Here is a 57671-nt window from a genome sequence, read left to right as displayed (position 1 = left end):
TGTTTATTTTTTGTTTTTTCCTACTTTTTTAATGATTTATTCAGAATATGCTCTTTTATATGTGAAAAAAATACGATTAAATTAATATATGTAGCTTTTTTGTGTAGATTTAGTTGTTCTTAAAAAAAGAAGAGATCTAAATTTATTATTAAAAAAAGGGGCTTTTCTATACAAATCTTTCAAGTGAAAAAAATGTGTAGAATTTGTTTAATTGGCGCCCTCGCTGGTGCGGGTACAATGTCATTAAGTTAAGACGAAAGGCTCAATGTGACAATTTAGAATAAACACGCTTAACTTAATGATATGGGTGCGAGTATCTTGACTGATGGTAGCATAAGTTTTGTAAATATTCTACTTGTACCAGCGGAGGAGAAGTTTATCTTAAGTTTAGCCGAAAGAAACTCCGTATCCATCATAGGAATGTGGTTTTTATGTTCTACAGTTTCTTTTGGTTGCGTGAGGAATTACTCTGAGGTTAATATTTTAAATTAACGAAATCGTGAATGTTTGCATTTGATGTGGAAAGCCCGCAGCAAGGTATGAGCGAGGACTTGCAACAGATAGCCCGACCCAATGGGTACGACCCAATGATGCTATTTTAAATGATTCAGTTGGGTTTCTGGTTCAACTTCGTAAGGTGTTTTGTTATATTCAAATATACGAGCGGTTAATGTGCCTTTTAAAACTATAGAGGTGCCATTTACATTCAACCAACTGCCTTCGCGCAAGCCTATTACAGGAGGTGTATTAAAGTTATGAAACTCCTTTATTCTGGTTTCTCTGGTTTCACCCATGTGGGTACTGTCGGTATCAGGGTCTAAATAATGCGGGTTGATATTGAAAGGTACAAACGCTAGGGCATTGAAACTTGGTGGGTATACAATAGGCATATCGTTAGTGGTTTTTATGGTGAGACCGCAAATATTACTGCCCGCGCTGGTTCCTAAATAGGGCGTGCCATTTTTTATAGTAGTTTGAAGTGCTTCAATTAAATTATTTTTATATAATTGACTGGTCAAAACAAAGGTATTGCCACCACCAACAAATATAGCTTCGGCAGTTTTAATGGCTTCAATAGGGTTTTCAAATTCATGGATACCTTTTACGGCTTTATTAATTTTTACGAAGGCTTCTGCTACTTTTTTTGTATAGTCATCGTGAGAAATACCGCTTGGTCTTGCATAGGGAATAAACAAAATAGTTCTGGCGTTTTTTAAAAACAGGGTTAATTCGGGTAAAATATATTCTAAATAACCACTTCCATGAACGGTTGATGTGCTAGCTATAATTATGTTTTTCATTAAGTTGTTAAATTTGTTTTGTAAAGTTAGACCTTTGAAGGTTTTTACAAAATATTATTAGGATCTAGTTACAGAATTAGTTATTAAGAACTATTTTTAAAGAAAAAAACATGAAAAAAATTATATTTTTATTTACGTTGTTGGTTGGTTTTCAAGTAATATCGCAGGATATAAAGCGGGTTAAGGTTAATGGAAAGCTAATTGTTGAAAGTAACGATATTTCTGGAATAACTATTTTTAACAAATCGTCAAATACTGCCGCTATAACAGATGAAAATGGTGAGTTTGTTATAACAGTTGGTTTAAATGATTTTATAGAAGTTAGCGCATTGCAATTCCAAAACATCAATTTTTATGTTAGCGAGGCTATTCTCAAGTCAAAATCCATGAAAATTTTTTTAATTGAAGAAATTAACAGACTAGATGAAGTTGTTGTAAAGACAAAGGGTTTGTCAGGAGATTTAGTAACAGATATAAAATCAACCAAAACATTTAGTCCAAAATTGGATGCCTTGTATTTTGGTATTAAGCATAGTGACGCATATGATTTTAAAACCGATTATAAGTCGGCAGTAAGTAATACAGCTATGAACTCTCAGAGGCAAACAATGATTAATGGACTTAATATTGTTAATGTTGTCGATCAATTGTTGATTCCTTTATTTAGATCGGAAGTTAAAAATAAAAAGGATTTAGGAGTTCCAGAAGTTCCTGTGGAAGCAATAAAATACTATTTTGCTTCAGAGTTCTTGGTTGATAATTTTGGTATTCCAGAGCATAGGGTTGAAGAGTTTATTAGGTATGTTGAAAACGAAAATTTCGATTATTCATTACTTAATTACGGAAAGGAAATGGAGTTCTTACAATTACTTTATGATAAAAGTTTACAATTTTTGGATATTATAGAAGGCAATTAATTGTTAATGTTTAGATTAAACATTAACACTTTAACAAAAGTTTAAAATGGTTTTTCATTTTATTTAAGAGTTTGTGTACGTTATTTATCGGACCAAACTATAAATATGCCAACTATCAGATTTAGTATTCTTGTTTTTCTTTTTTTGTACCAAGTTACTTTTTCACAATCCGTAGAAATTTCAGGAAAAGTAGATAGTAAAATTGAGGTAGAAAATATACATGTCATAAATAAAACAGCACAAGTTTTTACCATAACAAATAACAAAGGCGAATTTAAAATCTCAGCCAGTTTGAATGATACCATAATATTTTCATCTATACAGCACCAACCAAAAACGGTGGTTGTAGATAAAAACATGGTGTTGTTTAAAGCCATTAAGATTGCTTTAGATGAGCAAGTTAACGAGTTGGATGAGGTTATTGTTGGCAGAGTGCTTACAGGGAATTTGCTTTCAGATATTAAAAATGTAAAAGGCGATGCCCCTATTAACTTTTATGATGTTGGCATTCCAGGATATACAGGGAAACCCGCAACACAAAGCGAACGACGGCTGAATGAAGCAACCACGGGAGCAGGCTTTATACCATTAAATCCCATTTTAAATGCCATTTCAGGAAGAACAAAAATGTTGAAAAACAGAGTTAAACTTGAAGAGAGAGAAGCATTGATGCAAAGTATAAAAGGAAGATTATCAAAAGATTTTTTTATGTCAAACCCTTTAGATGAAGCATTAAAAATGGATTTCTTCTATTTCTGTGCTGACGACGAAAACTTTATTAAATACTGTAAAAACGAAACCGATTTTAAAATATTAATATTCTTAAAGCATAAGTATAAGCAGTATATGGAGAATTTGAAACTAAATGGACAATGATTTTTTGGAATACTTTTTGAAACACCCATTGTAAAATAATTACTTTAGCAAAAAACAAACACTTCACTTAAAAGACTTATATGAAACGCCTGTTAATACTAGTAATAGTTCCTCTTTTATCCTTTGTTGCCATTCATAAGTATTATATAAGTGTTACTCAAATAGACTATTTGCAAAACAAACAATCGGTTCAAATTACAACAAGAATTTTTATTGACGATTTAGAAAAGCTATTGAGGGAACGTTATGACGAGACTATAACTTTAGCAAGTGTAAACGAGTCAAACACTACAGATTTATATATTGAACGCTACTTAAATGAAAAAATAAAAATAAAAATTAATAATAAAGAAGCAAATCTGTCTTTTATAGGAAAAGAATATGATGTAGATATTGTTAAATGTTATTTGGAAATTGAGGGTGTTAAAAAAATAGAATCTTTCGAAATTAGTAACGAAGTGCTATTCGATTTGTTTAGCGACCAACAAAACATCATTAAAACAAAAATTAATTCACAGCAAAAAAGCGTTATTCTTTTTCGTCAAAACCCTAGTGCCTTGTTAAAATTCAACTAAAAAAAAGTTAATTATTTTATTATTCTTTGTGTTTTTTTGTTTTTTGTAGTAATAAAATAATTATAATTGCAAAAAGCTGTTATTTTTTTAATGCATAAAAATTTATAATGATAAAATTCAAGTATTATTTTTTGTCAATATTTTTTATATCGACATCGTTGTTTTCCCAAAATCAAGAAAAGCAAGAGCGCAAACCAGGGCATACCAATATAAATAAATTTAGGCAGTTGTATGACGAGTTTTCAACACCAAACATGTATCGATCGGCTTCAGGTGCACCAGGTGCAGCATACTACCAACAACAAGCCGATTACAAAATGGATATTGTTTTAGATGATAAAAATACGAAACTATCTGGTTTTGAAACCATTACCTATTTTAATAATTCCCCGGACGATTTAAAGTATTTATGGGTTCAGCTAGATCAAAATAAGCGTGCTAAAGATTCTAAAAGCCCTTTAATAGAAGAGAGTAGTGTGACTCAAGTTAAAAGACCAGAAGATTTTGTTAAAGATTACTTGACAGATCCGTTCGATGGCGGTTTTAATATCGAAGAAGTAAAAGATGCTAGTGGTAATCCGCTTCAATATACTGTTAATAGTACCATGATGCGTGTCGAATTACCTAAAGTATTAAAGGCTGGAGGAAAAACGTCATTCTCTATTAAATGGTGGTATAATATAAATAACCACGTAACCGACAGAGCGCGTTCTGGTTACGAATATTTTGAAAAAGATGGTAATAGAGCGTATGTTATTGCTCAGTTTTTCCCAAGGATGGCAGTATATAATGATGTAGAGGGATGGCAAAATTCGCAGTTCTGGGGACGCGACGAGTTTGCGCTTCCATTTGGTAATTACGAAGTAAATATTACAGTACCTGCAGATCATATTTTAGATGGAACTGGGGAATTGATGAACAGAAAAGAGGTGTTTACCAAAACCATGATGGATCGCTACGAACTGGCAAAAAAGACATACGATAAGCCTGTTTTAATTGTAACACAAGCCGAAGTTGAAGCTGCTGAAAAAGGCTTTTCAGAGAAAACAAAAACGTGGAAACTAAAAGCAGAAAACGTACGCGATTTTGCTTTTGCAACATCAAGAAAGTTTATTTGGGACATGATGGCTGTTAAAATTGGCAATAAAGATGTTATGGCAGTGTCCATGTATCCTAAAGAAGGAAATCCACTTTGGGAAGACTGGTCAACTAGAGTTGTGGCAAGTACTTTAGAATCATATTCTAAGATGACATTCGATTACCCATACCATAAAGCTATTTCGGTGCATGCAAAAAACCAAGGGATGGAATACCCTATGATTTGCTGGAATTATGGTCGTCCAGATGAAGATGGCAAATACAGTGACCGTGTTAAGTATGGCATGATGGGAGTCATAGTCCATGAAATAGGGCATAACTTTTTCCCAATGATAGTAAATAGCGACGAACGTCAATGGACTTGGATGGACGAAGGTTTAAACACTTTTCTTCAATATGTAGCTGAACAGGAATTTGGAGAAAAATATCCTTCGGCATTATCGCCAGAAGACAAAACATTCCCTTCCGATCGCGGCCCTGCTCGTATGATAGTGCCTTATATGGGTGGTGACCAAGATTTTATTGCCCCAATTATGAGTAAAGGTCTTAATGTATATCAATTCGGAAATAATGCGTATGGTAAACCAGCCACCGCATTAAATATTTTAAGAGAAACCGTAATGGGGCGTGAGTTGTTTGATTATGCATTTAAAGAATATTCACATCGTTGGATGTTTAAGCACCCAACACCAGAAGACTTTTTTAGAACTATGGAAGATGCCTCTGCAATGGATTTAGATTGGTTTTGGAGAGGTTGGTTTTACTCCACCGATTGGGTGGACATCGGGGTTAAAGAAGTAAAAAAATATTATGTATCGTCAGAGCCTAATCAATATATCAAGGAGTATTTAGAAAAAAATGGTCGGACAGTAAAAGATCTTATTCCTTTGGTTTATATGGTTGAAGAGGGAAGCGATGATTATAAAGAAGAACTAAAAAATGGAACACTATTAGATAATTCGAAGCCTCTTAAAGAATATTTAATGGATAATTTTACAGAAGCTGAACGTAAAAATATCAAGACACCAAAATATTTTTACAATATCACATTTAATAAACCGGGAGGTCTTGTCATGCCAATCATTGTTAAGTTTACCTATGCAGATGGTACTTCGAAAATGGAAACATATCCTGCTGAAATATGGCGTTTAAACGATAAAGAAGTGAGTAAAGCGATTGCTTCAGAAAAAGAAATTACGGCTATTGAAATTGATCCTGATTTAGAAACTGCCGATATAGATATTTCCAATAACTCTTGGCCAAAAATAGATGTTCCAACTGAGTTTGATACCTTTAAAGAAAAAGCTAAAGAATAATATTTAAATAAAAGGCCAACTTATTAGTTGGCTTTTTTATTTTATTTAACGTCGTAATTTTTAAAAGTATTCAAACAACTTACTATATTTGCATCGTGATACTACAAGCTACATTTTTATTTATCAGTGGTGCAGAAATAGCTTTTATACTATTTATTGTTATCATGGTTTTTGGTGCTGATAAATTGCCTGAAATTGCTCGTAATTTGGGTAAAGGCATGCGTACACTTAAAGATGCCACTAACGATATTAAGCACGAGATAACCAAAAGCGCCGAAAAAAATGGCATCGATACCAGTATTGTTTCCGATGTTAAAAAGGAATTGGATAGTGTCAAAGACGATTTAGGAGATTTTACAGGTTCTGTAAAAAGAAAATTGTAAATTTCATTCTAATTTATTGGTGCGTTACCATAGCCTTCATCCCTAACGCATTATAAAGACTATTAAAGTTTTCTACTAATAGTCAACCCATCTCTTATAGGCAATAAAACCGTTTCAATTCTTGGGTCTTCTTTTAAAAGCGTATTATAATCTAAAACGGCTTTTGTAGAAGCATCTTTAGGATCTAGAGGTTCTACTACTTTTCCGTGCCACAATACATTATCCGATAAAATAATACCACCAGGGTTTAGTTTGTCTATAATTAAATGAAAGTAATTAACATAGTTAGGCTTATCGGCATCAATAAAAATCAAATCAAACGTTTTTTCAAGTTTCGGAATAACATCTAATGCATTGCCCAAATGCTGGAATATTTGGTGCCCATATTCAGACTTATCAAAATATTTCCTTTGAAAATCCACCAATTCCTCATTAATATCAATGGTATGGATTTCGCCATCTTTTTGTAAACCCTCAGCTAAACACAAGGTTGCATAACCCGTAAACGTACCTAATTCTAGTATAGCGTTTGGGTTTGTTAATTTTGAAATCATACTCAATACACGCCCTTGGTACGGACCACTAAGCATGATGGGTTGTAATATTTTTTGATAGGTTTCGCGTGTTAATTGTTGTAATAATTCTGGTTCAGCTTCAGAATGTGCTACTATATAATTGTCTAATTCTTCAGGTAAAAAGTGCATAAAAGTTGTAAAAAATAGTTTGATGGTTTGTCAGGTCGAGCGCAGTCGGGGTTTGTCAGGTCGAGCGCAGTCGAGACCTATTCGGTATTTGGATTATATTTTGAATGAGTTGCATTTCTACACTCAGCTAGAATTTGTAACATACTATATTCTTCATAAGCTAATGCCATTTTCTTTTTTGAGCTCCAATTTTTTATCTTCTTTTCAAAATATATAGCTTGATTTACATCATTGAATTCTTGATAAAACACTAACTCTAAAGGTCTTCGTTTATAAGTAAAACAAGTTTTATTCAATCCTTTTTGGTGTTCTTCAAATCGTCTTGAAATATTATTGGTCATCCCAGTATAAGTTAGACCATCAGAACATTTTAATATATAAACAAAATACGATTTCATAATAAACCTCTCGACTGCGCTCGAGGGGACATTTAACTAATAATCCTATTAATTAATTTTTGTTTAGCTGTTTCATCATCGCCACACAGCCATTGTATCACATTGTCTTGCCAAATGGTGTCGCGTTCTGCTTCTGTTATGATGTTTTGTTCTATGGCCAAATCTAATATTTTTCCTGGATATGACGATTGTTTGGCGCTTTCCATTTCCCCTAAAGGATACGGGTCGTCTAAACCCATTAAAACTTGTTTAGATCCTTGGTTTTTAATTAGTAATTGTAAGCCACCAGTATCATGCACCAAGGTGTCAAAGAAAATATTTTTATGCCCAACGGCTTTTCTTGGGTGGTGTTTGCCTTCAAATAAATCGGGTCTGCCATCAAACCCTTGAATGCGTCTCCCCAAATTTATTTGAGCCAATTGACCGCCATGCGCAAAACAAGTCCGCATGTTAGGGTATTTTTCTTGATAACCATTCAAAGTTAAAAAATGGTACGCATCAGCACATTGTGCCAACATCCAAATAAGGTGAAAACGCCACGACGTATTTTCTAACTTAATGAATTTTTCACCATCATACGGATGAATTTCAACTGCTAAATTGTATTTGTTGGCCAATTCAAAAATAGGCTCGTTTTCTTCGTCAAAAATACAACGCCAGGTTCCAATGGTATCCATATAATGCGTTGGCAGGCAAAGTAGTTGCATGCCATGGGTTTCAACACAGCGTTCAATCTCCCAACAGGCACTGCGCACAAAACCAGGATGCACAACAAATCCACAAGTAAATTTACTAGGGTTTTCATGTTGGATACGTGCATTAAAATCGTTTTGAAAGCGTAATGCTTGTTTCATTTCCTCTACACGCAATCCATTACCATAAAGCTGAGATAGGTTTAAAACCACAGCATGGTCTATATTGTAGCGCGCCATCCATTCTAATTTTTCATTTAAAAAAAAACTAGAATCCGTTACAGGTCGGCTCCAATCTTTTTGAAGCATAAATTTTCTGTCTTTGTCAACCCAAAAAATGCCTTTTTCACGCATGAAATCTGGAATTTCCTCTGGATATGGCAGTAGGTGCGAATGACCGTTAATTCTTAATTTGCGTTTTTCCATTTTATTGTCATTGAGCGACTTTTACGTTGCGGCAATCTTTTACTGTTTTTTTAAGATTACTTCGTCATACTTCCTAGTAACGACGAATATATTTAATATTTTCACTAATCACTAATCACTAATCACTAATCACTAATCACTAATCACTAATCACTAATCACTAATCACTAATCACTAATCACTAATCACTAATCACTAATCACTAATCACTAATCACTAATCACTAATCACTAATCACTTTTTTAGGTGGCTCCATGACGTAAGTACATTTGGTACAGGTACGTTTTTCTTCATCGCTATAAAACTTATCAAAAATTTTAGGCATATCGGTTTCAATATTATCCAATTTGAATTTCTTTCTATACAGTAAATTGTTGCACTTTTCGCAGTACCATTCTAAGGCGTCTTTCATTTTTTTAGAACGTGGATACTCAATTACCAAACCAACCGTATTGGCAGCACGTTGTGGCGAATGTGGCACTTTTGCAGGTAACAAGTAAATGTCGCCTTCGTTTATATGGATGTCTTTTGGTTTATTTCCATCCATAATTTTTAATACCATATTACCTTCAACTTGATAGAAAAATTCAGGGGTTTTGTTGTAATGGTAATCCTTTCGGTTATTGGGACCACCAACTACCATGACAATAAATTCACCATTTTCCCAAACCACTTTATTGCCAACAGGTGGTTTTAATAAATGGCGGTTTTCTTCAATCCAAGCTTTAAAATTTAAAGGAGAAACTAGTTTGCTCATATTTATATATTTTGGGCGTGTCTATCCCGATAACTATCGGGAGGGTCGGACTTTATGTGCTACACGATGGCTTGCTTCAAATGTGAAGCATTCGCGATTTCATTAATTTAGAAAAAATAAACCAATGAGTCATCCTTCCACGCAGAATTATTAGTTATAAAGTTACAAACTTTTTGTTCTTCCACCATCAACAGGTATGTTAATTCCGTTAATATAACTAGCTGCTTCACTTGCTAAAAATGTAATAACGTTGGCGGTTTCTTCGGGTTGGGCAAACCGTTTTGCAGGGCTGTAGCTTTTCATTATTTCGGTCATGTCTTCAACCGTAGCGCCTTCATGATTTGCTTTGATTTTAATGATTTCGGCTAAGCGTTCCGTATCGGTAAAACCAGGTAGCACATTATTTACGGTAATGCCAAAAGCACCTACTTCTATCGATAAGGTTTTGCTCCAATTTCCAACAGCACCTCTAATGGTATTGCTTACTCCAAGTCCTGGAATAGGCTCTTTAACAGATGTGGAAATAACGTTAATAATTCTACCAAAGCCTTCTTCTTTCATAAACGGAATGGTGGCCTGCGCCAAAACGTGGTTACATTTTAAATGCATAATAAATGCATTGTCAAATTCATCTAAACTAGCGTTTAAAATATCGCCACTTCTTGGACCACCAGTGTTGTTTATAAGAATATGGAACCCGTGGTTTTCATCGATAAACTTTATTGTTTTCTCTTGAACATCTCGTGGGTTGGTAAAATCGGCTACAATAAAACTGTGGTTTTCGCTATTTGGTAATTCGGCTAAAGTTTGTTTTAGTTTATCTCTATTTCTAGCAACTAAAGTAACGTTTACACCTTCGTTAGCCAATGCTATGGCGGTTGCTTTTCCAATGCCTTGTGTGCTTCCACAAACTAAGGCGTTTTTGTTTTTTAGGTTTAGGTTCATAGTTTTATATTTTATTCCTGTTGAAGCGGGAATTTCATATTTAAATTTTGATTGTCAATATTTTATGCAAATGTTCTTAGCTTCAGTAAAAAAGCGTAATGCTTCAAAACCGCCTTCGCGACCCACTCCAGATGCTTTCATACCGCCAAAAGGCGTGCGTAAATCGCGAAGCATCCAAGTATTTACCCAAATAATACCAGTTTGCAGTTGGCTCGTTAATCTCATGGTGCGTTTTAAATTAGTGGTCCAAATGGTTGCCGACAGACCGTATTTTACCGCGTTTGCCATTTGTAAAACTTCGGTTTCTGTATTAAAAGGCATAATGGTTACCACAGGTCCAAAGACTTCTTCTTGGTTTATTTTGCAATCGTTAGTATTTATTTCTATAACGGTTGGTGCTAAATAATAACCATTTTCATAATCTTTAATGACTATTTTGTTGCCGCCACATAAAACAATGCCGTTTTCTTTTTTAGCTATTTCAATATAGTTTAAAACTTTTTCTAAATGTTGTTTTGAAACCAAAGCGCCAACATCCGTAGTTTCGTTTGATGGATGCCCAACTTTAAGTTGCTTTACTTTTTCTATAAAATCTATTTTAAATTTTTTATAAATGGAAGCTTCTACAAAAATGCGGCTTCCACACAAACAAATTTGTCCTTGATTTGAAAACGATGCGAGTACTGTTGTTTTTAACATCTCATCATAGTCGCAATCTGCAAAAATAATGTTTGGGTTTTTCCCACCGAGTTCCAATGATAATTTTTTGAATAAGGGTGCCGCTATTTTGGCTATATGAGCACCTGTTTTTGTGCCACCGGTAAAAGAAATGGCTTTAATATTAGGCTGCTCCACAATGGCTTGCCCAGTAGTAGAACCTAAACCGTGTACAATGTTTAAAACACCTTTGGGTAAACCAGCTTCGTTGCAAATACTTCCTAAAAGAAAGGCTGTCATAGGAGTGATTTCACTGGGTTTGGCAACGACACAATTTCCAGCAGCAATAGCTGGAGCAATTTTCCAGGTAAATAAGTAGAGAGGAAGGTTCCAAGGTGAAATACACCCTACAACCCCCATAGGTTGACGTAAGGTATAATTAATGGCATCGTGTCCAATACTTTCGTGACTTTCACTTGCAAATTGTGTAATGGCGTTTCCGAAAAAGCGAAAATTATTAGCTGCTCTTGGAATGTCAACTGATTTTGCTAAACTAATGGGTTTGCCATTGTCCTTACTTTCAGCTTCTGCAAAGCGTTGTAAATTGGATTCTAGTAATTCTGAAATTTTAATTAAGATTCTGCTACGCTCATCTAAAGTGGTTTGTGACCAACTTGGAAAAGCAGATTTTGCTGCGATATAAGCATTTTCTACATCAACGCTTGATGAATTAGGTATCTGTCCATAGACTTGTCCATTAGAAGGATTGTAATTGTCTAGCCAATTATTGTCAATTGGATCGTGAAATTTGCCGTTTATGTAGTTTTGGATTTTCATTTTTCCTTTTTTGAGCGTCTTTTCTTGTGATTCTTTAATACTATTTTTAATGAATGATTCTAAGAATTAAAAGGATTATCATCAAGTTTATGAAACTCTTTCATTTATTACAATTTTTTATAAGCTGTTACCTTAATCTCAACAACCAAATCGGGATGCGGTAATTGGTGTACTGCTACTGTTGTCCTGGTCGGTCCTGTTTCTTTGCTAAAAAAATCGGCATAGACTTTATTATACCCAGCAAAATCATTCATGTTTACTAAAAAAGTGGTCACGTCTACTATATCGTTTAAAGTCGCACCTTCGTTAGCTAGAATTCTTTGGATGTTTAGCAGTACTTCGCGGGTTTGGGTTTCTATGTTTAGGTGTTTTGTTCCCATGTTGTCTATAACATCAACACCTGCAATAGAATTGTCTGGTTGGCGAGAACTGGTGCCAGAAACAAAAATAAAATCTCCTGCTCGTTTTGTGTGTGGGTACGCCCCCCGTGGTGTTACATTTTTACTCATGTTTTTTTTTTACGTTAAGGGTTACTCATTCTAAAAAAAATGACTGATTTTCGCTTCAATTAAAAAAGTTTAAACGAGTTCTATATTAATCCCGTAATTCTATCATCTTCAAGAATGGCTTCGGTTGCTTTTTTTACTTTTTCCAAAATAATTTTTAAGTCGCCATTTACATCTAATTCATTATCGGTTAGCATATTTAAAATGGCTTTGTCTTGTGCACGACCACGCAACATGGCTTCTTTGTAACCTATGTGTTCATTAAAAGTTACCAGAGAATATTTTGAAGCGTATTCATTCGGAAAATGCTTCTCCAAAGCCATTTCCAAGTTACGTTTTTTTCTAAAAATAGCATGGTTTACATGTGTTTTCATTTCGTGAAAATTATCGATGGCTAAATCTGCAATGGCATCGGTATCTTTTTTTCGAGAGGCTTCGTAGGTTTTAAAAACGGTTTCCCAATTGCCTTTATGGGTATCTAAAACTTTGTCGAATTCAACGACATCTTCAAAAGAGGCGTTCATACCTTGTCCATAAAACGGTACAATGGCATGGGCAGCATCACCCATTAGAAGGGTGTTGCCTTTGTAATGCCAAGGGGAACATTTTACTGTGCCGAGGGGTGAGGTAGGGTTTTTTAAAAAGTCTTCGACCAAGTTTGGCATCAATTCCAAAGCATCCTTAAAGTATTTGCTAAAGAATTCTAAAATACGTTTCTTGGTGGTAAGATTGTTAAAGTTGTATGCGCCTTCATCGTAGCTCAAAAAAAGTGTTACTGTAAAGCTGCCATCTAAATTAGGGAGTGCAATAAGCATAAAAGCGTCTCTTCCCCAAATGTGCAATGCATTTTTGTGGGTTTTGTAACGGCCGTTTTCGGCAGGTAAAATGCTTAATTCTTTGTAGCCGTGCGTTAAATAATCTTGCGAAAAACTGAAAAGGAATTTTTTTCCTAAATAGTAACTTTGCCGCATTATGGAACCGGCACCATCTGTGGCTATAATAATATCGGCATCTTCTATAAATTCATTTTTGGTTTCGTAGTCATGAAATAATGCCGTGGTTTTTTCGAAGTCTACCGACTTGCATTTTTTGTTGAAGTAGATGCTGACGTTTTCGTGCTTTTCGGCTTCGTCTAATAACAAGGCGTTAAGTTGGCCTCGTGAAATGGAGTTGATGTATTCGTGTTCGCGACCACTATAAGGTGCAAAAACGGTATTGCCTTCTATGTCGTGAAGCATTCTACCATTCATAGGAATGCAAAGCGCTTTTACTTTATCTTCGATACCAACCAATTTCATGGCTTTATTACCTCTGTTTGAAAATGCCAGATTTATAGAGCGCCCAGAATCCACATTTACTTTGCGTAAATCGGGACGTTTTTCATAAACCGACACATTATATCCACGTTGTCCTAAGCGTAAGGCTAAAAGTGAACCACAAAGTCCTGCGCCAATTATGAGTACGTTTTGTTGAACTTCCCCTAAACCTTTTCTAAAGGAGGGAACTTTTTTGTTCTGTTTATTCATAGAGTTTTGTTTGGTTGAGTGTAGGATTTTATTGGTTATTTAATATTATCTTTAAACGTTCCACTAAATGATACACGTCTTGAAACGAATTGTACAATGGAACAGGTGCACAACGAATCACATTGGGTTCGCGCCAATCGGAAATAGCGCCTACTTCGGTTAATTTGTTATGCAATGATTTATTGGCATTTTTTACGGCTATTGAAAGTTGACAACCACGTTCTTCAGGGTTGTTTGGTGTAATAATTCGAATGGTATCCTCTCCCAACTGCTTTAACAAAAACTCAAAATAGCCCGTAAGTTTTTTAGATTTTTGAGTCAGTTTTTCAATACCAACTTGATTAAAAATTTCTAAAGACGCTTTTATAGCTGCCATTGATAAAATTGGTGGGTTACTGAGTTGCCATCCTTCGGCACCGGGTAATTGGTCGAACGCATCGCGCATTTTAAAACGGGTTTCTTTATTGTGGCTCCACCAACCTGTAAACCGGTTGAGGTTTTTGTTATGTGCATGCCGTTCGTGCACAAAACAACCTGCAATGCTTCCTGGGCCAGCGTTTAAATATTTATAGGTACACCAAGCTGCAAAATCGGCACCCGATTCGTGTAAATTGAGTGCTACATTGCCCGCGCCATGGGCACAATCAAACCCAACCATGCATCCGTGTTTGTGACCAAGTTGTGTTATGTATTTCAAATCAAAATACTGCCCTGTATAATAATTTACAGCGCCAATTAAAATGAGTGCAATCTCGTTGCCTTGAGTTTCTAAAATCGCTTCTAAATCGTCATAATTGGCTAATTCGCTATCTTGGCACGCTTTCCAAAGAACCAATCCTTCTTTGTCATTAAAACCATGATGCCGCAATTGCGATTCTACCGCATATTTATCTGAAGGGAAAGCATCGGCTTCAATTAAAATTTTATAACGTGTTTTAGTGGGTTGGTAAAAAGACACCATCATAAAATGAAGGTTTGCCGTTAAAGTATTCATAACTACCACTTCAATGGGTTTTGCGCCAACTATTTTTGCCATGTGTTCACCTAAAGATTCGTGATAGTGTAACCATGGGTTTTTAGCTTTAAAATGGCCTTCCACTCCCAAATTTGCCCAATCTTCAAGTTCTCGGTTTATATAAGCTTTCGTTTGTTTGGGTTGTAGTCCAAGCGAATTTCCGGTCATGTAAATACAATCACTTCCATCTTTGTCTTTTGGTATGTGAAATTGATTTCTATACGAAGATAACACGTCTTTTTGATCTTGTTCTAAAGCAAAATCGAGTCCTAATTTATAGTTTGACAAGGTGTGTTGGTTTTTGGTTTCTAACAAAAATAAGAATTCTAAAGTTAGGAATGAAGTTAAGAATATGACTTAATTTACCGAAGCATTTTTTGTATATTTAATAAAAATATTTAGATATGAGCAAGATAAAAGAATATACAAACGGCGAAGTAACCATCGTTTGGGATGCTGAAAAATGCATCCATTCGGCTATTTGTGCCAAAGGATTGCCGGAGGTCTTTCAACCCAGAGAGCGTCCTTGGATAAAAATTGATGCAGCTAAAACAGAGGCTTTAATAAAACAAGTAAAAGCATGTCCTTCAGGAGCTTTGGGTTTTTATATGAACAATGAAACAGATAAAAGTGCTGAGGTTTTGGAAACTAAGGTTGAAGTGTTGGAAAATGGTCCACTTTTAGTTTACGGAACGCTTCATGTAACCCATAAAGATGGTAGAAAAGAAATTAAAAATAAAACAACGGCATTTTGCAGATGTGGTGCTTCAAATAATAAACCTTTTTGTGATGGAGCACATACCACAGGAAATTTTATTGGATAAAAAAAAGAGTTTCAAGTTAGTAACTGAAACTCTTTGAATATATAGAGACGCATAACGCGGAATATTCTTATTATATATACGCCTCAAAAATTAATTTGGATTTTTTTAAGCATTAAAAATTAATTCATTTTAACTTCAACAGCCGTAAAGTACAGTTTCCAGTTTTCTTCTGGTTTTTTATGTTCTAAAGCTATTTTTACACCATTAAAATCTTGATAATTTTCCCAAGAAGTCATCATGGTTGGTTCTTTAGCATTGCCTCTTCTAAAAATCCATTCTTTAACTATAAAATCATCACCAAAATAAAAATCATAAGCATCCCCAGGGGTGTAGCCACCTTCGTTAGGATATGTTAATGTTATTTTATTCAGTTGGGTTTTACTTATTGGAGCTTCTTCAGTAATAGGTTCAGAAATGGTAGCGCCAGAATCCCAAACTAATTGAAAAGGAGCTAATAGCCAGAATTTATCATTGATGAAGCTTTTATCTGCTTTTAAAGATATACTGTCAACAGATTTTCTGTTATAAGAAATCGTGTCTTTCCCGGAAATTAAGGTCACATCACCAGTTTTGGGCTTCCAAGACCATGAGCGTTCAAAATGGGTGGTGTCTTTATCAACATTAAATGTAAAGTTTATTTGGGCTACGTTCTTCCAGTTTTCAAACCCATTGGCTTTGGCAATTTTTTCAGATATTGAAACTTCTTTTTCAGCGACTTTAGTTTCTTGCTTATGTTTGCAAGAAACACTTGTAATCAAAATAATAAGTAAGATTATTGATTTCTTCATGACTAAGATTTTTAGTAAAGATAAAAAACAAGTAAGTTAACAGGAATAACTTAATGTGTATCTTTTATTAGTTGAGGAAATTTAGCTTTGAATTTGTTTAATCGTGGAACAGAAACATTTTGAATATAGCTATTATTTGGATGAAGACGCTCGTAGTTTTGATGGTACGCTTCGGCTACCCAAAATTTTTGAAACGGATATACTTCGGCAGCAATGGTGGTATCTAATTTTTTAGCAAGTGCGTCTTTCTTTTTAAGAATGATTTGTTTTTGCTCCTCATTTTGATAAAAAATGATAGAACGGTATTGTGAACCACGGTCGTTACCTTGTCCGTTTACTTGTGTTGGGTCTTGTGAGCCAAAATAAATATCAACTAAGGTTTCAAAACTTACAATTTTTGGGTCATAGATAACTTCAACGGCTTCAGCATGTCCTGTTTTACCCGTATTGCTAGTCTCATAAGTCGGGTTTTTAGTGTGGCCACCAGAATAACCACTGATTACTTCGTTTACACCTTTTACGCTTTCATAAATCGCTTCAACACACCAAAAACAACCACTAGCAAAATAAGCTTTGGCTTTTTCGTTCTTTATAGGTACTTCTATTGGGGTTGCATTAACAATAGCTTTTTGGTTTTTGTTTGCTTGTGCGTTGTTTTGGCAGCTAAACAATATTACAGTACATACCGCTAGAATTATATTTTTCATCTATTTATTGTTTTAATTTGATCAGATAGAACACCCTGAATAATCACCTTCGTGTGTGTGAATGCCATTTTTATGGGTGTTTCATATATATGGTATCGCCTTTATTTGTTGGTGTTTGCAACAAACAACTCGTTAATGGCGATTTCATATTTTATCCTGTTAGACGAATAAATTTCCAAGACCTTAAAAAAAATACCCAAAAACCATAAAATAAAAAAGCCTCCACGTTTGGTGAAGGCTTTAAACTATATTGTTGCAATTACTTAGCTTAATTTAGCAAATAATTTTTCCATTTTTTCTTTTTGTTCCTCAGCTAATTGCGCATCTACTAAAATACGACCACTATGCTCATCGGTAATAACTTTTTTACGAGCTGCAATTTCAACTTGGATTTGCGGTGGAATAGTAAAGAAAGATCCTCCAGAAGCACCTCTTTCAATAGGTACAACTGCTAAGCCATTTTTTACATTTTTACGAATTCTGTTGTAAGCAGCAACCAAACGCTCTTCAATTTGCTCTTGGTATTCTTTAGATTTTCCAATTAAAGCCTGTTCTTCTTTTTCAGTTTCTGCTAAAATAGCGTCTAATTCACCTTTTTTGTGCTTTAAGTGATTTTCACGCTCTTTTAAACGATCTTTAGTTTCAGAAATAACAACTTTTTTCTGCTCTATTTGGGCTTTAAATTCTTTAATGTGTTTTTCGGCTAATTCAATTTCCAATTCTTGAAATTCAACTTCCTTTGTTAAAGAATTAAATTCTCTGTTATTTCTAACATTTTTTTGTTGCTCGCTATATTTTTTAATCAAAGATTTAGACTCTTCAATTTGATTCTTTTTAGAAACGATATCATTATCTACTACTTCTAAACTTGAAACTAATTTTTCTAATCTAGTGGTTAGTCCAGCAACTTCATCTTCTAAATCGCGTACTTCTAATGGAAGTTCTCCACGAACATTTCTTATTTCGTCTATACGAGAATCGATAAGTTGTAAATCGTATAACGCTCTTAAACGCTCTTCAACAGTTAATTCTTTAGTTTTGGCCATACTTTAAAAATACTTAACAGGATTTGTATTTGTCTTTGATAAAATGATTGCAAAATTAGTAATTTTTTTTGTAAGATATGCTACTAAAAGATTTTTTGTGAATTGCTCACTTTCATAATGTCCAACATCGGCTAAAAGAATGCTGTTTTCGGCAGTAAAAAAGTCGTGATATTTTAGGTCGGCAGTTATAAAAGCGTCAGCACCAGCGGCTTTAGCGGCTTCTATGGCAAAACTGCCAGAGCCACCCAATACAGCAATTTTTTTTATTTTTTTATTTAAAAATGATGAATGCCTAATGCATTTGGTGTTCATTTTATCTTTTAAAAAGGATAAAAACTCTAATTCTTCCATAGAATCATCTAATTCACCAATCATTCCCATGCCAATTTGCTGATTTTTATTCTCTAAAGTGGTTACCTCGTAGGCTACTTCTTCATAGGAATGGGCCTTAAATAAAGTTTGAATTATTTGAGATTCTAAATGCTTAGGAAATGTGATGGAAATTTTTGTTTCAGCTTCTGTATGTAAACTGCCTTTGTTGCCTTTTGTGGGGTTGGTGTTTTCATTGCCTTTAAAAGTGCCGTAGCCTTCTACGTTAAAACTACAGTTAGAATAATTGCCAATTGCACCTGCGCCAGTACTAAATAAAGCCGTTCTAAGTTGTTCTGCTTCATTCTTTGGGACGTAAGTGGTTAATCTTTTGATGGTTTCGTTTTGCGGAATAAGGATGTGTTTGTTTGTTAGTCCTAATATGTTGCAAATCATGTCGTTCACACCTTGTATGGTATTGTCTAAAGCGGTATGTATGCTGTAAATGGCAATGTCGTGCTTTATGGCTTTCATAACCACACGTTCTACATAGCTTTTGCCCGTTAATTTTTTTAGGCCTTTAAAAATAATGGGGTGGAAGCTTACAATAAGGTTGCACTTTTCGTTGATGGCTTCATCTACAACAGCTTCAAGTGTATCTAAAGTAACCAGAACACCTGTTACTTTTGCGTTTTTGTTGCCAACTAAAAGCCCTACGTTGTCAAAATCTTCGGCGTAAGCTAAAGGTGCTAATTCTTCTAAATGATTAATGACGTCTTGAACAATCATGAATAAATTTGTTTGTATCAAAGATAAAATATTATTTTCGCTAAGATGAAACATCTCTAACTATAAATTTGGTAGCGTATAAGATTTATTATATTAGATGTTGTATTTGGCCTTTGAAAAGGAATAAATATATAAACAGATGAAACACCTATGAGAACTACATTCACATACGGAGATAATTATAAAGCGTATTCCATCTGACAATTAAAAACAAATGGATAAAAACTGATGAAATTAATTAGAAATATATCGTTTCCTTTTGTGCCTGTATATTATGCGATAACCAGTTTAAGAAATAGGTTGTATGATTTGGGCATAAAAAAATCGATTTCATATAGTTTTCCTGTGATATGTGTTGGGAATTTAAGCGTTGGTGGAACGGGAAAAACACCCATGATTGAATATTTAATTGATTTGTTGAAGGATGATTGTAAAGTTGCTACGTTAAGCAGAGGTTATAAACGAAGGACAAAAGGGTTTCAATTAGCAAATGAATTTTCTACTGCAGAATCTATTGGAGACGAGCCATTTCAATTTTATAATAAGTTCAAAAATGATATTCTTGTGGCTGTTGATGCCGATAGAGCTCATGGTATTAAACAATTAAAACAACTTGATAATGCACCAAAGGTTATTTTATTAGATGATGCCTTTCAACATAGAAAAGTAAAAGCGGGGTTGAATATTTTGCTTACTACTTATAGCAATCCGTATTTTTCTGATTATGTTTTGCCAACAGGTAATTTACGGGAGCCTCGAAGTGGTGCAAAGCGAGCAGACATTATTGTGGTTACCAAATGCCCTGATAATTTTAGCAGCGAAGCACAAAGTGATTTTTTAAAGAAGATAGCTCCAGAAGTGTATCAGCAAGTTTTTTTTAGTTCAATAAACTATTCAAACGATATTATTTCATCAGCAAGCAAAAAAAGTTTGGATGTTGTAACTAATTTTACTTTGGTAACTGGTATAGCGAATGCAAATCCGCTGGTCGAATTTTTAAATAAAAAAGGGTTGCAATTCGAGCATTTAAACTTTAAAGACCACTATGAGTTTACGCAACAGGATATTTTAGCTTTAGAGAAAAAAGAGCTTATTTTAACTACCGAAAAGGACTTTATGCGATTAAAACAACATGAAACTTTAAAAGACAAATTGTTTTATTTGCCCATTACTGTTACAATAAGCAACGCGCCTATTTTAAATAAGCTTATAAAAGATTTTGCTACTTGTTAAGTTGTTGTAGAACTGTTGCTTTTTGAAGCCAATGCATTGTAAAGTTTTTTCTCAAACTCTTCTTGTTTAAATGGTTTTGGAATAATATCTGTAAAACCAGCTTCTTCAAATTCGTGCATTTTATCTTCAATGGTAACAGCGGTTAAGGCAAAAATGATTTGTTCTTTGTCGAACGATCGCACAATTTTTGTAGCTTCAATACCGCTAATACCAGGCATGTGTATATCCATTAACACAATATCGTATTTATTGGTTTTAATCATATCAACGGCATCTTCACCATTATCTACAATATCGCATTTAAGAGACATCTTGGTTAAAATCTTTTTGGTAATCATTTGGTTGATTTTGTTATCTTCAACCACCAGGATCTTAACATTTGTTAAATCTAAATCACTGGTATTACCACTAAAATATTTTGCTTTGGTTTCTTTGGCTTCTTCAATAGAGGTGTATTCTAAAGGGATTTCAAAATAGAATGTTGTGCCTTTTTCAAGCTCACTTTTTACATATATTTTTCCTTTCAAAATATCTATTAAGCCTTTTACTATGGAAAGTCCTAAGCCTGTACCTCCATATTTTCTGTTGATTTGAATAGAGCCTTGAGAAAAACTTTCAAACATATTGTCTTGTTTTTCTTGGCTTATACCAATACCATTATCTTCAACTTCAAAACGTAAGGTGTAAGTTTTGCCTTTCTCGCCAATTTTGTAAATTCTAATCCAGATATCACCGTCTTTGGTAAACTTGATGGAGTTTCCTATTAAATTGATAAGTATTTGAGATATTTTTAGTTGGTCGGCTATAAAGTTTTCCGGTAAATTTTTGTCATATTCAAAATGAATATTAACGTTATTATCTTGTGCCGAATTATTTAAGGCTAAAATGATATTGTTTATTTTCTTTTTTAGATTGAACGGTTCCGGCTCAACGTCTACCTTATTGGCTTCAATTTTATTAATCTGAAGAATATCGTTAATAAAGGTCAGTAAGTAATCACCCGAAAATTTTAGCGATTTTAAATGCTGAACTTGTTCTGGTTTGGGGTTTTCTTCTAGTAACATATTGCTTAATCCAGTTACGGCATATAGCGGTGTTCTTAACTCATGCGTTACAGTAGATAGAAAGTTTGCTTTGGTTTTTGATGCTAATTCTGCTTTTTCTTTGGCAATAATAAGCTCTCCATTTTTTTTATGAAGCATATTATTTGTTTTTAGCCTGATGTTGTTGTTCTTGTAAAGCGACAGCGTTAATAAAGATAAGATGGTAATTAAGGCAACACTTAAAATTGAAATGAGGGTGCTTAAACTATTATCGTCTTCCGCTTTCTCTAATTTTTGAAACATTTCGTTGTTTTTCTCTAGAGCATCATTTAAAAGATATTGTGTTTCTTGATCTTTTGAAGAATTTGTGCGTTTTAAATTAGTTAAGGAATCTGAAAGATTAACATAGGCACTTAAATAATCTCTTGACGATTTATAATCCTGTATGTCATTATAAATCTCGCTTAAAGCCAAATAGCCATTATTAAGAATGCTTGTAAAATTATTATTGGCTGCAAGTTTAACACCTTCAAGAGCATAGGTTAATGCCTTTTCGTTGTTGTTTAACTTGTTATGAACTAAACTATGGGAAATTAAAGCTTCACTTTGTGTTTTTAATAAATCGTCTTTTTTGGCTAATGCTAAAGATTGTTCTATAATATCTCTGGCTTTTTTATAGTTTTTTAACTTGAAATATGCTTTACCTTCACATAAAAGAACATCTGCTAGTTCTGCGTTTAATGCTTCTTCTTCAAACTTTGACTTTGCAGATCGGTAGTAATCTAAAGCTTGGTTGTAATCTTTTTTTGCAACATAAACATCGCCAAATATTTTATAAGAATTCCCTAGGTTTGTGTTGTCGTTTATAAGACGTTGAACTTCGATGGCTTTTGTAAGCGATTTTATAGCCTTATCACTTTCATCTATACTCAGTTGAAGCCTGCCTTTAATGGCGTAAATAATACCAATACTTTTTTTGTTGTCAGACTGTTTGGCTAAGATTAAAGCCTCATCAAGATTTTGTTGTGCTTTAAAGTAGTTGAAATCATCCAACTCGGTTTTAGATTGCGAAATGTGGTAGTTAATGCTGTTTTGGAGCAACTCGGGATCATCACTTATATTTTTTTGCGATGAAACCGTCATGCTTAAAAGCATTAATGCAATATAAATGTAGTTTTTAATATGGAACATTTAATTTAATATTACAGACAAATATAATTATTTTATCGATAAAGCATTCTTTTTCTTCGATAAATTACACATTAAGTCAATTATTCTTTTAGAATAGCCAGTTTCGTTATCGTACCAACCTATTATTTTTACCATATTTCCTATAACCGACGTCATATCGGAGTCGAAAATACAGGAATGTGTATTACCAACAATGTCAATAGAAACGATAGGATCTTCTGTGTATTCTATAATACCCTTATATTGATTTTCAGCTGCTTCTTTAAATGCCTTATTAATGGTTTCTATAGATACGTTCTTTTTTACATTAAAAGTGATATCGGTTAAAGAACCGTTTATAACAGGCACTCTAATGCCACAACCTCCAATAACATCAGATAGTTCAGGGAATATTTTTGTTAAGGCTTTTGCTGCTCCGGTAGTAGTAGGTACTATGGATTGACTTGCGGCACGAGACCTACGTAAATCTCTATGAGGCTGGTCGTGTAAACTTTGGTCTGTGGTATAGGAATGAACTGTGGTAATGTATGCTTGGTTGATGCCACAAAGCTTATTTATAACATCAATCATTGGCGCTGCATTGTTAGTGGTACACGAAGCGTTGGAAATAATGGTTTCTGTACCATCAATACTTTCATCGTTTACGCCCATTACAATAGTTTTAATAGCGTCTTCAATTGGCGGCACACTTAAAATAACACTTTCAGCACCGTTATTTATGTGGTTTTGTAAATCGGACTTTGTTTTGAACTTTCCGGTGGCTTCAATAACAAAATCGACATTAAAAGGTTTCCAATTAATGTCTTTGGGATGATTGTGATTTAACAGTACCACTTTTTTATTATTAACAATAATATGGGTTTGGTCATGAGAAACAACACCGTTAAAACCTCCATGAACACTATCGTACTTAAGTAAATGGCTTAATGTTCTAGCATCGGCTAAATCATTTATGGCGACAACTTGAATGTCTTTATACTCTTGAAGTAGTCTAAAAACACGCCTACCTATTCTACCAAATCCATTGATAGCTATATTAATCATAACTAATTAATGTGTTTTTGAGCTTTATAAGAAGAACGCACTAGCGCACTACTTTCTACATGGCGAAAGCCTAATTCTAAACCAATTTCTTCGTATTCTTTAAATTGATCTGGATTGATAAATTGTTTTACAGGCAAATGTTTTTTACTTGGTTGCAGGTATTGTCCAATAGTAACCACATCTACATCATTCGCTTTTAAATCGTGAAGCGTTTGGATAACTTCTTCGCGGGTTTCACCCAAACCAAGCATAATGCCCGATTTTGTGCGTCGTTGCCCTTGTTGCTTTAGATATTTTAAAACCCCCATACTTCTATCATATTGCGCTTGAATACGTACTTCACGGGTTAGGCGCCTAACGGTTTCTATATTGTGGGATACCACTTCTGGAGCGACATCAATAATTCTATCAATATGTTGTTCAATGCCTTGAAAATCAGGGATAAGTGTTTCTAAAGTGGTTTCGGGATTCATTCTTCTTACGGCTTTCACAGTTTCAGACCACATAATACTTCCCATGTCTTTTAAATCGTCTCTATCAACACTAGTTAAAACGGCGTGTTTGATATTCATGATTTTTATAGAACGCGCTACTTTTTCGGGTTCATCCCAATCTACAGTTTCTGGTCTGCCAGTTTTTACACCACAAAAGCCACAAGAACGGGTACAAACGTTTCCTAAAATCATAAAGGTTGCGGTACCTTCGCCCCAACATTCACCCATATTTGGGCAACTACCGGAGGTGCAAATGGTGTTTAGTTTGTATTTATCTACTAATCCCCTTAGTTCGGTGTATTTTTTTCCTGTTGGAAGCTTTACACGTAACCATTTGGGTTTAGCTTGACGTTCTTCCGGTAAAATATTTGAAACGGTTTCTGAATCCATGTCTTTAAAAATAAAGCACAAAGATACAAAGTATTCTTTTAAAAGTATCTTATAAAGATATGAGATACCATACACTAAATCCTATTAAAAAAGCAATACCCAATAAACTTAATAGGTGTAGTTTTTTTGATGGATGCCATTCTTTTGGTGTGTGTTTGCTGGAAATCAAGATATAATTTATGATGGCATAAAAGGGCGCGGTAATGAACGATAAAATGGTTGCTATCTTAATTAATAAACCCATTTCGGAAGCGAAAAACAGAAAAACGAATACCGTTCCTATGGATAATAAAGCAATCCAAAATGTGTAATTAAACTTTGAGGATTTTTCAAATAGCAAGGTGGTTGTTTTTGCCATGGCTCTTGGCGACGCATCCAAAGTTGTTAAAGTAGTGCTAAACATGGTTGTAAAAGCAGCTATACCAATGATTACATATGCCCAATTACCAAGACTTCGTGTATACATGTTTATTAGCTGACCAGAAAATATACTTGCTGAATTGCTAAAGGTTTCTCCGCTGTGGTACATGACTAAGGTTCCTAAAAGTAGAAATCCAATGCCTATAAGTATGGTGCCTAAATAACCAATATTAAAATCAAATAAAGCCGATTTAGGTGAATATTGTTTGGTTTCCTCATTTTTTTCAATAGCCCAAATCGATTGCCATACCGAAACATCCAGAGGTGCGGGCATCCACCCCATAAAAGCTATAAGAAACCCTATTTCTATGGTGTTTGTGGGCAATATCTGTTGAAAAGAAAGGGGGGCGTTGTTATTTAATAATGCGATGCTTACCGCTAAAATAGTACTAATGGTTAAAGTAATGATGATGACTTTCATTAACCTGTCTAAAAGTTTGTACTTACCAAGCGTTAAAATAATTAAACAAATAAAAAGTATGATAACGGTCCATATTTCAATGCTGTTTATTGTTTTGTTTCCAATAGAAAAAGCTTCAAAATCACCAAAAAGACTAGAGGCTAAACCGGCTGTTACAATGGTTACTGCAGTTTGTATGGTAAACATGGTGGCTAAATTAAGAATGTAATAAATTACCAAAACACTTTTTCCTAATTTATTATACCCATCTAATAAGCTTTCACCAGTTGCAGTTGCGTAACGCGGGCCAAATTGAAAAAACGGGTATTTACATACGTTCACTAAAAGTAATGCCCATAATAGACCTAAGCCAAAATCGGCACCAGCACGTGTTGATTGTACTAAGTGCGAAACGCCAATGGCTGCACCAGCAAACAATAGACCAGGACCAAGGTTTTTAAGTTTAGTAATCATCTATTTTTCCTGAATAATTTCAGACAATAATTTTTTAGCACGCAACAACTTCACTTTTACATTATTTATGGGTTCTTTAAGCTGGATTGAAATTTCTTTATAACTCAGCTCTTGAAAGTAACGTAAGTTTATAATTTCTTGATAATGTGGTTTTAATTTTTTTATGTCGCGTAGTAATTTTGCTAAATGCTGCTCGGTTATCAGTTCATCTTCGGGAGAAGGGGATTCATCTAAAATTTGATATACCGATTTGTCATCATTAGATATAATCTGGGAAATAGAGTTTTTTTCCTTCCGTAATAAATCTATATGAATGTTTTTTGAAATGGTAATTAGCCAAGTTTTAAACTTAAAACTGCTGTTGTAGGTTTCAATTCTATCAAAGGCTTTAGAAAATGTTTGAATGGTGATATCTTCGGCATCATTTTCATTTTGAACACGCTTTAATTGAAAACCATACACATCATCCCAAAAGGTATCCAATAAAAAATTAAATGCTTTTTGGTCGTTTTCCTTGGCACGTTTAATGGCTTCGTTTACTTCCAATGATTAGGTTTTGAGATAAGATTATTTATAAAGATAGTTAATTGTGTTATAATTAAAAAAACTTCTAAAAAAGGAAGCATAATTATTAGGTCTTGCTCTTCCAACTTTTTTGCCGACATGCCAAACATAGTGTATTGTAGAGTAAGTTTTATTAAAATAAGGCCAATTACAATTTGCCACTTAAATAGAGCAATAAGAAGAATGGGGGCAAGAACCCAAAAAAGTAATTGTGAAATGTAAAGTAACGCCAATAAAATTTTATGACTTAATTTGTAAAATTTTGCAGTAGAAATATGTCTTCTTTTTTGTTTTATCCAGTCGCTAAAGGTTGTTTTGGGTAATGATTGGGTAAAGCTATTTGCAGATAAACAGATGGCTGTATTGCTTTTGGTTGCGATTTGGTTTATAAATAAATCATCGTCGCCCGAACGCAGTTTTATGTGATTAATAAAACCATTCGCATTAAAAAACTCCTTTCTTGCATAGGCTAAATTACGGCCAACACCCATATACGGAATACCTGCTTTTGCAAACGAAAAATACTGAACCGCCGTAACTAAAGTTTCAAAACGGATAAGTTTGTTTAAAAATGATTTTTTAATTTTGGAATAAGCTCCATAGCCTAAAACAATGGTTTGTTCGTCATTAAAATGTGTACACATATCGTGTATCCAATATTTTGAAAGGGGTTTGCAATCGGCATCGGTAAACAGAAGATGATCGTTTTTCGATGCTTTAATACCAAGTGTTAATGCATATTTTTTATTTCCCCAGAAGGCTTCAATATTTTTAACATCAACAATTTTTATGTTACTATGGTTAGCTGCAAAAGCTTCTATAACCTCAAGTGTATCATCTGTAGAAGCATCGTTAATTAAAACAATTTCAAAATCTGGGTAACTTTGGGAAATAACAGAAGGCAAAAAGTTTTGAAGATTTTTGGCTTCGTTTTTAGCACAGATAATTACCGATACAGGGATTTTTTTTGTTGGTTCCTTTTTAGGTTTTATAAAGGCAAACTTTGAGAAGAAAAACACATAATAAACAACTTGAATAGCAACTACAGCGATAAAGCCATAATAAACAAAATCAATAAAATTCATAAAAGATTATGAATGTTGAGGTTCGTTGCAATCGCTAAATTGGTCTGGAGTTTTTCCACAAAAACCACAGCTTTCCCCATCTTTATTAAGCATGGGGTTTTGGCTTGCACATGTACCAGCAAATTTGCCGTCTTTTTTAGCCCAAATTTTTATGGCAATTCCTGCAATTCCTAATCCTAATAAAACGATTGTTATTAAAAGAAGTTTCATCTGTCTATATAATTTACTGCAAAGATAAAGCATTTAACTAATAATTTCTAAAAGTTTGTTGAATGAAAACTTGATTGTGACAATTCTGCTTTTTTGTGTGTTGGGTATTGAACTTGTTTAAGCTTTTCATTATTGACTAAAAAAATGCCCTTTTGCACTTGCTTTTAGTCTTTTTATTCCTTCCGTAGCCCTGCTATGCAACTCAAAAAAGCCTTCAACCTAATACTAAATGACCGATTTTAGCTTCAATTAAAAAAGTTTGAACAAGTTCTTTAAATAATTTACTACATTTAATCATTTAACTTTTAAATATTAACTTATGAAAAAATTATTTGCTGAATTTTTTGGAACCTTTTGGCTGGTTTTTGGCGGTTGCGGAAGTGCTATTTTTGCTTCTCAAATTGCGCCATCCGATAGTGGACAAATTGGAATTTTATTAATAGGCGTTTCTTTAGCCTTTGGACTTACTGTTTTAACTATGGCCTATGCTGTGGGGCATATTTCTGGTGGACATTTTAATCCAGCGGTTACTTTAGGGTTGTTGGCAGGAGGCAAACATTCAATAAAAGAAGTCATACCTTATATAATTGCCCAATGTATTGGAGCTATTGGAGCAGCTGGTGCTTTGTATATAATAAATAGTGGCACAGGAGGTAACGATTATGGCGCTTTTGCAACTAATTTTTACGACCATGCCGTATATTTTGATAAAAGCTATAGTATGAATGCAGCGTTTTTAACCGAATTTTTACTAACCATGTTTTTCCTTATAATTATTATGGGGGCAACAGATAAATTGGCTAACGGAAAATTTGCAGGAATTGCTATTGGTTTGGGGTTAACGCTTATACATTTAATTTCTATTCCTATTACAAATACCTCGGTAAACCCTGCTAGATCGCTTTCGCAAGCAATTTTTGTAGGTGGACCAGCAATTTCCCAATTATGGTTGTTTTGGGTGGCGCCTATTTTAGGAGCGGTAGCTGGAGGGATAATCTATAAATTTTTGCTTCAAACAAATTTAAAGGAAGCCTAAAGTCATTATAGCTACCATCTAAAAGCATAAAAAAGCCTCATTTTTGAATGTCAAATGAGGCTTTTTCTTAATGGGTTTTATATTATTATAACTATTGTAAATCTATTTCGGCGACGGTATTGTCTAACGATGCAACGGTATTACCACCCTTTGGTTCTATGGTAATATTTAAGCCCAAAGCATTTTCGGTATATGGAATTTTTTTAAGTTGCCTGTCTGCATCTGTTAAAATACCTAAGCTAACCATTTTCCCTTGTAGCTCTGCCCAAATTTGGTAGCATTGCTCTTCTGGTAATTGAGGTAATGATACCACATCTATCATCGATGTTTTATCTTTAGGATTTATATAAGCCACCGTTTTTAGGTTTTTTGCACGACCGTTACCTTGCATGATGTATTTATAGGTGTCGGGATCATTAAGCTCCATAAATTGTTGCATAATGTTGTCTAACTTTTTGTTGTTTGCATCAATATCGCTACGCAAGTCGAAAATTTCATCAACCACTATTTGGTTTTCTTCGGCTAACTTTTCGTTTTTTAAATGCAAGAAATAAGAATTTCCTGCAAATATTAAAGCAGCTATACTGGCAGCAACACTAAATTTGTACCATAACTTTTGTCTAGTCGTAGCATTCATCTTTACAATTGGTGCTTCATCAAGTTCATCTAAAATATTATTTAAGATGCTTTTAGGGGCTTCAATAGCATTACTTTTTGCAACTATTTCTAGATTGTGTTGTAATGTATTGTAAGCATTCTGTACTTCTGGATATTTTGAAATATAAGACTCAACCGTTTCTGTTTCGGCAGAGGTCGTATTGTCCAATAGGTATTTTTCTAATAGACCAGAATTTAAAAAAGTAATTATTTTCGCATTCATGACTGGTTTAATTAAGGACTGTAAATTTTTTTCAATTCGCGCAATCCAATTTTTAATCTCGATTTTATAGTACCCAGCGGAATGTCTAGTTCTTCGCTGGCTTCTTGTTGGGTCATGCCCTCAAAAAAGAGTGCATTTATTACTATTTGATATTTTTCGTCCAAACTATTCAGGTGTTTTTGCATGTCCATGACATCCTGATTTAATTCGTCTGCTGATATCTTATATACGTTGGAATTTTCTATTTGGACTTCTTTACCGTCTTTGTTTTTTTGCGATCTCACTTTATCTATAGCAGTATTATAGGCTATTCGGTAAAGCCAAGTAAAGAGTTTTGCTTTACTGGAATCGTATTTTTTTGAGTACCGCCATATTTTTACGAAACTTTCTTGAAGCACATCTTGCGCTGTATCGTCGTCTGCTATAATTTTTTTTATAACACCATATAAGGCATCTGCATAGTTTTCATACAGTATGGTAATGGCTTTTTTGTCACCACGTTCCAACAGGCTAACTATTTCTTTTTCTATGGATGAGATCAAGGTAAATTCAATTTAAATATTGTCAAAGTTAGAGATTTCTTTGGTATTATATGATATTTACTTCGGCTTCTATATAAACATCAAAAAGACGCTTAATTGTTTCTTGTATTAAAATTGAAAGGTTTAAAATATCTGAACCCTTAGCCTTCCCGTAATTTACAAGTACTAAAGCTTGGTTTTTATGAACGCCATAGTTACCAAAACGTTTGCCTTTAAAGCCTGCTTTTTCAATAAGCCAACCCGCAGGAATTTTTACTTCAGTGTTCGAAACCGGGTAACTAGGCATATCTGCAAAATTTTGAAGTAATTTGTTGTAATGCGTTATAGGTACAACCGGGTTTTTAAAGAAACTGCCACTATTTCCAATAATTTTCGGATTTGGTAATTTGCTTTCACGAATGGAAATTACAGCTTTTGAAATATCTTGAATGGTTGGATTCTTAATGTGCATAGCTTCCAATTCGGAGGCAATAGTACCATAATTTATATGAAGTTGGTGGTTTTGTTTGGTTAGTTTGAATGTAACGCTGGTAACTATGTATTTGCCTTTTGCTTCATTTTTGAAGATGGAGTTTCTATAATCGAAATGACAATCTTGTTTTTTAAAGGTTTCTATAGCATGTTTTTCTATGGAAATGGCATCGCAAGACTCGAACGTATCTTTAATTTCCACACCATAAGCACCAATATTTTGAATAGGTGTTGTGCCAACATTACCTGGAATTAACGCTAAGTTTTCAATACCTCCAAAATCATTATTAATACACCAAAGTACAAACTCATGCCAATTTTCACCCGCATTTGCTTTTACAAATACAAAATCGGAATCTTCAAAAACTATTTCAATTCCCTTAAGATTAATATGGATAACAAGTCCTTCAAAATCCTTGGTAAGCAACATATTACTACCACCGCCTAAAACAAGTTTATTTCGATAATCTTTTAAGGATAGAATGTGTTTTAATTCTTCAATAGTAGAAACCGATACAAAATAGTTAGCAGAAACATCAATACCAAAGGTATTAAAAGGCTTTAGAGATATGTTTTGTTGAATTTGCACTAATCTTTATAAACTTTAAGAGCTTCTTTTAAAATATGTACGGCTTTTATTAAGCTTTCTTTTTTGAGTACGTACGCTATACGTACTTGGTTTAATCCCAAACCAGGTGTGGAGTAAAACCCGCCAGCAGGGGCAACCATTACGGTTTCACCATTAATATCAAAATGTTCCAAAAGCCACTGCGCAAAATCGTCCGAGTTTTTTATGGGCAATTCTACAATGCAATAAAAGGCACCTTTTGGTTTTGCTACTTTTACACCATCAATTTTTAGTAATTCTTTAATAAGGGTGTCGCGTCTATCAACATATTCAGCAATAACATCATCAAAATAACTTTGAGGCGTATCTAAAGCAGCTTCACTAGCAATTTGTGCGTAGGTTGGCGGACTTAAACGTGCCTGTGCAAATTTTAAAACGGTTTTTAAAACGGTTTTATTTTTAGAAACCAAACAGCCAACACGCGCACCGCACATGCTGTATCGTTTTGATACCGAGTCAATCACTACGGCATGTTCTTCCAGTCCATCTACTTGCATAATAGAGTAGTGGGTGTTGCCATCGTAAACAAACTCGCGATACACTTCGTCGGCAACTAAAAATAAATCGTGCTTAATTGCCAAAGCAGCCAGTTTTTCTATTTCTTCTTTCGAATATAAATAACCCGTTGGATTTCCTGGGTTACAAATTAAAATAGCCTTGGTTTTTGGTGTAATTAGTTTTTCGAAAGTTTCGATGGAAGGTAATGCGAAATTATCTTCAATACTACAAATAGCTGGTACAACGTTAACGCCCGATGAGGTTGAAAACGCAATGTAATTAGCATAAAAAGGCTCAGAAATAATAACTTCATCTCCCGGATCCATGATGCTGCTAAACAAAAATAATAAACCTTCACTAGCGCCAGTGGTTACTATAATATCTTCATGAGATACTTTAATATCATATTTATTATAATAAGCAGCTAATTTTTTCCTGTAAGTATCAGAACCTTCAGATCTCGAATATGAAAGTATCTCTACATCATTTTCTCTAACCGCATTTAAGGCGACTTCGGGTGTTTTTATATCAGGTTGTCCTATGTTTAAATAGTAAATAGCCTTTCCATTCTTAGTGGCTTGTTCTGCATAAGGAACTAGTTTACGTATAGGTGATTCGGGCATTAAAAGCCCTTTTCTAGATATAGTTGGCATTTTTATTAATTATGAGGCGCAAAGTTGAGAAAATTATCTTAAAGTTTTTTTAAAAAGTGAGCTAAAAATAAATTAGATGTCATAAAGATTTGTAAATTGAATGAATCTAACCAGTGATTATTTTCTATGAAAAGGTTTGTGATTTTTATATGGGTTGTTTTTTTGTTGAATAACCTTGGTTTTTCACAGGGGAAATTTACTATTCAAAATAAACACAGATCAGATAAGGTAAAGTTTAAACTTATAAATAATTTAATCATTATTCCTGTAGAAATTAATGGTGTTACACTTTCTTTTTTATTGGATACAGGTGTGAGTAAGGCCATTATTTTTAATTTTTTAAACGTTTCTGATACTTTAAAAATTAAAAACACCGAAACTATTTTTTTAAGAGGCTTGGGTGAAGGGGAATTGGTTGAAGCATTAAAATCTGATGATAATGTTATTAAAATAGGTGATGCTATAAATCTAAAACAGGAGTTATATGCCATATTTGAGGCTAATTTAGATTTAGCTCCCAAACTAGGGTTTCCCGTTCATGGTATTATAGGTAATGATGTTTTTAGAGATCTTATAGTTGAGGTAAACTATTCAAGGAAATATTTAAAGTTAACCGAGCCTGAAGCCTATCGGTATAAAAAATGTAGAAAGTGCGAGACTTTTAATTTAGAATTCTACAACAGCAAACCATATATAAATGTAGAAGTTACCATTGACAATAAAAAAATACCAGTGAAGCTTTTAATAGATTCAGGAGGAAGCGATGCGTTATGGTTGTTTGAAAACGATTCATTAGGTATTAAATCAAGCGATGCTTTTTTTAATGATTTTTTGGGACATGGGTTAAGCGGAAGCGTGTATGGAAAGCGTACTAAAATTGATGCGTTATCATTAAAGAGTTTTGTTTTAGAAAATGCCAACGTTGCCTATCCTGATAGTGCATCAATTTCATTTGCAAGAAAATTTAAGAGCCGAAATGGAAGTTTGGCAGGGAATGCTTTGAAGCGATTTAATATTATTTTCGACTATCAAAGAGCACTCATTACACTTAAAAAAAATGCTTTATTTAAAGAAAAATTCAATTACAATAAGAGTGGTATTGAGCTGGCACACGACGGTGTGAGGCTGGTTAAAGAAATAGACGATAGGATTTTAAAAGAAAGATCGGGGATAATGGGGAGTGATGATGCCAGAAATAACACTAAAATTGTTTTTGATACTCAGTATAAAGTGTCGTTAAAACCAGCATATACTATTGTAGAATTACGCGATGGTTCTCCCGCTAAAAAAGCAGGTTTACTTATTGGGGATGTTGTTTTAAGAATAAATAATAAACCAACACATCAGTTTTCGTTGCAGGATGTTATGCACAAGTTTTATGATGATGCTGGGAAACACATAAAGCTAAAAGTAGATAGGAAAGGAAAAGAAATGAACTTTAGCTTTAACTTAGAAAACCCATTTTAAATGAAAAAGTCCCTAAGTAAACACTTAGGGACTTTTTATAAATTGTATTTTATTTTTTTATTGCTGTACAACACTTTTCTCTGTTTTTTCAAGTACACTACCACTTTTAGTGTCTACAACTTCACCTTTAATTTTTAAGGCAACAGTTGGTGTATCTGCATTAGAGATAACCGTAATTGTTTTTCTTATAGGATTAACTCTATTGGTGTCATACTTTACCTCAATTTCTCCAGTTTTCCCAGGTAAAATAGGAGCATCGGGTTTTTTAGGAATAGTACAGCCACAACTAGAAGTCACATTGGATATTATTAAAGGCGCATTACCTGTATTCGTAAATTCGAAAACACGCACCCCATTAGAACCTTTTTCAATAGTTCCGTAATCTATAGTGTCCGATTTAAACTCGATTTTAGCTACCTTTTCTTGTGCATTAATAGCTAAACTTACTAATCCGATAAATAAAACTGTAAATAATTTTTTCATTGTTATTGTATTTGCTTTGTTGTTTTGCTTCTTTTAGATGTTGATGACTCAGTCATTTAAGCCATAATAACAGTCTTTTTTGCATTAAAATTCACTCCAAACATACTTATTTTTTCTATAAACAGCAAAAATAATAGGTCAAAGTACTGGTTTTTTTTGCAAACGTATTGGTTAAAAGTACATATAACTTTTCTATTATAATTATTAAAAATTGTTAAAATAATACAGGGTTGTTTTTATCAACCTGTATTTATCTTTTATACAAAAAGAAATATAAGTACTTTTGCGAATTATTATTCAAAAACTATTCCAAAGTATGCAAATGCCTTCAAAATATGATGCAAGTCAGGTAGAAACTAAGTGGTATAACTACTGGATGAAACATAATTACTTTCATTCAGAACCAGACGAAAGGGAGCCATATACCATTGTAATTCCGCCGCCAAATGTCACTGGCGTACTGCACATGGGGCATATGCTTAATAATACGATTCAAGATGTATTGATTCGTCGTGCTCGTTTGCAAGGTAAAAATGCCTGTTGGGTCCCTGGTACAGATCATGCATCTATTGCTACCGAAGCCAAAGTAGTTGCTAAACTAAAGGAACAAGGCATTGATAAAAATAATTTATCTCGTGAAGAATTTTTAAAGCATGCATGGGATTGGACGCACGAATATGGTGGCGTCATTCTAGAGCAACTCAAAAAATTAGGATGTTCATGTGATTGGGATAGAACCAAATTCACTATGGATGACGATATGAGTGAAGCGGTTATCAAAGTGTTTGTTGATTTGTTTAACAAAGGACTGATTTATAGAGGATACCGTATGGTTAATTGGGATCCTGAGGCAAAAACAACACTTTCTGATGAAGAAGTTATATACGAAGAACGTCAAGGCAATTTATATTATTTAAAATATAAAATCCTCACCGAAGATGGTTCTCCGCCTTCAGAAGGGCAAGGGGAGGACTATTTAACGATCGCTACAACACGCCCAGAAACCATTTTTGGAGATACTGCTATTTGTATCAATCCGAATGATGAGCGTTTTAAACATTTAAAAGGTAAAAAGGCCATAGTGCCTATTTGCAATCGTGTCATTCCGATTATTGAAGATGACTATGTAGATATGGAGTTCGGTACAGGCTGTTTAAAAGTAACACCGGCACATGATGAAAACGATAAAAGCTTAGGAGATAAACACAATCTTGAAGTTATTGATATTTTTAATGATGATGCGTCTCTTAACAGTTTTGGTTTGCATTATCAAGGAAAAGACCGCTTTGTCGTTAGAAAAGAGATTACCAAAGAATTGGAAGACAAAGGGTTTTTGGTTAAAACCGAAAGCCACCTTAATAAAGTAGGAACCTCAGAAAGAACCAAAGCCGTTATAGAACCCCGATTATCAGATCAGTGGTTTTTGAAAATGGAAGATTTGGTAAAACCTGCCATTGAAGCTGTTTTAGGTGAAAACGCTGAAATTAAACTATTCCCTAAGAAATTTGAAAACACTTACCGCCATTGGATGGAGAATATTCGCGATTGGAATATTTCCCGTCAGTTACTTTGGGGACAACAAATTCCAGCCTATTATTATGGCGACGGCAAAGACCATTTTGTAGTTGCTGAAACTATAGAGGAAGCTTTAAAATTAGCAAAACAAAAAACCAACAACCAACAACTAACAACCAGCAACCTAACTCAAGATACGGATGCTTTAGACACCTGGTTCTCATCTTGGTTATGGCCCATGAGTGTGTTTGATGGTATTAGAAATCCAGAAAATAAAGACATAAAATATTACTATCCAACCAACGATTTAGTGACTGGTCCCGATATTTTATTCTTTTGGGTTGCCCGTATGATTATTGCTGGCTACGAATATAAAGGCGAAAAACCTTTTGAAAACGTCTATTTAACAGGGTTGGTTCGTGATAAACAAGGGAGAAAAATGTCAAAGCAATTAGGCAATTCTCCTGATGCTTTAAAGTTGATTGACGATTACGGCGCCGATGGTGTTCGCGTAGGGTTGTTGTTGAGTTCAGCTGCAGGTAACGATTTGATGTTTGATGAATCACTTTGCCAACAAGGTAAAGGTTTTGGAAATAAAGTATGGAACGCTTACCGCTTGGTTGATGGTTGGGAGATTGATGGTACCATTCCGCAACCAAATTCCAGCAAGATAGCGATAGATTGGTACGAATCTAAATTCCAAAAAGCTTTATTGGAAATAGAAGATCATTTTAGTAAATACCGATTAAGCGATGCATTAATGACTATTTACAAGCTGATTTTTGATGATTTTTGTGGTTGGTTTTTAGAAATGATAAAACCGGAATATCAAAAACCAATAGATGCCAAAACATTTAAAAGTGCCATTGCCATTTTTGAAAACAACTTAAAAATAATGCATCCATTTATGCCCTTTTTAACCGAAGACATTTGGCATTATATCGCAGAAAGAACGCCTGAAGAAGCTTTGATTATTTCAAAATGGCCAGACCCAAAATCGATAAATGAAGCATTAATTACCGAATTTGAATTTGCTTCGGAAGTGATTTCAGGCATTAGGAATATAAGAGCCCAGAAAAATATAGCCTTTAAAGATGCCATTGCTTTTTCAGTTATTAATAATGAAAAAGCCCATACAACCTTTGATGAGGTGATTATTAAACTCGGAAATCTGGAAGGTATAAATTATGTTTCTGAAACTGTAGATGGTGCCTTAACGTTCAGGGTAAAATCCAATGAGTATTTTGTGCCTATGGCAGGTTCTGTAAATGTGGAAGAGGAAATTAAAAAACTAACGGAAGAGTTAAATTATACGGAAGGCTTTTTAAAATCGGTGCAAAAGAAACTCTCAAACGAACGTTTTGTAGCTGGTGCACCGGAACAGGTTATTGCCAATGAACGTAAAAAAGAAGCTGATGCCTTGGCTAAACTGGAAACTTTAAAAGCTAGTTTGGCTAGTTTGGGTTAGGAGTTTTTTTCGAAAGGTTCGTTTAACGTGTTTACGTAAAATATTTATCTTTTTATAAACCTTCCCTACTTATTGAAATCTTACTTTCTCCGAAACACATTCGCAATATTTTTGCCAATTTCATCCAGTTTTTCTAAGGGTTCAAGTAAAGATGGATTGTTAAATTCGATGGTTTCATTAACGGTGAGATCTTTCATAATGGGATAAACCAAAATGAAATTATTCGATTTAAAATAACGGGTTAAGTAAATGGAAATATTTTTTATGTTTTTATGATAAGAAGGTTCGTCTTTTCTGGTTAAAATAAAAATTAAATTATCGTCTAACTTAATATTACCAGACATTGCCTTGGCGTTATTCCAATTATTAAAAGTTACAAAATCGGCATCAATAGGGTGTTCCTCATGAATATTCTGAATCACTTTTATGGTTTGTTCGGTGCCATAAAAAATAAGTTTAGCACCCGTATTGTAAGAGATGTTCCAGATTTTAAGCAGCCAAAAAGGAAAACCAACTTCGTTTTCTACATGATTTGGCATAATAACAATATGCCTTTTTATAGTGGCGATGGGTTGTGACGCCTTGTAAATAAAACTGGTGGCGTTGCATTTTGATAAAACGCCTTCGGTTAATTCGCCTAAAAACGATTCGGAGATATTTGTTTTAACGTGCAAACCTAATACTAAATCGGTTGCCTTTTTTTCTTTAGCAACGTTTAAAATACCATTCATGATATTCAAATCGTAGCGCAGCAATTTGTTGAGTTTAATATCGGTAGAAGCGCCTATTTTTAGGGCCTTGTCCAATAGTTTAACAGCACTTGTTTCAGCGTTTAAATCGTTAGTGTCGTTATTGATGACATGTAATGCAAACAGGGCGTTTTTATTTTCTTTGGATTTTATAATGGTGCTCAAACCAATTAATTCTTCAGCCGTTTCGGCATTGTTAATGGCAATGAGTATTTTTTCCTCATTTTCCACATTTTTTTTGTCTTTTGCGGTAGATTGAAATAACGATAGGTTTCTTGCTCCTTTTTGAACCACGAAAGTTGAAATGGTACAGGTTACCAAAATCATGATAATGGTACCGTTTAGAATGCTTTCCCCTAATAGCCTTATAGGCTCTCCGGTGGCGGTTTCGCCAATAATAATATTGTAACCTACCGAAACTGTTGCCAATGTAACGGCAGCATGTGCAATACTCAAACCAAAAATAATATGGCGCTCATCTTTCGAAAATTTAAACGATTTTTGTGTTGCCCAAGCTGCAATGAACTTTGCTAATGTCACTGCAATTGTCATAACCAAAGCGACTAAGATGGTTTCAAAATCCGTAAAAAATGCGCGATAATCTATCAACATACCCACACCTATTAAGAAAAAAGGAATAAAAATGGCGTTACCAACAAACTCAATGCGGTTCATTAATGGGGATGTGGAAGGAATTAACCTGTTAAGTGCAAAACCCGAAAGCAGGGCACCGATAATGGCTTCGATACCTGCAGCTTCAGCTAAAAAAGCTCCTAGAAAAAGAATGACTAAAACAAAAATGTATTGTGAAATATTGTCTTGAAAGCGCTTTAAAAACCATCTTCCCAAAATTGGAAAACCGTATAAAACGATAATTCCAAAAATAATGACGGATATAATAAGGCGAATCCAGAATTCAGTATTTACAGTATCTTTGGTCATGCCAACAATAATCGCCAATACTAAAAGTGCCAGGGTGTCAGTTATCATGGTGCCACCTACAACAAGATTTACTGCCCGGTTTTTTGCAATGCCGAATTTACCTAAAATGGGGTAGGCAATAAGGGTGTGTGAAGCGAACATACTGGCAAGTAAAACCGATGTGAGTACGGAAAATTTCAGTATAAAAATACCCACTAAAATTCCGAAAGCCATGGGGATTGAAAACGTAAACAATCCAAACAAAAGGCTTTTGAATTTGTTTTTTTTGAATTCGTTCATGTCTATTTCCAAACCCGCTAAAAACATGATATAGAGTAAGCCTGCAGTGCCGGAAAGAATAATGCTGCTATCACGCAGTAATAAATTATAACCGTTAGGACCAATAACAGCACCTGCTACAATAAGTCCTAAAATATGTGGGATTCTAAATTTATTAAGAATGATTGGGGCTAGTAAAATGATGATTAAAATGACAAGAAACTTCAATACTGGATTGGTAAACGGAAGTGAGGTGTCTAAAATGTTTAATAGTAGCATAGCCCTGATAATTTTCAACCAAATATATGAAATCGCCATGATTTGGAAACAGAAACACCAATAAAGAAAAAGCGATACCATATGAAATGGTTTGTTCCGTTTTTCAAAATAAAATGGCTACCGATTTATTTAAAAAAAGGTATTAAAAATGAACTCTGAAACTAATATTCGGGGTAATGCCCAATGAATGATTTTCAACTTTAGTAACCAAATTTTCATCATCTAAAGTGTAGTAGCTGTTTAGAATATTCTTTTCGTTTGAAATATTCCAAACAGAAACTCCTACCGTTGCTTTAGAAGTATTGGAAATATTGAATTGATAAGTAGCAGAACAATCGGTACGTAAGTAGTCTTTTAAATTGGAACTATTGGGATTTTCATAGGTTATCACATCATCGTTGGGGTCATCGTTTTCACTCGGTGTTGTGGTTGGCTTTCCCGAATGCCAATTTAAGCCTAAAGCAAATTTGAAGCTGTTGTAAGTGTAAGTGCCTCCTAATGTAACGGCATGTCTTATATCGGTATTGTTAGGAAAGGCTTTGCCATTATTTAAAGTGTCAAACGTATAATTATTGGTGTTGTACGAATAAGAAACCCAAGTACTAACCATATCGCTAAATTGTTTATTCAATAAAAAGTCTATGCCTTTAATTTCGTAACTGCCAATACTGTTTACAAACTGATATTGGTTTTGGAACCCTTGGCTCCGTGTAGTAATGCCATCTACTTTTTTTATATAAGTTTCTGCACTTATGAGTAATTTGTTTTTGTTGAAATGAATGCCTGCCGATAGTTGTTTGCTTTTTAAAATGGGAACAGGGTAAATAGTTCTACCATCATCGTCAATTAAAATATCTTCATTGTTATTTGCCAAAACCCATCGGCGTTTTTCAATACCTAAAAAATCATTTTGCAAATCGATGATTTGGGTTGTGGTTTGACTTTTGAATTCACCTAAAATTTCCAACCTAAAATTATTTAGAAATCGCTGACTGAAACTTAATCGTGGTTCGGCAAAAAACAAGTGGAATTTTTGAATATAGTTTAATCGCGCGCCCATTTTTAGGTTCGTTTTGGCATTGTTTGATAGCAGCCCCGTTTCGGCATAAACCGCATGGCTGCGAATAACTTCTTTTATATAACTTCTAAAAACAGGGTTGTTAACATCTTCTAAGTTGCTAATGCCAACTTCAGTAAATTGGTACCCGCCGTTTATTTTTAATTTAAGGTTTGGTACGTAATTAATATCTATTTTGGCAGCACCATCATACACTTCGTTTTCTTGAATTAATCGAAGGTTGTTGGTAATGTCGTGGTTTGTGGCATCTAAATCGTAATTCGATATATAGAATTGCGAAGTTGAAGAAAGCGATTTATTCCAATTTCTGGTATAAGTAATTCCGGAGGCCATATTTTGTTGCGATAATTTACTATTAAACGCTTCATTTCTATCATTTATAGAAGATTGCTCGTCGTAATTTAAATAATTGTTTACGTTTAAAAAATGAATTCTAATTTTGTCTTTATCAGTGATGTTGTATAAAAATTTCATGTTAACATCATAAAAATAGAATTGTTCGTTTTTTGAAATTGAATTTTTATTGGTTTTGGTTAAATCGGAATCTTGAAAAATACGTTTAAAATATTGGTCGTAAGTAGGGGTTAAAATTAAATCGGTCACCGAGCGACGCGACGCTAGTTGTAATTCTGTTTTTTTTGAAAGCGGAATTTTAGCAAAACCATCGGCATTTATTAAATTAAAACCCAAACCAGCTTTAAATTGGTTATCAATACTATTGGGTAATTCCATGTCTATAACACTCGAAATCCCATCGCCATATTTAGCGCTTGTGCCATTTTTGTAAATATTAATATGTTTTGTGGTGTAAGGGTTAAAGGCCGAAATAAGCCCAAAAAAATGTCCCGATTGGTACATTTTTATGCCATCCCAAAGCAGCAGGTTCTGGTCGTGGGTACCACCACGCACATTAATGTTTGAAACGGTTTCGTCTGTGCTTAAAACGCCCGGTAAAGCTTGTATGGTTTGTAAAACGTCGGGTTCAATCAACCCTGGAAGAATGCCAAATGTTTCGGGTTTTATAACAATGGAACCGTCGTTTAATTTTGTAATACCGGTGGTGAGATAGTTGTTAATAGTAACTTCTTTTAAACGCTGCATTTTGAAGCCGCTGGGTTGGTTTTCGGTTTTGTTTTTAATAACAACAAATCGGTTGTCCAACAATTCAAAATCTAATAAAGTTTCGGCTTTAAGTAATTCTAAAACGTCTTCTAAGTTTAAATTGGAGTTGGGTAGTAGTGCTTTTTTTTCCTTAATGGTGTCATCTATATAAGAAAAACGAATGCTATATTTTTCTTCAAGAATTTTTAAAATGGCAATAAGCGGTTGCTTTTCTTTTTGAACGGTTTGCGCTTTTAGGGTGGCAACATTCAAAAAAAACAATGATAAAAAAATAGAAAGGAGTCCTTTTCTACTCACGCTTTAATGTTATGGTACGGTTTGTTTTACTATAGGTTACGTGTAAAGGTAATGTAATTGCCTTTAAAGCAACTTCCAGATTATTGTGCGCAAAACTACCTGTAAATAGCTGATTGGAATCGATGTTTAAAAGTGTAATATTTACATCGTACTGTCTTTCAAACTCGGCTATCACTTCTTTGTAAGGTAAGCTTTTAAAGGTGCTTTCGTTATTTACCCACGAAGGTGTGGAGCGGTTTTCTTTTTCTTTAGCAATTTGTTTCCCATCAATAATTAAAAAACTGTCGCCAGGTTTTAATTTTGTTTCTTGAGAATTGTAAGTAACGCCCACTAAACCTTCGTAGCAAATAACCTCAAAATAATGCGCTCGTTGTTTCACATTAAATTGAGTACCATAAACCGTAACGGTTCCTGATTTTGTTATAACATTAAACGAAGACCCTTTGGCAACTTTAAAGAAAGCTTCGCCTTCAAGGGTTACTTCGCGTTCGTTTTTCCATGAATTCTTATTGAATACTAAGAGGGATTTTGCATTTAAATTAACACTGGAGTTATCTGGTAGTTCTACCAATGTTTTTTGCGCAAATTGTGTAGTAACGGTAGTATCTAAAGTTGTAGTGTAATAGTATATGCTAAAACAAATAGCAAGAACAGCTGCAACATACACCAATGGTTTTACCCAATGTGTTGATGGTTTTTTTGAGGTTTTAATGGCTTTTAATACGGTTTCTAATTCAGCAGACGTATTGTAATCTTCAGCTTTAAAAGCTTGTATACCATGATCTAACTTAACTAAATCATTATAGTCTTCAAGCATTTTGAACGCTTCAAGTTCCTGATCGTTTAGATCGTTATTTAACCATTTCGATATTAATTCTTCTCTGTTCATCATTTCGATATTCAATTATATAACAGTTAACTTTTATTTTTTCCTACCCTGTTTTTAAAAAAGTTTCAAAGCATCAGAGTTTCAGAGTTTCAAAGTTTAGTTTTTTTACCAACAACCAACAACCAACAACCAACAACCAACAACCAACAACCAACAACCAGCTACAGCTCCTTAATATCTTTCCTCAACTTCTCCAACGCTCCATAAATCCGCTTTTCAACTGCTTTGGTAGAAATTTCCAATAGTTCAGCAATTTCTTTAAAGCGTTTGCCTTCAACCCGGTTCATCATAAACGCTTCACGTTGGGCATCGGTTAAATTTGAAAGTGCTTTTTGAAGTTTGTCCATATATTCGGTTTCCTGCATTAGAAATTCAGGAGTTTCGTTGGTATATGTTTTTGGTTTGATCTGTTGGTGTTTTAATACCACCTTTTGGTGCGCTGTTTCATTCAGCATTAAATTATTGGCAGTGGTAAATACAAAACTTTTAGCTTTGTCTGGACTTACCTTGGCGCAATTTTCCCAAAGTTTAATAAAAGCTTCTTGTACTTTGTCTTTTGGGTTTAGTAAATCGCCATATTTGTAATATAAAAAGTTATGTAAATCTTTAGCGTATTTATTAAATATTGAAGAAAATAAGCGCTCTTCGCAAATATTTTCATGTAGTTGTTTAGTCATTTTAGTTGTTGATTGTGCCACTAAAATAGGATTTTTGGAATTTGGAACTTAGAATTTGGAATTTTTTTTTAGGGAAGAGGGTAGGAATTTTTAAAGTTAGCCTGTTTTATAATCAAAAAGCTATGTTGAACCCAAAATCAAGAATCATGAAAACTAAATTAAGAACATTATTACTACTACCTTTTTTTGCCCTTTTATTGTTTACGTCTTGTCAAGATGAAGTCATTGAAGTCACACCACCTACCGAAACCGAAGCGCTTGTGGCAACATCTGAATTGACAAGTATGATAAGTGCCACGTCTAAAATGGACGGATCTTCCGATAATATTATAGACAGGGCAAGTTGTTTGTCTGTTAAATTGCCTGTTACTGTTAAAGCGAATGGGATAGAACTAATTATAGATTCTAAAGAAGACTATAAAACCATTGAGGCTATTTACAATAAATTTGAGGATGACGTTGACAAGTTAGAAATTATATTTCCCATCACCATCACACTAGCAAATCATGATGAAGTTGTGATTGAAAACCATGATGCTTTAGAAAACTTAATTAAAGCATGTCATGGTGAAAACGAAGAAGATGATGATATTGAATGCATCGATTTTCAGTATCCTATATCATTTTCAATTTATAATACAGACTTTCAGGTTATTAATGTGGTGACTATTGAAAGCGATAGACAATTATACAGGTTTATAGAACGTGTAAGAAATGAAAATGGATTGTTAGCTAGTCTTAATTTTCCTGTAACTATGGAATATTCAGATGGCTCTACTGTAACAGTAAATAACAACCTTGAGTTACACAACGTTATTAAAGAAGCAAAAAATGCTTGTAATGAAGACGATAACAATGATTATCATGACGATGATTTCACAAAAGAGCGTTTAGATAATTTGTTAAAAACGTGTCCTTGGGTGGTTTATGAAGTTAATAGAAACCAAAATAGTTTAACCGATACCTATCTAGAATATGTTATGGTATTTAAAGAAGACGGTGTGGTTAAAGTTCGTAAAAGAGGAGGCGATATATTAACGGGATCTTGGAGCACTCGTGCTACAGACCATGGTGTGGCTATTAAATTAGAATTCGATACCCTTGTAGATTTTTCTTTAGAATGGTTTGTGTATGAAATTGAGTACGGAAGAATCAAATTATATACAGAAGGAGGTAATAAAATCATCTTAAAGAAAAATTGCGATGTTGTTGTAGATATTACTAAAGAGCGTATAGAAAACTATTTACAAGAATGTTTTTGGAGAATAGCACGTTTAAGTATTAATGGTACTGATAATGAAAAAGATTATATAGGAACGCCATTAAAATTCTTGCCAAACAACGAAGTTAAAATTAGAATAAACGGCGAATTTGTAGCGGGTACTTATGAAATAGGTGTTAGGAACGCTGGTTTTATTTTACAGATTAACCTGGATGGACGACCAAATTTAAAACTAGAATGGTTAATTACATTTTTAGAGCCAGGTTTGATTAAACTAGAGAACGCCAACAATAAAATGGTTTTGGAAAGACACTGTTTAAGAGTTGATAGCGATGTAAACTATATTGAAGACGTTCTAGTCGTAGGTACTTGGCAAGTTACTAAATACGACGATGGTTTAGAGCATGTTCAAGATCCAACAGAGAATTTTGCTGGTTACACTATTAACTTTTTAGAAACCGGAAGAATAAAAGTAACCGACCCCAATGCTGGTATTACAGCAGGATCTTGGTTAGCGTACCGCAATAATGGCTTGTTTTTAGGCTTGCTTTTTGCAAATGAAGCACCATTTAATGAGCTAACATTTAGATGGCAAATTAAAGAGATTTCATCAAACAGAATCGAGTTAAAAGATTTAAGCTCAACAGGAGAAATTGAAAGACTATTAATACTTGAAAAGAAAAATTAATTATGCTTTTGGTAAAAAGGGAACTTAATGTTTTTGATTAGTTAGGTTAATTATTTATTATATTAGAGTTTCCTTTATAAAGGTTGTTAAGCACATGTTTTAACAACCTTTTTTTTATTTGTCTTTTTTATAGCATGTTACTTCTATTATATATATCAAATACTTAAATTTGCAGTTCTTAAAATTTCAATAAAAATTATGTTCAATAATTTAAGCGATAAATTAGATAAGGCTTTACACGTACTAAAAGGTCACGGAAGCATCACTGAGGTAAACGTAGCCGAAACATTAAAAGAAGTGCGTCGTGCCTTGTTAGATGCCGATGTTAACTTTAAAATAGCAAAAGACTTTACCGTAAGAGTTAAAGATAAAGCACTTGGTCAAAACGTATTAACAACGTTACAGCCAGGGCAGTTAATGGTTAAAATAGTAAAAGACGAATTAACCGAACTTATGGGTGGTGATGCCGAAGGTATCAACCTTTCTGGTAACCCAAGTGTTATTTTAATGTCTGGTTTACAGGGTTCTGGTAAAACAACCTTTTCTGGTAAACTTGCAAATTATCTTAAAACAAAAAAATCAAAAAAACCTTTATTGGTTGCTTGTGATGTTTACAGACCAGCAGCGATAGACCAGCTGCATGTTGTAGGCGATCAAATAGGAGTAGAGGTTTTTAGCGATAGAGGCAATACAGACCCCGTAGCTATTTCAAAAGCAGGTATTGCACATGCAAAAGCAAATGGATATAATGTAGTCATCATAGATACTGCGGGACGTTTAGCGGTAGATGAAGTGATGATGACCGAAATATCGAACATCCACAAAGCCATTCAACCACAAGAAACCTTGTTTGTTGTAGATTCTATGACAGGTCAAGATGCTGTAAACACAGCAAAGGCCTTCAACGATGTATTGAATTTTGATGGTGTTATTTTAACCAAATTAGATGGTGATACCCGCGGTGGGGCCGCTATTTCTATTAAATCGGTTGTAAATAAGCCCATCAAGTTTATCGGTACTGGTGAGAAAATGGAAGCTATTGATGTGTTTTACCCATCGCGAATGGCAGACCGAATTCTGGGAATGGGCGATGTGGTATCGTTAGTTGAACGTGCCCAAGAACAGTTTGATGAAGAGGAAGCACGTAAACTTCAAAAGAAAATTGCCAAAAACCAATTTGGGTTTGATGATTTCTTAAAGCAGATTCAGCAAATCAAAAAAATGGGAAACATGAAAGACCTTATGGGTATGATTCCTGGAGCTGGAAAAATGTTAAAAGATGTTGATATTGATGATGATGCGTTTAAAGGTATCGAAGCCATTATACATTCTATGACGCCTAAAGAACGAAGCAATCCTTCTATTATAAATTCGAGTAGAAAACAACGTATAGGTAAAGGTTCTGGTACTTCGGTGCAACAAGTCAATCAGCTTTTAAAGCAATTCGACCAAATGAGCAAAATGATGAAAATGATGCAAGGTGGTGGCGGTAAAAAAATGATGCAAATGATGAAAGGGATGCGTTAATTGGTTTGTAGTTACAGTCGCAGTCTCAGTCACAGTCTCAGTTCTAAGTAGTGAAAATTAAATTTTATGGATTTCAAAAAACTATTAGCTTATCAAAAATCTTTTGAGTTGTCTATGTTAATTTTTGAAATCTCTAAATCCTTTCCAAAGGAAGAAACATATTCTTTAACAGACCAAATAAGAAGAAGTTCTAGGTCGGTTTCTGCAAATATAGCTGAAGCGTATAGAAAAAGAATCTACCCAAAACATTTTATAAGCAAACTTACAGATGCTGATGGTGAGAATTCGGAAACGAGTACATGGTTAGATTTTGCTTTAGCATGTCATTATTTTGATGAAGAAAAACATTTGGAGTTAACCGAACTAGATATTGAAGTCGGGAAACTTATAAACTATATGATTAATAATCCAAGCAAATTCGGAGTAAATACAGGCAATGAGTAAGCAAACTGTGACTGCGACTGCTACTGAATACTATTTTTTATGATAATTTTAGACGGAAAAAAAGTAAGTAACGATATTAAAGAAGAAATTGCAGAACACGTAAGTGCCATGATTTCTAGAGGGGAAAAAGTGCCGCATCTTGCTGCTATTTTAGTAGGAACCGACGGAGCCAGTATGACTTATGTAAATGCAAAAGTAAAAGCTTGCGAAAAGATAGGTTTTAATTCTACTTTAATAGATTTGCCTGATTATACTTCAGAAGAAGCGTTGTTGTCCAAAATTAATGAGCTAAACACCAATGATGATATCGACGGTTTTATAGTTCAATTGCCATTGCCAAAGCATATTGATGAACAAAAGGTTTTAATGGCGGTGCATCCAGATAAGGATGTGGATGGGTTTCATCCTACCAACGTTGGTAAAATGGCTTTAGATTTACCTACTTTTTTACCAGCAACACCTTATGGTATTTTGGAATTATTAGAGCGTTATCAAGTTGAAACGTCTGGTAAAAATGTGGTAGTTATGGGAAGAAGCCATATTGTGGGGCGCCCAATGAGTATCTTAATGAGTCAAAAGCGTAAAGCAGGAGATGCAACAGTTACGGTAGTACATAGCCGTTCTAAAAATTTGGCTGAAATTACTAAAGCTGCCGATATTATTGTGGCCGCTATTGGTATTTCAGAGTTTTTAACAGGTGATATGGTTAAAGAAGACGTTGTGATTATTGATGTTGGAATTACCCGTGTGCCAGATGCTACAAAAACAAGTGGTTACAGACTTGCAGGTGATGTACATTTTGAAAGTGTTAGCAAAAAAGCAAGTTATATCACACCGGTTCCTGGGGGAGTTGGTCCTATGACGATCGCTATGTTGTTAAAAAATACACTATTAGCTCGCGAGAGACGTAGTTCTAATTAGGAGTCAAAACGTTTCTCTATCTTCTTAATTATTGTTAAAAGGTTTTTTAGCTAAATTTTCTATTCGATTGGGTTAGCGGGTTCGTCCTTTCTATATTTTAGCATGGATACACCTGCGATAAAGAAGACACCACCTAATATGGTTAACGCCCAAGGGCTGAGTGTTACAAAGTTATTACCAAAAAGACCTAAAACCCCTAGAATTAAGGCTATCGTACCTCCAATTGTCAAAATGAATGCCAATATTCGTATCATAGTTTCAAAATTTATTTTAATGCTAAGATAGCGTCAAAGGGTATGATGCCCATTACAAAATTAAGTGAGAGCGTTTTATAATTCCCATATTAAGTAATCGGTTTATCCGAGTGGCTTGGATTAATTTCGGCGAAATTTATTGGGTTTGTACTCTTTTGTTGAATCGCTAATCAGTCTGTTTAATTCGCTAAATTCTTCTTTGGTGAGTTCTCGGTATTCACCTAAAGGCATATCGAGTTTTATATTCATTATTCTAACACGTTTTAGCGTTTCAACTTCATAATTTAAGTATTCGCACATGCGGCGGATTTGTCGGTTTAAACCTTGTGTTAATATGATTTTAAACTCGTAAGTACTCAGTTTTTCAACCACACATTTATTGGTGACTTTATTTAAATCTTCAAGAGGAACACCACCTGCCATACGTTCAATAAAGGTTTGCGAAATAGGTTTATCTACCCTAACAATGTATTCTTTTTCGTGGTTATTGCTGGCACGAAGAATTTTGTTTACAATATCGCCATCATCGGTTAGCAGAATCAAACCTTCACTGGGTTTGTCTAACCTTCCAATAGGGAAAATACGTTTGGGGTAGTTTATAAAATCGATGATGTTGTCTTTTTCAACACTTGTGTCTGTTGTGCAAACAATACCTACAGGTTTGTTAAAAGCTAAATATACAAAGGCTTCATTTGAAGCATTTATTTCTTTTCCATCTACATGAACCACATCATTAGGGGCTATTTTTGTGCCCATTTCTGGTATAACGCCGTTTATGGTTACACGTCCTGCTTCGATAAGTTTATCAGCTTCCCTGCGCGAGCAGTATCCAACTTCGCTTAAAAATTTATTGATGCGTTTTAATTCTATTTCCATTTGAATAAAAAAATCAAAAACCATTTTAAATCAATCCAGATAATTTGGTAATAATGATGGTTTTGTTGTTAAGAGACTGTTTAAGTTTTATCCTTTGGCTCTTTTATGTGTCTTTTTCCGCCGTACATCAGCTATTTTTCGATCCATAGCTATGGCTATGAATCTCCCTCGCGGCAGCCTGGCTCCTTCGCTAAAAAGGTCTCCCCAGACCTTTTTTATACGCTCGGCCCTGTCTGACAAAAAAATACCCTATAAAACATTCCAAAAACAAAATTTAAACAGTCTCTAAAAGCCCATTCTGGCTTCATGTTTCAAAAGTACAACAAATCTAGGTGTTTAAAAACTCTAAAATATGCTTGTAAACGGTCTCGTTTTTTAAACCATGACCAAATCCAGCGGTTTTTATAAGCTTAGAATTTTTATAGTATTTTGAAATATGCAAAGCATCCTTATACGATATGATTCGGTCTTTTTTATCGTGAATGATGAGTCCTTTTGCTTGGATATTCTTCGAGAAATTTTGAATGGCATAAAATTCAGGAAAATACCCAAAATGTTTTAAGTAATAGTCGTTTATTGCTTTGATTACTTTTTTGTTGTATCCCATGATTTTGACGTAATTATCAATAACTTCATCAAAATTTGAAGGCGCACCAAGTAACACTAATTTTTTAACAGGTAGTTCATGGTTGTTAATAGCTAGGGCTGAAGCTGTACCGCCAATAGAGTGCCCAATAACAATGGAAGGATTAAACTGTTTAATGACTAAATTAATGCATTCTGAATACAGCACTGCATTGAAAATTTTACTTCCAGAATCGCCATGTGCAGGTGCATCTAAAGCAATAATGTTGTAATCTTCAGATTTTAAAATTTTTATTAAATCTTTCCATCTGAATGCATTGCTTTCCCAACCATGGACCAGTAAAATAGTGTCTTTTTTTCCGCTCCAACAATACGTTTTTATGGGGACATCTTTATAAGTAATAGTCTCTTGAGCGGCAGATTTTAGATAGTTTGTTTCGTCATCATTCAGTTTGCCTTTTCGAGGTGTTGAAAATATTTTAACGGCTAGTTTAGCAGCGTAATAGGGGGAAAGAAAACTTATGAAGTTTATAAAGCTTCCAATAGTTTTGACAAGGTGTTTGTTCATTTAATCTTCTCGGTTTACTAAATCCATAGAAAAAGCAGGCGTACAAATGGCTATGTATTCGCAAACTTCGGTAAACGGATTGGAATATTGCACTCTGGTATTTTTGTTTATTTTGATGGATTGACCAGCTTCTAAAACAACGATTTCGTTTTCAATAATAAACTGTTTTTTACCGCGAATTATAAAGGTGTATTCGTCAAATTCGGGCGTTTGAAAAGGTTCGCTCCAGCCCGCAGGTGCTTTCATATGGGCAATACTTATTTGGGAATTACCGTTGGTTGCCACCCCAAAATGTTCTTTAATTATTTTTCCATCGGTTGTTGGAACAATAAAAGGATTGTCTTGTATGGTGTATTTTTTATCAGTCATGGATTTTTGTCATAATACATTTATTCATTTTTCATTATTCATTACACATTATTTAAGCGGTTTCTTCTTAATCATCCCACCCTTTAAATCTTTTACAATACCCATAATTATAAAAGCATTTCTGTCAATTTTATCAATTTCGGTTTGCAATTTAGCAAGTTCTAATCTAGTAACAACAGTGTAAATAATGTCTTTATCGTAACTATCACCGCTTTTACCAAAACCACCTTTGCCAGCGTAAATGGTACAAGCTCTTTGCAATTCTTTGGTAAGCATGTGTCTTAATTCTTCGTGTTTGGTAGATATAATGGTAACACCAACGTATTCTTCAACACCATCTACCACAAAATCAACTGTTTTTGCAGCTGCTAAATACGTTAAAATGGCATAGAGTGCTGTTTCCATAGATAGAATATAAGCACCAGCGGAAAATATTAAAATGTTGATTAATAAAAGAACATCTCCGATAGTTAATGATAATTTTTTACTTAGGAAAATGGCTAATACTTCGGTGCCATCAATGACGCTGCCACCTCGCATAGACATACCGATTCCTAAACCTAAAAAGAAACCGCCAAAAACCGAGATCAGTAATTTATCGTCTGTAATAGTTGGATATTCTACAAAATGAACTACAAAAGCTAATAAGGCAATGGCTGCAATACTTCTAATAGCAAATTTTAACCCAATGGTTCGTGATGCTAAAATTAGAAAAGGTAGGTTAACAAGGATTAAAAAATAACTTAAATCCAAAGAGGTTATGTTTTGAAGTAATAGCGAAATACCTGTAGCACCACCATCAATAAATCGATTTGGTAGCAAGAACCCTTTTAAGCCAAAGCCAGCCGAAAACACACCCACTACAATAAAAATATATTCTTTAATGGCATGTGATATTTCAACCTGAAATTTCCTTACTAAAGGAACTATCTCCTTTTTGCTTACAGTTTTATTTTTCTGTTTAGATTGAAGTCGCTTTCGAGCAATATCAACTAACAGTTTTGATAAGAATGGATTCATTATGCTGATTTTTTAAGGTCTATAAGCAACCTATTTTTTCATTACTTTAGTTAAAATACCAAATACGCTACGGATAAAAGTTGCACTAGTGAGTACTTTTACTATGGGATTCATTGCTGTGCTTTTTCGAGAAGTTGTTGTAGCACGTTGTCTTGATTCGGCTTTTTCGAGAGCTTCTTTTTCTAATTTAGCTTTTTTCTTGGCTTCTTCGGTTTCAGCTTGCTCTATTTTTTTGTTAAGTAGTTCGTAAGCACTTTCCCTATCTATGGTTTCGTTATATTTTTTAACGAGCTTCGATTGTGAATTCAATGTCCTTAATTCATAATCGGTTAAAATATCCATTCTGCTCATTGGCGCACGCATCATAGTGGCAGCTAGGGGCGTAGGGCGTCCTTTTTCGTCAAGAGCGGAAACCAACGCTTCACCTGTGCCAAGTGATGTTAATACTTCAACAGTGTTATAATAATCAGAGTCTGGATAATTTTGTGCGGTTAATTTTATAGCTTTTCTATCATTAGCTGTAAAAGCTCTAAGGGCGTGTTGAATTTTTAAACCTAACTGACTTAAAACCGCTTCAGGTACATCGGTTGGGTTTTGGGTTACAAAATAGAGGCCAACTCCTTTACTTCTGATTAATTTAACGATGCTTTCAATTTGATTGAGTAGTGCTTTGGATGCTTCGTTAAAAATTAAGTGCGCTTCATCTATAAAAATCACTAATTCTGGTCTGTCGCTATCGCCTTGTTCCGGGAATGTGGAATAAATTTCAGCAAGCAGACTCAACATAAAGGTTGAGAATAACTTCGGTCTATCTTGAATATCGGTTAATCGGATGATATTTATATAGCCTCTACCGCTATTATCAATACGTAGCAAATCATCTACATCAAAGGAGGTTTCGCCAAAAAATAAATCGGCACCTTGTTGTTCTAGCTCGACCACTTTACGCAAAATAGCACCTGTTGATGATGTAGAAATACGTCCGTAAGCATCATCAAATTCTGCTTTACCTTCCTGGGTGGCGTATTGTAATATTTTTTTAAAATCTTTTAAATCGAGAATAGGCAGTTTGTTATCGTCGCAATATTGAAAAATAATTGCCACAACACCCGATTGTGCATCCGATAAATCTAAAATTCTAGATAGTAAAACAGGACCAAATTCGCTAACGGTAGCCCTAAGTCTCACGCCATCTTGCTCAGAAAGTGTTAAAACTTCGACAGGAAAACTTTTAGCTTCAAAAGGCAAACCTATTTGGGCATGGCGTTCATCAATTTTCGGGTGTCCAGGACTTGGTTGTGCTATACCACTTAAATCACCTTTAATGTCCATTAATAATACAGGAATACCTTTATCGCTTAAATTTTCGGCTAATACTTGCAGTGATTTTGTTTTTCCTGTACCCGTAGCTCCAGCTATTAAGCCATGGCGGTTTAAGGTTTTTAATGGAATATTTACCAAGGCATTGGTTAAGGTTTCGCCGTTTAGCATGGCTGCACCAACAGATATAAAATCGCCTTTACAAACATGGCCTTCTGTTATGTATTTAAAAAAAGTTTCCTTCGTGCTCATTTACTGAAATTTTTTATAAAAATAGGTATTCTATATGAAATGTCCATGATTAACCAAATGCAAAATTTTATATAGATTTTCCTCATGGCATGGCATATGACCTTTAAAAAAATAAGATGAGTTCTATGTAAAACTTTGAACAATTAAATAACAAACGTTTATCTTTGCAGCCTTATGAACAAAGAGATAAAAAAATTAGTTGATACAGGCAACATGTTGCCATTAATGGAAGAGTTTTACACCATACAAGGTGAAGGTTTCCATAAAGGAACTGCTGCGTATTTTGTTAGAATAGGCGGCTGCGATGTAGGTTGCCATTGGTGTGATGTAAAGGAAAGTTGGAATGCTAATTTGCACCCACCAACCGACATCTTAAAAATTGTTGAAAACGCTAAAAAGTATAGTAATACCATCGTGGTTACAGGTGGCGAGCCATTAACGTGGGATATGACGCCCTTAACTACAAAGTTAAAAGCCGAAGGCTTACAGATACATATTGAAACCTCTGGTGCTTATAAACTAACGGGTATTTGGGACTGGATTTGCTTATCGCCTAAAAAAATAAAACTCCCTACTAAAGAAGTATATGCAAAAGCCCACGAGCTTAAAGTAATTGTATATAATAAAGACGATTTCCGCTTTGCGGAAGAACAAGCTGCCAAAGTAAATAAAGATTGTATTTTGTATTTGCAACCCGAGTGGAGCAAACGCGATAAAGTAATTCCTGAAATTGTAGATTATGTAATGGCAAACCCTAAATGGAAAGTGTCACTACAAACGCATAAGTATTTAAATATTCCCTAAATTGGTACATATTTAAAATACTATGGAAAAATTATTAAGAATTATTGGAGCCGCTTGGGGCGCAAAAAAAATTGGTGGCGGAAAATGCGGATGTTTTGGAACCATCTTTGTATTCCTAATTTTATATTGGCTTTTAGGATACGTGTTTAAGGTTTTATAAATAACATTAAGTTGCGGTCTGCTATAAATTACTATTATTTTGTTAACCTTTTTTTAGGATTTTGGCGGTTATCCCAAAAAGAAACTATTTCAATTCTGTCTTCATTTGTTTCATAAAAAATCAGGTAAACTTCCATCGTGATTACTCTGGTTTCTTTGTTTGAGGTTAACCTGCCTATAAACTCAGTTGTAGAAAGTGTTTTAAGTAAATCTTCAATTTCCAATAAAATTTTTAGGCTGTAGTTAGAATTTCCATTTCTATGATTGAAAAATTCAAGAATATCCTCTAACTCAATTTTTGCTCTTAAAGACCAAATTATTTTTTTGTTAGCCATTGTTTCATTTCAGACATTACTTCTTTGTGTTCTTTGTAAGTTCCATTTGTTATTTCATGGCGTCCAGCTTCAATAGCTTTATTTTGTTCAGTAGACAATTCATATAATGCTTGTTCTGATGTATCAAATATGGTTTGTAGTGCTCTTAAAAAGTTTAAGTCTTTAGAGTTCTTAATTCTATTAATTAAATTGTTTTTTATTTGTGCCGTTGTGTCCATTTTGACTTTTTATGGTATTTTCAAATTTAATTAATTTTTTTATTACATAGTGTTAAAATTGGTTTTTGTGCATTGATAATGTGTTGCGTAATATTTTGGATGTGGAAGGGTAGGTTGGTTTGACGTTTATGTATGAGAATAGTGCGGTTTTGATAGCGAGGAATTTCCGTAGGAAAATCAGAAGCTAGCAAACGTGATAAAGTGATTCCTGAAATTGTAGATTATGTAATGGCAAACCCTAAATGGAAAGTGTCACTACAAACGCATAAGTATTTAAATATTCCCTAAATAGGTGCATAAGTAAGTTGAAAGTTTAAACGTTGTGAAGTATAAAGTAGAAATACTGTAAATAGTAGCTTAAAATCAATCTGTTGAGTCACTTTGTCTAATTTTAAAACACGACATTATTCAATGGTTGTTATTTATTTAAATACTGTGGAAAAATTATTAAGAATTATTGGAGCCGCTTGGGGCGCAAAAAAAATTGGTGGCGGAAAATGCGGATGTTTTGGAACCTTCTTTGTCTTCCTGATTTTATATTGGCTATTAGGGCATGTGTTTAAAGTTTTATAGAAAAAAAAGTTCCATTAGCATTTCGCTATGGAACTTTTTTTTTGCCTAAAGCCTAAAGCCTAAAGCCTATTTTGTAAAAGGTACAGCAACCCTAACCGTGTCCCAGCCTAAATACATTGTGCCATCATCGGCAAAAGCAATCGAGAAAGCTTCCAATGAATCGCCAGAACTTACAGGTGCCGAAACTCTAATAACATCATTGGCTTCGTTATACGAATAAGCGCCCCAAACATTAATATCTTTATTTAAAATAATAGTCCATTCTGTATCCCCAGGAATTGTAAACAGAGAATATTCTCCTGCTTTAACTGCTTTCCCGCCAACTTTCATGTCTTTATATAAGGTGATATTGGCAGCTTCGTTCGCGCCGGTACGCCATACTTTGCCGTTAGGAGCTAAAGTGCTTAAATCCCTTTCTTTAAGTTGCGGTCTGCTATAAACTACTTTTACTAGTTTGTTAGGTTCTTTGTGGCTGCTAGGATATGCCGTGGCATCCATAGGACTTTTGTCTATAGAACTGAATTTTTGAGCCTCCATAGTAGAAGATAAAAGCATGATAAAGATGCAAGCAATACTTGTAATAAATGTCGATTTTTTCATAGGATTAGTGTTTTTATTATTTCCATAAAGGTGGAAATCCGTTTAAAGATTAGTAAAGTTTTAAAGATAAGTCTAAATAATCTTAAAGTTTTTGTAAAAGTCGATGGCGAATGTTAAAGTTTATATTTAAGATGAATCTTTATCGGTTATAAGAGCGTTGACAAGGCTTGTCTACTGTCTTACACGCCTTTAGTTTTAAATTTGGGTAAATTTATTAGTAGATTTAATAGTTTTTAAATGAGCTGCTTTACTTTTATAAAGAAATTCAATGTGTCCCCAATTCCATATTCTCATTCAACCCATTAATATAGTTTAAAACAGCATCTTTTCCCGCTTCATTGCTCGATGAGGTTATAAAATAATTAGGCATGTCTTCCCATGTTTCTAAAAGCACGTTTTTGTAATCTTCAACATGTCTTAAAATCGCATTGGGTTTTAGTTTGTCGGCTTTAGTAAAAATGATAGAAAACGGAATGCCATGCTCGCCCAGCCATTGCATAAATTCTAAATCAATAGGTTGGGGCTCGTGCCTTATATCTACTAAAACAAAAGCGGTTACTAGTTGTTCGCGTAGGCTAAAATATTGGGTGATAAATTTTTGAAACGTTTTTTTTGCATTTTTAGAAACACGTGCATAACCATATCCCGGTAAATCTACCAAGTGCCAATTTTTATTAATTAAAAAATGATTGATAAGTTGTGTTTTACCTGGTCTTCCTGAGGTTTTAGCTAAACTTTTTCGACTCGTTAGCATGTTGATGAGTGACGATTTGCCTACGTTACTTCTGCCAATAAACGCATACTCGGGCAGTAATCCTTTAGGGCATTTTGCCACATCGGAATTACTCATTACAAACTCGGCCGATTTTATATGCATCTATTTTTTTGATATTAATTCAAATCACCATTTAAACCTTGTTGAGATTTGGGGTTTTGTAACTTAATTAAAGATTTCTTTTTTGTAGCCAAGCATCAAGAATTTGGTTAAACTGGTCGGGGTGTTCCATCATAGCGGCATGCCCACATTTGTCAACCCAAAATAACTCAGAATCTGGTAAAAGACT

The 57671-nt window shown here is 34.2% G+C and carries 58 protein-coding genes and 1 pseudogene (1 of these 59 running past the window's edge); 18 read left to right on the top strand and 41 right to left on the bottom strand.

All coding sequences use genetic code 11. The annotated features are described in order from the left end of the window. Positions 1 to 593 precede the first annotated feature (593 nt). On the bottom strand, positions 594 to 1301 hold the full coding sequence (pepE, locus tag CJ739_RS03895) for a dipeptidase PepE (protein WP_117172734.1): 708 nt from the start codon (positions 1299 to 1301) through the stop codon (positions 594 to 596). 110 nt (positions 1302 to 1411) lie between these two features. Here pepE and CJ739_RS03890 point away from each other — a divergent pair, with 110 nt between their 5' ends. The 5 genes from CJ739_RS03890 (at position 1412) to CJ739_RS03870 (ending at position 6466) form a co-directional block, all read left to right on the top strand. Further along, positions 1412 to 2218, top strand: coding sequence for a carboxypeptidase-like regulatory domain-containing protein (locus CJ739_RS03890; protein WP_117172733.1), 807 nt, complete (start codon positions 1412 to 1414; stop codon positions 2216 to 2218). 105 nt (positions 2219 to 2323) lie between these two features. After that, positions 2324 to 3094 (top strand): peptidase associated/transthyretin-like domain-containing protein, encoded by a 771-nt coding sequence (locus tag CJ739_RS03885; protein WP_117172732.1) that lies wholly within the window; start codon positions 2324 to 2326, stop codon positions 3092 to 3094. A gap of 80 nt (positions 3095 to 3174) precedes the next feature. Next, positions 3175 to 3669 carry a DUF6702 family protein gene (locus tag CJ739_RS03880; protein ID WP_117172731.1) on the top strand — a complete coding sequence of 165 codons (495 nt, stop codon included), beginning with the start codon at positions 3175 to 3177 and terminating at the stop codon, positions 3667 to 3669. A gap of 107 nt (positions 3670 to 3776) precedes the next feature. Continuing rightward, on the top strand, positions 3777 to 6083 hold the full coding sequence (locus CJ739_RS03875) for a M1 family metallopeptidase (RefSeq protein WP_117172730.1): 2307 nt from the start codon (positions 3777 to 3779) through the stop codon (positions 6081 to 6083). A 95-nt stretch (positions 6084 to 6178) separates the two neighbouring features. Next, positions 6179 to 6466 carry a Sec-independent protein translocase subunit TatA/TatB gene (locus CJ739_RS03870; protein WP_117172729.1) on the top strand — a complete coding sequence of 96 codons (288 nt, stop codon included), beginning with the start codon at positions 6179 to 6181 and terminating at the stop codon, positions 6464 to 6466. A 62-nt stretch (positions 6467 to 6528) separates the two neighbouring features. Here the strand turns inward: CJ739_RS03870 and CJ739_RS03865 are convergent, their stop codons facing one another. From CJ739_RS03865 to kynU, 9 genes are all read right to left on the bottom strand, one after another. Further along, positions 6529 to 7170: an O-methyltransferase gene (locus tag CJ739_RS03865; protein ID WP_117172728.1), complete on the bottom strand. Its 642-nt coding sequence runs from the start codon at positions 7168 to 7170 to the stop codon at positions 6529 to 6531. A 77-nt stretch (positions 7171 to 7247) separates the two neighbouring features. Continuing rightward, complete coding sequence (locus CJ739_RS03860) at positions 7248 to 7568, bottom strand: GIY-YIG nuclease family protein (RefSeq protein ID WP_117172727.1); 321 nt, start codon at positions 7566 to 7568, stop codon at positions 7248 to 7250. A gap of 32 nt (positions 7569 to 7600) precedes the next feature. Then, positions 7601 to 8686, bottom strand: a complete 1086-nt coding sequence (locus CJ739_RS03855; protein ID WP_117172726.1) for an amidohydrolase family protein — start codon at positions 8684 to 8686, stop codon at positions 7601 to 7603. Between the two features lie 223 nt (positions 8687 to 8909). Next, positions 8910 to 9443: a 3-hydroxyanthranilate 3,4-dioxygenase gene (locus CJ739_RS03850; protein WP_117172725.1), complete on the bottom strand. Its 534-nt coding sequence runs from the start codon at positions 9441 to 9443 to the stop codon at positions 8910 to 8912. Between the two features lie 162 nt (positions 9444 to 9605). Further along, positions 9606 to 10388 (bottom strand): SDR family oxidoreductase, encoded by a 783-nt coding sequence (locus tag CJ739_RS03845; protein ID WP_117172724.1) that lies wholly within the window; start codon positions 10386 to 10388, stop codon positions 9606 to 9608. Positions 10389 to 10442: 54 nt separating this feature from the next. After that, a complete protein-coding gene (locus tag CJ739_RS03840; RefSeq protein ID WP_117172723.1) occupies positions 10443 to 11882 on the bottom strand; it encodes an aldehyde dehydrogenase in 1440 nt (479 codons plus the stop codon). 107 nt (positions 11883 to 11989) lie between these two features. After that, positions 11990 to 12391, bottom strand: a complete 402-nt coding sequence (locus CJ739_RS03835; RefSeq protein ID WP_117172722.1) for a RidA family protein — start codon at positions 12389 to 12391, stop codon at positions 11990 to 11992. An 80-nt stretch (positions 12392 to 12471) separates the two neighbouring features. Next, positions 12472 to 13914 (bottom strand): FAD-dependent oxidoreductase, encoded by a 1443-nt coding sequence (locus CJ739_RS03830; RefSeq protein WP_117172721.1) that lies wholly within the window; start codon positions 13912 to 13914, stop codon positions 12472 to 12474. A 28-nt stretch (positions 13915 to 13942) separates the two neighbouring features. Then, positions 13943 to 15217 carry a kynureninase gene (kynU, locus tag CJ739_RS03825; RefSeq protein ID WP_117178709.1) on the bottom strand — a complete coding sequence of 425 codons (1275 nt, stop codon included), beginning with the start codon at positions 15215 to 15217 and terminating at the stop codon, positions 13943 to 13945. A 116-nt stretch (positions 15218 to 15333) separates the two neighbouring features. Here kynU and CJ739_RS03820 point away from each other — a divergent pair, with 116 nt between their 5' ends. After that, the gene (locus tag CJ739_RS03820; RefSeq protein WP_117172720.1) at positions 15334 to 15753 is read left to right on the top strand and encodes a (4Fe-4S)-binding protein; all 420 of its coding nucleotides are present in this window, start codon (positions 15334 to 15336) and stop codon (positions 15751 to 15753) included. 119 nt (positions 15754 to 15872) lie between these two features. On the opposite strand, the gene CJ739_RS03815 is transcribed toward CJ739_RS03820, so the two are convergent. The 4 genes from CJ739_RS03815 to CJ739_RS03800 all read right to left on the bottom strand — a co-directional run bounded on the left by CJ739_RS03815 (position 15873) and on the right by CJ739_RS03800 (position 19392). After that, the gene (locus tag CJ739_RS03815; protein WP_117172719.1) at positions 15873 to 16541 is read right to left on the bottom strand and encodes a hypothetical protein; all 669 of its coding nucleotides are present in this window, start codon (positions 16539 to 16541) and stop codon (positions 15873 to 15875) included. 50 nt (positions 16542 to 16591) lie between these two features. Beyond that, entirely contained in the window at positions 16592 to 17248 is a 657-nt protein-coding gene (gene msrA / locus CJ739_RS03810; protein WP_117172718.1) for a peptide-methionine (S)-S-oxide reductase MsrA, read from the bottom strand. 263 nt (positions 17249 to 17511) lie between these two features. Then, positions 17512 to 18294: a zinc ribbon domain-containing protein gene (locus tag CJ739_RS03805; protein ID WP_117172717.1), complete on the bottom strand. Its 783-nt coding sequence runs from the start codon at positions 18292 to 18294 to the stop codon at positions 17512 to 17514. 3 nt (positions 18295 to 18297) lie between these two features. Beyond that, positions 18298 to 19392, bottom strand: a complete 1095-nt coding sequence (locus CJ739_RS03800) for a Nif3-like dinuclear metal center hexameric protein (RefSeq protein ID WP_117178707.1) — start codon at positions 19390 to 19392, stop codon at positions 18298 to 18300. A gap of 228 nt (positions 19393 to 19620) precedes the next feature. Here CJ739_RS03800 and lpxK point away from each other — a divergent pair, with 228 nt between their 5' ends. After that, positions 19621 to 20625 carry a tetraacyldisaccharide 4'-kinase gene (gene lpxK, locus CJ739_RS03795; protein WP_117172716.1) on the top strand — a complete coding sequence of 335 codons (1005 nt, stop codon included), beginning with the start codon at positions 19621 to 19623 and terminating at the stop codon, positions 20623 to 20625. On the opposite strand, the gene CJ739_RS03790 is transcribed toward lpxK, so the two are convergent. The 7 genes from CJ739_RS03790 to CJ739_RS03760 are packed head-to-tail and all read right to left on the bottom strand — an operon-like array spanning position 20622 to position 27940. Continuing rightward, entirely contained in the window at positions 20622 to 22859 is a 2238-nt protein-coding gene (locus CJ739_RS03790) for an ATP-binding protein (protein WP_117172715.1), read from the bottom strand. The two genes, lpxK and CJ739_RS03790, sit on opposite strands and share 4 nt — an antisense overlap. Before the next feature lie 27 nt (positions 22860 to 22886). Then, positions 22887 to 23903, bottom strand: coding sequence for a type I glyceraldehyde-3-phosphate dehydrogenase (gene gap / locus CJ739_RS03785; RefSeq protein WP_117172714.1), 1017 nt, complete (start codon positions 23901 to 23903; stop codon positions 22887 to 22889). Positions 23904 to 23905: 2 nt separating this feature from the next. Next, entirely contained in the window at positions 23906 to 24787 is an 882-nt protein-coding gene (lipA, locus tag CJ739_RS03780; protein ID WP_117172713.1) for a lipoyl synthase, read from the bottom strand. Between the two features lie 49 nt (positions 24788 to 24836). Beyond that, the gene (locus CJ739_RS03775) at positions 24837 to 26081 is read right to left on the bottom strand and encodes an Nramp family divalent metal transporter (protein WP_117172712.1); all 1245 of its coding nucleotides are present in this window, start codon (positions 26079 to 26081) and stop codon (positions 24837 to 24839) included. Further along, positions 26082 to 26627, bottom strand: a complete 546-nt coding sequence (locus CJ739_RS03770) for an RNA polymerase sigma factor (protein ID WP_117172711.1) — start codon at positions 26625 to 26627, stop codon at positions 26082 to 26084. Continuing rightward, positions 26618 to 27730: a glycosyltransferase gene (locus CJ739_RS03765; RefSeq protein ID WP_117172710.1), complete on the bottom strand. Its 1113-nt coding sequence runs from the start codon at positions 27728 to 27730 to the stop codon at positions 26618 to 26620. The genes CJ739_RS03770 and CJ739_RS03765 overlap by 10 nt, the downstream gene beginning before the upstream one ends. 6 nt (positions 27731 to 27736) lie before the next feature. Then, on the bottom strand, positions 27737 to 27940 hold the full coding sequence (locus tag CJ739_RS03760) for a membrane or secreted protein (RefSeq protein WP_117172709.1): 204 nt from the start codon (positions 27938 to 27940) through the stop codon (positions 27737 to 27739). A gap of 319 nt (positions 27941 to 28259) precedes the next feature. Between CJ739_RS03760 and aqpZ the strand changes: the two genes are divergently transcribed. Then, complete coding sequence (gene aqpZ, locus CJ739_RS03755) at positions 28260 to 28976, top strand: aquaporin Z (protein WP_117172708.1); 717 nt, start codon at positions 28260 to 28262, stop codon at positions 28974 to 28976. A gap of 91 nt (positions 28977 to 29067) precedes the next feature. On the opposite strand, the gene CJ739_RS03750 is transcribed toward aqpZ, so the two are convergent. Genes CJ739_RS03750 through CJ739_RS03735 form a run of 4 tightly spaced genes read right to left on the bottom strand, consistent with a single transcriptional unit; the run spans position 29068 to position 32648 of the window. Continuing rightward, complete coding sequence (locus tag CJ739_RS03750; RefSeq protein WP_117172707.1) at positions 29068 to 29856, bottom strand: anti-sigma factor; 789 nt, start codon at positions 29854 to 29856, stop codon at positions 29068 to 29070. Between the two features lie 11 nt (positions 29857 to 29867). Then, entirely contained in the window at positions 29868 to 30398 is a 531-nt protein-coding gene (locus tag CJ739_RS03745) for an RNA polymerase sigma factor (protein ID WP_117172706.1), read from the bottom strand. Between the two features lie 46 nt (positions 30399 to 30444). Beyond that, positions 30445 to 31458: a UDP-N-acetylmuramate dehydrogenase gene (murB, locus tag CJ739_RS03740; RefSeq protein WP_117172705.1), complete on the bottom strand. Its 1014-nt coding sequence runs from the start codon at positions 31456 to 31458 to the stop codon at positions 30445 to 30447. Then, positions 31458 to 32648, bottom strand: a complete 1191-nt coding sequence (locus tag CJ739_RS03735) for a pyridoxal phosphate-dependent aminotransferase (RefSeq protein ID WP_117172704.1) — start codon at positions 32646 to 32648, stop codon at positions 31458 to 31460. The genes murB and CJ739_RS03735 overlap by 1 nt, the downstream gene beginning before the upstream one ends. Before the next feature lie 162 nt (positions 32649 to 32810). On the opposite strand from CJ739_RS03735, the gene CJ739_RS03730 reads away from it, so the two are divergent. Continuing rightward, complete coding sequence (locus CJ739_RS03730) at positions 32811 to 34115, top strand: PDZ domain-containing protein (RefSeq protein WP_236951594.1); 1305 nt, start codon at positions 32811 to 32813, stop codon at positions 34113 to 34115. Between the two features lie 57 nt (positions 34116 to 34172). Here the strand turns inward: CJ739_RS03730 and CJ739_RS03725 are convergent, their stop codons facing one another. Continuing rightward, positions 34173 to 34598 carry a DUF1573 domain-containing protein gene (locus CJ739_RS03725; protein ID WP_117172702.1) on the bottom strand — a complete coding sequence of 142 codons (426 nt, stop codon included), beginning with the start codon at positions 34596 to 34598 and terminating at the stop codon, positions 34173 to 34175. Positions 34599 to 34914: 316 nt separating this feature from the next. On the opposite strand from CJ739_RS03725, the gene CJ739_RS03720 reads away from it, so the two are divergent. After that, on the top strand, positions 34915 to 37581 hold the full coding sequence (locus tag CJ739_RS03720) for a valine--tRNA ligase (protein WP_117172701.1): 2667 nt from the start codon (positions 34915 to 34917) through the stop codon (positions 37579 to 37581). Between the two features lie 80 nt (positions 37582 to 37661). On the opposite strand, the gene CJ739_RS03715 is transcribed toward CJ739_RS03720, so the two are convergent. The 4 genes from CJ739_RS03715 to CJ739_RS03700 form a co-directional block, all read right to left on the bottom strand. Further along, the gene (locus CJ739_RS03715) at positions 37662 to 39809 is read right to left on the bottom strand and encodes a cation:proton antiporter (protein WP_117178705.1); all 2148 of its coding nucleotides are present in this window, start codon (positions 39807 to 39809) and stop codon (positions 37662 to 37664) included. A gap of 142 nt (positions 39810 to 39951) precedes the next feature. Further along, complete coding sequence (locus CJ739_RS03710) at positions 39952 to 42306, bottom strand: TonB-dependent receptor plug domain-containing protein (protein WP_236951593.1); 2355 nt, start codon at positions 42304 to 42306, stop codon at positions 39952 to 39954. After that, entirely contained in the window at positions 42299 to 43198 is a 900-nt protein-coding gene (locus tag CJ739_RS03705) for a FecR family protein (protein WP_236951592.1), read from the bottom strand. Before CJ739_RS03705 ends, CJ739_RS03710 begins: the two co-directional genes overlap by 8 nt. A 158-nt stretch (positions 43199 to 43356) precedes the next feature. Beyond that, a complete protein-coding gene (locus CJ739_RS03700; protein WP_117172699.1) occupies positions 43357 to 43872 on the bottom strand; it encodes an RNA polymerase sigma factor in 516 nt (171 codons plus the stop codon). A 146-nt stretch (positions 43873 to 44018) separates the two neighbouring features. Between CJ739_RS03700 and CJ739_RS03695 the strand changes: the two genes are divergently transcribed. The 4 genes from CJ739_RS03695 to CJ739_RS03680 all read left to right on the top strand — a co-directional run bounded on the left by CJ739_RS03695 (position 44019) and on the right by CJ739_RS03680 (position 48674). After that, positions 44019 to 45782, top strand: a complete 1764-nt coding sequence (locus tag CJ739_RS03695; protein ID WP_162880121.1) for a hypothetical protein — start codon at positions 44019 to 44021, stop codon at positions 45780 to 45782. Positions 45783 to 45980: 198 nt separating this feature from the next. After that, positions 45981 to 47309 (top strand): signal recognition particle protein, encoded by a 1329-nt coding sequence (gene ffh / locus CJ739_RS03690; RefSeq protein ID WP_117172697.1) that lies wholly within the window; start codon positions 45981 to 45983, stop codon positions 47307 to 47309. Between the two features lie 66 nt (positions 47310 to 47375). Further along, the gene (locus CJ739_RS03685) at positions 47376 to 47753 is read left to right on the top strand and encodes a four helix bundle protein (protein ID WP_117172696.1); all 378 of its coding nucleotides are present in this window, start codon (positions 47376 to 47378) and stop codon (positions 47751 to 47753) included. A gap of 39 nt (positions 47754 to 47792) precedes the next feature. Next, positions 47793 to 48674, top strand: a complete 882-nt coding sequence (locus CJ739_RS03680; RefSeq protein WP_117172695.1) for a bifunctional 5,10-methylenetetrahydrofolate dehydrogenase/5,10-methenyltetrahydrofolate cyclohydrolase — start codon at positions 47793 to 47795, stop codon at positions 48672 to 48674. A gap of 59 nt (positions 48675 to 48733) precedes the next feature. Here the strand turns inward: CJ739_RS03680 and CJ739_RS03675 are convergent, their stop codons facing one another. The 6 genes from CJ739_RS03675 to CJ739_RS03650 all read right to left on the bottom strand — a co-directional run bounded on the left by CJ739_RS03675 (position 48734) and on the right by CJ739_RS03650 (position 53918). Beyond that, a complete protein-coding gene (locus CJ739_RS03675; protein WP_117172694.1) occupies positions 48734 to 48928 on the bottom strand; it encodes a hypothetical protein in 195 nt (64 codons plus the stop codon). A gap of 120 nt (positions 48929 to 49048) precedes the next feature. Further along, positions 49049 to 49804, bottom strand: coding sequence for a 23S rRNA pseudouridine(2604) synthase RluF (gene rluF / locus CJ739_RS03670; RefSeq protein WP_117178701.1), 756 nt, complete (start codon positions 49802 to 49804; stop codon positions 49049 to 49051). 328 nt (positions 49805 to 50132) lie between these two features. After that, positions 50133 to 50957 (bottom strand): alpha/beta fold hydrolase, encoded by an 825-nt coding sequence (locus CJ739_RS03665; RefSeq protein WP_117172693.1) that lies wholly within the window; start codon positions 50955 to 50957, stop codon positions 50133 to 50135. After that, positions 50958 to 51326, bottom strand: coding sequence for a cupin domain-containing protein (locus CJ739_RS03660; protein ID WP_117172692.1), 369 nt, complete (start codon positions 51324 to 51326; stop codon positions 50958 to 50960). 48 nt (positions 51327 to 51374) lie between these two features. Beyond that, complete coding sequence (locus CJ739_RS03655; protein ID WP_117172691.1) at positions 51375 to 52346, bottom strand: YitT family protein; 972 nt, start codon at positions 52344 to 52346, stop codon at positions 51375 to 51377. Between the two features lie 30 nt (positions 52347 to 52376). Beyond that, complete coding sequence (locus CJ739_RS03650; protein ID WP_117172690.1) at positions 52377 to 53918, bottom strand: helicase HerA-like domain-containing protein; 1542 nt, start codon at positions 53916 to 53918, stop codon at positions 52377 to 52379. Positions 53919 to 54092: 174 nt separating this feature from the next. Between CJ739_RS03650 and CJ739_RS03645 the strand changes: the two genes are divergently transcribed. Then, positions 54093 to 54722, top strand: coding sequence for a 7-carboxy-7-deazaguanine synthase QueE (locus CJ739_RS03645; RefSeq protein WP_117172689.1), 630 nt, complete (start codon positions 54093 to 54095; stop codon positions 54720 to 54722). 22 nt (positions 54723 to 54744) lie between these two features. After that, on the top strand, positions 54745 to 54882 hold the full coding sequence (locus tag CJ739_RS20260; RefSeq protein WP_162880120.1) for a hypothetical protein: 138 nt from the start codon (positions 54745 to 54747) through the stop codon (positions 54880 to 54882). A gap of 34 nt (positions 54883 to 54916) precedes the next feature. Here CJ739_RS20260 and CJ739_RS03640 read toward each other — a convergent pair whose 3' ends face one another. Further along, entirely contained in the window at positions 54917 to 55216 is a 300-nt protein-coding gene (locus tag CJ739_RS03640; protein ID WP_117172688.1) for a type II toxin-antitoxin system RelE/ParE family toxin, read from the bottom strand. Next, complete coding sequence (locus tag CJ739_RS03635) at positions 55198 to 55434, bottom strand: hypothetical protein (RefSeq protein WP_117172687.1); 237 nt, start codon at positions 55432 to 55434, stop codon at positions 55198 to 55200. Before CJ739_RS03635 ends, CJ739_RS03640 begins: the two co-directional genes overlap by 19 nt. Positions 55435 to 55614: 180 nt before the next feature. Here CJ739_RS03635 and CJ739_RS20520 point away from each other — a divergent pair. Together CJ739_RS20520 and CJ739_RS20255 are read left to right on the top strand one after the other, a co-directional pair. After that, positions 55615 to 55722: pseudogene (locus tag CJ739_RS20520) on the top strand (7-carboxy-7-deazaguanine synthase QueE); the annotation flags it as partial. Between the two features lie 147 nt (positions 55723 to 55869). Continuing rightward, on the top strand, positions 55870 to 56007 hold the full coding sequence (locus CJ739_RS20255; protein ID WP_162880119.1) for a hypothetical protein: 138 nt from the start codon (positions 55870 to 55872) through the stop codon (positions 56005 to 56007). A 66-nt stretch (positions 56008 to 56073) separates the two neighbouring features. On the opposite strand, the gene CJ739_RS03625 is transcribed toward CJ739_RS20255, so the two are convergent. The 3 genes from CJ739_RS03625 to CJ739_RS03615 all read right to left on the bottom strand — a co-directional run. Next, positions 56074 to 56607 carry a DUF2911 domain-containing protein gene (locus tag CJ739_RS03625; RefSeq protein ID WP_117172686.1) on the bottom strand — a complete coding sequence of 178 codons (534 nt, stop codon included), beginning with the start codon at positions 56605 to 56607 and terminating at the stop codon, positions 56074 to 56076. Positions 56608 to 56872: 265 nt separating this feature from the next. Then, positions 56873 to 57484, bottom strand: a complete 612-nt coding sequence (gene yihA, locus CJ739_RS03620) for a ribosome biogenesis GTP-binding protein YihA/YsxC (RefSeq protein ID WP_117172685.1) — start codon at positions 57482 to 57484, stop codon at positions 56873 to 56875. A gap of 67 nt (positions 57485 to 57551) precedes the next feature. Continuing rightward, a protein-coding gene (locus tag CJ739_RS03615) for an alpha/beta fold hydrolase (protein WP_117172684.1) crosses the window boundary here: on the bottom strand, positions 57552 to 57671 show its final stretch. It continues 645 nt past the right edge of the window; 120 of the gene's 765 nt are visible here — the last part of the coding sequence; its start codon lies beyond the right edge, outside the window; the stop codon is at positions 57552 to 57554.

This window comes from Mariniflexile sp. TRM1-10, from assembly GCF_003425985.1.
Taxonomy (GTDB): domain Bacteria; phylum Bacteroidota; class Bacteroidia; order Flavobacteriales; family Flavobacteriaceae; genus Mariniflexile.
This window is presented reverse-complemented; position numbering and strand designations above follow the sequence as displayed.

Bases quoted from the DNA above. Each gene is read 5' to 3' on its own strand.
- pepE (WP_117172734.1), bottom strand. From the start codon at position 1,301: ATGAAAAACATAATTATAGCTAGCACATCAACCGTTCATGGAAGTGGT.
- CJ739_RS03890 (WP_117172733.1), top strand. From the start codon at position 1,412: ATGAAAAAAATTATATTTTTATTTACGTTGTTGGTTGGTTTTCAAGTA.
- CJ739_RS03885 (WP_117172732.1), top strand. From the start codon at position 2,324: ATGCCAACTATCAGATTTAGTATTCTTGTTTTTCTTTTTTTGTACCAA.
- CJ739_RS03880 (WP_117172731.1), top strand. From the start codon at position 3,175: ATGAAACGCCTGTTAATACTAGTAATAGTTCCTCTTTTATCCTTTGTT.
- CJ739_RS03875 (WP_117172730.1), top strand. From the start codon at position 3,777: ATGATAAAATTCAAGTATTATTTTTTGTCAATATTTTTTATATCGACA.
- CJ739_RS03865 (WP_117172728.1), bottom strand. From the start codon at position 7,170: ATGCACTTTTTACCTGAAGAATTAGACAATTATATAGTAGCACATTCT.
- CJ739_RS03860 (WP_117172727.1), bottom strand. From the start codon at position 7,568: ATGAAATCGTATTTTGTTTATATATTAAAATGTTCTGATGGTCTAACT.
- CJ739_RS03855 (WP_117172726.1), bottom strand. From the start codon at position 8,686: ATGGAAAAACGCAAATTAAGAATTAACGGTCATTCGCACCTACTGCCA.
- CJ739_RS03850 (WP_117172725.1), bottom strand. From the start codon at position 9,443: ATGAGCAAACTAGTTTCTCCTTTAAATTTTAAAGCTTGGATTGAAGAA.
- CJ739_RS03845 (WP_117172724.1), bottom strand. From the start codon at position 10,388: ATGAACCTAAACCTAAAAAACAAAAACGCCTTAGTTTGTGGAAGCACA.
- CJ739_RS03840 (WP_117172723.1), bottom strand. From the start codon at position 11,882: ATGAAAATCCAAAACTACATAAACGGCAAATTTCACGATCCAATTGAC.
- CJ739_RS03835 (WP_117172722.1), bottom strand. From the start codon at position 12,391: ATGAGTAAAAATGTAACACCACGGGGGGCGTACCCACACACAAAACGA.
- CJ739_RS03830 (WP_117172721.1), bottom strand. From the start codon at position 13,914: ATGAATAAACAGAACAAAAAAGTTCCCTCCTTTAGAAAAGGTTTAGGG.
- CJ739_RS03820 (WP_117172720.1), top strand. From the start codon at position 15,334: ATGAGCAAGATAAAAGAATATACAAACGGCGAAGTAACCATCGTTTGG.
- CJ739_RS03815 (WP_117172719.1), bottom strand. From the start codon at position 16,541: ATGAAGAAATCAATAATCTTACTTATTATTTTGATTACAAGTGTTTCT.
- msrA (WP_117172718.1), bottom strand. From the start codon at position 17,248: ATGAAAAATATAATTCTAGCGGTATGTACTGTAATATTGTTTAGCTGC.
- CJ739_RS03805 (WP_117172717.1), bottom strand. From the start codon at position 18,294: ATGGCCAAAACTAAAGAATTAACTGTTGAAGAGCGTTTAAGAGCGTTA.
- CJ739_RS03800 (WP_117178707.1), bottom strand. From the start codon at position 19,392: ATGATTGTTCAAGACGTCATTAATCATTTAGAAGAATTAGCACCTTTA.
- lpxK (WP_117172716.1), top strand. From the start codon at position 19,621: ATGAAATTAATTAGAAATATATCGTTTCCTTTTGTGCCTGTATATTAT.
- CJ739_RS03790 (WP_117172715.1), bottom strand. From the start codon at position 22,859: ATGTTCCATATTAAAAACTACATTTATATTGCATTAATGCTTTTAAGC.
- gap (WP_117172714.1), bottom strand. From the start codon at position 23,903: ATGATTAATATAGCTATCAATGGATTTGGTAGAATAGGTAGGCGTGTT.
- lipA (WP_117172713.1), bottom strand. From the start codon at position 24,787: ATGGATTCAGAAACCGTTTCAAATATTTTACCGGAAGAACGTCAAGCT.
- CJ739_RS03775 (WP_117172712.1), bottom strand. From the start codon at position 26,081: ATGATTACTAAACTTAAAAACCTTGGTCCTGGTCTATTGTTTGCTGGT.
- CJ739_RS03765 (WP_117172710.1), bottom strand. From the start codon at position 27,730: ATGAATTTTATTGATTTTGTTTATTATGGCTTTATCGCTGTAGTTGCT.
- CJ739_RS03760 (WP_117172709.1), bottom strand. From the start codon at position 27,940: ATGAAACTTCTTTTAATAACAATCGTTTTATTAGGATTAGGAATTGCA.
- aqpZ (WP_117172708.1), top strand. From the start codon at position 28,260: ATGAAAAAATTATTTGCTGAATTTTTTGGAACCTTTTGGCTGGTTTTT.
- CJ739_RS03750 (WP_117172707.1), bottom strand. From the start codon at position 29,856: ATGAATGCGAAAATAATTACTTTTTTAAATTCTGGTCTATTAGAAAAA.
- CJ739_RS03735 (WP_117172704.1), bottom strand. From the start codon at position 32,648: ATGCCAACTATATCTAGAAAAGGGCTTTTAATGCCCGAATCACCTATA.
- CJ739_RS03725 (WP_117172702.1), bottom strand. From the start codon at position 34,598: ATGAAAAAATTATTTACAGTTTTATTTATCGGATTAGTAAGTTTAGCT.
- CJ739_RS03720 (WP_117172701.1), top strand. From the start codon at position 34,915: ATGCAAATGCCTTCAAAATATGATGCAAGTCAGGTAGAAACTAAGTGG.
- CJ739_RS03715 (WP_117178705.1), bottom strand. From the start codon at position 39,809: ATGCTACTATTAAACATTTTAGACACCTCACTTCCGTTTACCAATCCA.
- CJ739_RS03705 (WP_236951592.1), bottom strand. From the start codon at position 43,198: ATGATGAACAGAGAAGAATTAATATCGAAATGGTTAAATAACGATCTA.
- CJ739_RS03700 (WP_117172699.1), bottom strand. From the start codon at position 43,872: ATGACTAAACAACTACATGAAAATATTTGCGAAGAGCGCTTATTTTCT.
- CJ739_RS03695 (WP_162880121.1), top strand. From the start codon at position 44,019: ATGAAAACTAAATTAAGAACATTATTACTACTACCTTTTTTTGCCCTT.
- ffh (WP_117172697.1), top strand. From the start codon at position 45,981: ATGTTCAATAATTTAAGCGATAAATTAGATAAGGCTTTACACGTACTA.
- CJ739_RS03685 (WP_117172696.1), top strand. From the start codon at position 47,376: ATGGATTTCAAAAAACTATTAGCTTATCAAAAATCTTTTGAGTTGTCT.
- CJ739_RS03680 (WP_117172695.1), top strand. From the start codon at position 47,793: ATGATAATTTTAGACGGAAAAAAAGTAAGTAACGATATTAAAGAAGAA.
- CJ739_RS03675 (WP_117172694.1), bottom strand. From the start codon at position 48,928: ATGATACGAATATTGGCATTCATTTTGACAATTGGAGGTACGATAGCC.
- rluF (WP_117178701.1), bottom strand. From the start codon at position 49,804: ATGGAAATAGAATTAAAACGCATCAATAAATTTTTAAGCGAAGTTGGA.
- CJ739_RS03665 (WP_117172693.1), bottom strand. From the start codon at position 50,957: ATGAACAAACACCTTGTCAAAACTATTGGAAGCTTTATAAACTTCATA.
- CJ739_RS03660 (WP_117172692.1), bottom strand. From the start codon at position 51,326: ATGACTGATAAAAAATACACCATACAAGACAATCCTTTTATTGTTCCA.
- CJ739_RS03655 (WP_117172691.1), bottom strand. From the start codon at position 52,346: ATGAATCCATTCTTATCAAAACTGTTAGTTGATATTGCTCGAAAGCGA.
- CJ739_RS03650 (WP_117172690.1), bottom strand. From the start codon at position 53,918: ATGAGCACGAAGGAAACTTTTTTTAAATACATAACAGAAGGCCATGTT.
- CJ739_RS03645 (WP_117172689.1), top strand. From the start codon at position 54,093: ATGAACAAAGAGATAAAAAAATTAGTTGATACAGGCAACATGTTGCCA.
- CJ739_RS20260 (WP_162880120.1), top strand. From the start codon at position 54,745: ATGGAAAAATTATTAAGAATTATTGGAGCCGCTTGGGGCGCAAAAAAA.
- CJ739_RS03640 (WP_117172688.1), bottom strand. From the start codon at position 55,216: ATGGCTAACAAAAAAATAATTTGGTCTTTAAGAGCAAAAATTGAGTTA.
- CJ739_RS03635 (WP_117172687.1), bottom strand. From the start codon at position 55,434: ATGGACACAACGGCACAAATAAAAAACAATTTAATTAATAGAATTAAG.
- CJ739_RS03625 (WP_117172686.1), bottom strand. From the start codon at position 56,607: ATGAAAAAATCGACATTTATTACAAGTATTGCTTGCATCTTTATCATG.
- yihA (WP_117172685.1), bottom strand. From the start codon at position 57,484: ATGCATATAAAATCGGCCGAGTTTGTAATGAGTAATTCCGATGTGGCA.